The 56,195-nt window shown below is 59.3% G+C and carries 55 protein-coding genes (1 of these 55 cut by a window edge); 25 read left to right on the top strand and 30 right to left on the bottom strand.

The genetic code is table 11. The annotated features are described in order from the left end of the window. Positions 1-109: 109 nt before the first annotated feature. Positions 110-1,036, top strand: coding sequence for a cation diffusion facilitator family transporter (locus ACIQJ2_RS05045; RefSeq protein ID WP_400665172.1), 927 nt, complete (start codon positions 110-112; stop codon positions 1,034-1,036). A 66-nt stretch (positions 1,037-1,102) separates the two neighbouring features. Here the strand turns inward: ACIQJ2_RS05045 and ACIQJ2_RS05040 are convergent, their stop codons facing one another. Continuing rightward, positions 1,103-1,669: a TetR/AcrR family transcriptional regulator gene (locus ACIQJ2_RS05040; RefSeq protein WP_199146800.1), complete on the bottom strand. Its 567-nt coding sequence runs from the start codon at positions 1,667-1,669 to the stop codon at positions 1,103-1,105. A gap of 199 nt (positions 1,670-1,868) precedes the next feature. Between ACIQJ2_RS05040 and ACIQJ2_RS05035 the strand changes: the two genes are divergently transcribed. Continuing rightward, positions 1,869-3,380 (top strand): DHA2 family efflux MFS transporter permease subunit, encoded by a 1,512-nt coding sequence (locus ACIQJ2_RS05035; protein WP_400665175.1) that lies wholly within the window; start codon positions 1,869-1,871, stop codon positions 3,378-3,380. A 20-nt stretch (positions 3,381-3,400) separates the two neighbouring features. Here the strand turns inward: ACIQJ2_RS05035 and ACIQJ2_RS05030 are convergent, their stop codons facing one another. Next, positions 3,401-4,504, bottom strand: a complete 1,104-nt coding sequence (locus ACIQJ2_RS05030; protein ID WP_400665178.1) for an acyltransferase family protein — start codon at positions 4,502-4,504, stop codon at positions 3,401-3,403. Positions 4,505-4,766: 262 nt separating this feature from the next. Then, positions 4,767-5,525, bottom strand: coding sequence for a phosphonate metabolism transcriptional regulator PhnF (phnF, locus tag ACIQJ2_RS05025; RefSeq protein ID WP_400665181.1), 759 nt, complete (start codon positions 5,523-5,525; stop codon positions 4,767-4,769). 223 nt (positions 5,526-5,748) lie between these two features. Here phnF and ACIQJ2_RS05020 point away from each other — a divergent pair, with 223 nt between their 5' ends. The 11 genes from ACIQJ2_RS05020 to ACIQJ2_RS04970 all read left to right on the top strand — a co-directional run bounded on the left by ACIQJ2_RS05020 (position 5,749) and on the right by ACIQJ2_RS04970 (position 15,424). Continuing rightward, positions 5,749-6,996, top strand: coding sequence for an extracellular solute-binding protein (locus ACIQJ2_RS05020; protein ID WP_400665184.1), 1,248 nt, complete (start codon positions 5,749-5,751; stop codon positions 6,994-6,996). A 10-nt stretch (positions 6,997-7,006) separates the two neighbouring features. Continuing rightward, entirely contained in the window at positions 7,007-7,891 is an 885-nt protein-coding gene (locus tag ACIQJ2_RS05015; protein ID WP_400665187.1) for a carbohydrate ABC transporter permease, read from the top strand. Then, positions 7,888-8,727, top strand: a complete 840-nt coding sequence (locus ACIQJ2_RS05010) for a carbohydrate ABC transporter permease (RefSeq protein WP_400665190.1) — start codon at positions 7,888-7,890, stop codon at positions 8,725-8,727. The genes ACIQJ2_RS05015 and ACIQJ2_RS05010 overlap by 4 nt, the downstream gene beginning before the upstream one ends. Positions 8,728-8,815: 88 nt before the next feature. Further along, entirely contained in the window at positions 8,816-9,535 is a 720-nt protein-coding gene (locus ACIQJ2_RS05005; protein WP_400665193.1) for a PfkB family carbohydrate kinase, read from the top strand. Between the two features lie 143 nt (positions 9,536-9,678). Then, entirely contained in the window at positions 9,679-10,137 is a 459-nt protein-coding gene (gene phnG / locus ACIQJ2_RS05000) for a phosphonate C-P lyase system protein PhnG (RefSeq protein WP_400665196.1), read from the top strand. A 2-nt stretch (positions 10,138-10,139) separates the two neighbouring features. After that, positions 10,140-10,685, top strand: a complete 546-nt coding sequence (gene phnH / locus ACIQJ2_RS04995) for a phosphonate C-P lyase system protein PhnH (protein WP_400665199.1) — start codon at positions 10,140-10,142, stop codon at positions 10,683-10,685. After that, entirely contained in the window at positions 10,685-11,779 is a 1,095-nt protein-coding gene (locus ACIQJ2_RS04990; RefSeq protein WP_400665201.1) for a carbon-phosphorus lyase complex subunit PhnI, read from the top strand. Before phnH ends, ACIQJ2_RS04990 begins: the two co-directional genes overlap by 1 nt. Then, positions 11,776-12,687 (top strand): alpha-D-ribose 1-methylphosphonate 5-phosphate C-P-lyase PhnJ, encoded by a 912-nt coding sequence (locus ACIQJ2_RS04985; RefSeq protein ID WP_400665204.1) that lies wholly within the window; start codon positions 11,776-11,778, stop codon positions 12,685-12,687. Before ACIQJ2_RS04990 ends, ACIQJ2_RS04985 begins: the two co-directional genes overlap by 4 nt. Continuing rightward, entirely contained in the window at positions 12,687-13,514 is an 828-nt protein-coding gene (locus ACIQJ2_RS04980) for an ATP-binding cassette domain-containing protein (RefSeq protein ID WP_400665207.1), read from the top strand. Before ACIQJ2_RS04985 ends, ACIQJ2_RS04980 begins: the two co-directional genes overlap by 1 nt. Before the next feature lie 13 nt (positions 13,515-13,527). Then, the gene (locus ACIQJ2_RS04975) at positions 13,528-14,274 is read left to right on the top strand and encodes an ATP-binding cassette domain-containing protein (RefSeq protein WP_199146822.1); all 747 of its coding nucleotides are present in this window, start codon (positions 13,528-13,530) and stop codon (positions 14,272-14,274) included. After that, positions 14,261-15,424 (top strand): alpha-D-ribose 1-methylphosphonate 5-triphosphate diphosphatase, encoded by a 1,164-nt coding sequence (locus tag ACIQJ2_RS04970; protein ID WP_400665210.1) that lies wholly within the window; start codon positions 14,261-14,263, stop codon positions 15,422-15,424. The genes ACIQJ2_RS04975 and ACIQJ2_RS04970 overlap by 14 nt, the downstream gene beginning before the upstream one ends. Before the next feature lie 113 nt (positions 15,425-15,537). Here ACIQJ2_RS04970 and ACIQJ2_RS04965 read toward each other — a convergent pair whose 3' ends face one another. Next, positions 15,538-17,595, bottom strand: a complete 2,058-nt coding sequence (locus tag ACIQJ2_RS04965; protein ID WP_400665213.1) for a bifunctional aldolase/short-chain dehydrogenase — start codon at positions 17,593-17,595, stop codon at positions 15,538-15,540. Between the two features lie 226 nt (positions 17,596-17,821). On the opposite strand from ACIQJ2_RS04965, the gene ACIQJ2_RS04960 reads away from it, so the two are divergent. Beyond that, positions 17,822-18,802 carry a sugar-binding transcriptional regulator gene (locus tag ACIQJ2_RS04960; RefSeq protein ID WP_400665216.1) on the top strand — a complete coding sequence of 327 codons (981 nt, stop codon included), beginning with the start codon at positions 17,822-17,824 and terminating at the stop codon, positions 18,800-18,802. 40 nt (positions 18,803-18,842) lie between these two features. On the opposite strand, the gene ACIQJ2_RS04955 is transcribed toward ACIQJ2_RS04960, so the two are convergent. The 5 genes from ACIQJ2_RS04955 to ACIQJ2_RS04935 all read right to left on the bottom strand — a co-directional run bounded on the left by ACIQJ2_RS04955 (position 18,843) and on the right by ACIQJ2_RS04935 (position 24,627). Beyond that, positions 18,843-19,787 carry a carbohydrate kinase family protein gene (locus ACIQJ2_RS04955; RefSeq protein WP_400665219.1) on the bottom strand — a complete coding sequence of 315 codons (945 nt, stop codon included), beginning with the start codon at positions 19,785-19,787 and terminating at the stop codon, positions 18,843-18,845. A gap of 72 nt (positions 19,788-19,859) precedes the next feature. Beyond that, complete coding sequence (locus ACIQJ2_RS04950; RefSeq protein WP_400665229.1) at positions 19,860-20,891, bottom strand: ABC transporter permease; 1,032 nt, start codon at positions 20,889-20,891, stop codon at positions 19,860-19,862. Beyond that, on the bottom strand, positions 20,888-22,453 hold the full coding sequence (locus ACIQJ2_RS04945) for a sugar ABC transporter ATP-binding protein (protein WP_400665238.1): 1,566 nt from the start codon (positions 22,451-22,453) through the stop codon (positions 20,888-20,890). Before ACIQJ2_RS04945 ends, ACIQJ2_RS04950 begins: the two co-directional genes overlap by 4 nt. A 93-nt stretch (positions 22,454-22,546) precedes the next feature. Continuing rightward, positions 22,547-23,545: an autoinducer 2 ABC transporter substrate-binding protein gene (locus ACIQJ2_RS04940; RefSeq protein ID WP_199146834.1), complete on the bottom strand. Its 999-nt coding sequence runs from the start codon at positions 23,543-23,545 to the stop codon at positions 22,547-22,549. Positions 23,546-23,637: 92 nt separating this feature from the next. Continuing rightward, positions 23,638-24,627, bottom strand: coding sequence for an ABC transporter permease (locus ACIQJ2_RS04935; protein ID WP_199146836.1), 990 nt, complete (start codon positions 24,625-24,627; stop codon positions 23,638-23,640). A gap of 425 nt (positions 24,628-25,052) precedes the next feature. On the opposite strand from ACIQJ2_RS04935, the gene ACIQJ2_RS04930 reads away from it, so the two are divergent. After that, on the top strand, positions 25,053-25,931 hold the full coding sequence (locus ACIQJ2_RS04930; RefSeq protein WP_400665240.1) for a sterol desaturase family protein: 879 nt from the start codon (positions 25,053-25,055) through the stop codon (positions 25,929-25,931). Positions 25,932-25,986: 55 nt separating this feature from the next. Here ACIQJ2_RS04930 and phnX read toward each other — a convergent pair whose 3' ends face one another. From phnX to ACIQJ2_RS04875, 11 genes are all read right to left on the bottom strand, one after another. Further along, positions 25,987-26,790, bottom strand: coding sequence for a phosphonoacetaldehyde hydrolase (phnX, locus tag ACIQJ2_RS04925; protein WP_400665242.1), 804 nt, complete (start codon positions 26,788-26,790; stop codon positions 25,987-25,989). Next, positions 26,787-27,941 carry a TIGR03364 family FAD-dependent oxidoreductase gene (locus ACIQJ2_RS04920; protein WP_400665244.1) on the bottom strand — a complete coding sequence of 385 codons (1,155 nt, stop codon included), beginning with the start codon at positions 27,939-27,941 and terminating at the stop codon, positions 26,787-26,789. The genes phnX and ACIQJ2_RS04920 overlap by 4 nt, the downstream gene beginning before the upstream one ends. 119 nt (positions 27,942-28,060) lie before the next feature. Further along, positions 28,061-28,963 carry a LysR family transcriptional regulator gene (locus ACIQJ2_RS04915; RefSeq protein ID WP_400665246.1) on the bottom strand — a complete coding sequence of 301 codons (903 nt, stop codon included), beginning with the start codon at positions 28,961-28,963 and terminating at the stop codon, positions 28,061-28,063. Between the two features lie 106 nt (positions 28,964-29,069). After that, entirely contained in the window at positions 29,070-29,867 is a 798-nt protein-coding gene (locus ACIQJ2_RS04910; RefSeq protein ID WP_199146842.1) for an ABC transporter permease subunit, read from the bottom strand. Then, positions 29,851-30,726: a 2-aminoethylphosphonate ABC transporter permease subunit gene (locus ACIQJ2_RS04905; protein WP_400665248.1), complete on the bottom strand. Its 876-nt coding sequence runs from the start codon at positions 30,724-30,726 to the stop codon at positions 29,851-29,853. Before ACIQJ2_RS04905 ends, ACIQJ2_RS04910 begins: the two co-directional genes overlap by 17 nt. Continuing rightward, positions 30,719-31,861 (bottom strand): ABC transporter ATP-binding protein, encoded by a 1,143-nt coding sequence (locus tag ACIQJ2_RS04900; RefSeq protein WP_400665250.1) that lies wholly within the window; start codon positions 31,859-31,861, stop codon positions 30,719-30,721. The genes ACIQJ2_RS04905 and ACIQJ2_RS04900 overlap by 8 nt, the downstream gene beginning before the upstream one ends. Beyond that, positions 31,861-32,892, bottom strand: coding sequence for a 2-aminoethylphosphonate ABC transporter substrate-binding protein (locus tag ACIQJ2_RS04895; RefSeq protein ID WP_199146848.1), 1,032 nt, complete (start codon positions 32,890-32,892; stop codon positions 31,861-31,863). The genes ACIQJ2_RS04900 and ACIQJ2_RS04895 overlap by 1 nt, the downstream gene beginning before the upstream one ends. Positions 32,893-33,141: 249 nt before the next feature. Then, on the bottom strand, positions 33,142-33,741 hold the full coding sequence (locus tag ACIQJ2_RS04890) for a TetR/AcrR family transcriptional regulator (protein WP_400665252.1): 600 nt from the start codon (positions 33,739-33,741) through the stop codon (positions 33,142-33,144). A 13-nt stretch (positions 33,742-33,754) separates the two neighbouring features. After that, entirely contained in the window at positions 33,755-34,177 is a 423-nt protein-coding gene (locus ACIQJ2_RS04885) for a hypothetical protein (protein WP_199146851.1), read from the bottom strand. Positions 34,178-34,179: 2 nt separating this feature from the next. Continuing rightward, a complete protein-coding gene (locus ACIQJ2_RS04880) occupies positions 34,180-34,623 on the bottom strand; it encodes a hypothetical protein (protein WP_400665254.1) in 444 nt (147 codons plus the stop codon). Beyond that, entirely contained in the window at positions 34,623-35,069 is a 447-nt protein-coding gene (locus ACIQJ2_RS04875) for a hypothetical protein (RefSeq protein ID WP_199146853.1), read from the bottom strand. The genes ACIQJ2_RS04880 and ACIQJ2_RS04875 overlap by 1 nt, the downstream gene beginning before the upstream one ends. A gap of 303 nt (positions 35,070-35,372) precedes the next feature. On the opposite strand from ACIQJ2_RS04875, the gene ACIQJ2_RS04870 reads away from it, so the two are divergent. The 3 genes from ACIQJ2_RS04870 (at position 35,373) to ACIQJ2_RS04860 (ending at position 38,893) form a co-directional block, all read left to right on the top strand. After that, positions 35,373-36,698, top strand: coding sequence for an MFS transporter (locus ACIQJ2_RS04870; RefSeq protein WP_400665256.1), 1,326 nt, complete (start codon positions 35,373-35,375; stop codon positions 36,696-36,698). A 239-nt stretch (positions 36,699-36,937) separates the two neighbouring features. Continuing rightward, positions 36,938-38,155, top strand: coding sequence for a lipase family protein (locus tag ACIQJ2_RS04865; protein ID WP_400665258.1), 1,218 nt, complete (start codon positions 36,938-36,940; stop codon positions 38,153-38,155). A 111-nt stretch (positions 38,156-38,266) separates the two neighbouring features. Continuing rightward, positions 38,267-38,893, top strand: a complete 627-nt coding sequence (locus ACIQJ2_RS04860) for a LysE family translocator (RefSeq protein WP_400665260.1) — start codon at positions 38,267-38,269, stop codon at positions 38,891-38,893. A 6-nt stretch (positions 38,894-38,899) separates the two neighbouring features. Here ACIQJ2_RS04860 and ACIQJ2_RS04855 read toward each other — a convergent pair whose 3' ends face one another. Next, positions 38,900-39,706: an AraC family transcriptional regulator gene (locus ACIQJ2_RS04855; protein WP_400665262.1), complete on the bottom strand. Its 807-nt coding sequence runs from the start codon at positions 39,704-39,706 to the stop codon at positions 38,900-38,902. A gap of 79 nt (positions 39,707-39,785) precedes the next feature. Here ACIQJ2_RS04855 and ACIQJ2_RS04850 point away from each other — a divergent pair, with 79 nt between their 5' ends. Further along, positions 39,786-40,997 (top strand): MFS transporter, encoded by a 1,212-nt coding sequence (locus ACIQJ2_RS04850; protein ID WP_400665264.1) that lies wholly within the window; start codon positions 39,786-39,788, stop codon positions 40,995-40,997. A gap of 51 nt (positions 40,998-41,048) precedes the next feature. On the opposite strand, the gene ACIQJ2_RS04845 is transcribed toward ACIQJ2_RS04850, so the two are convergent. The 3 genes from ACIQJ2_RS04845 to ACIQJ2_RS04835 all read right to left on the bottom strand — a co-directional run bounded on the left by ACIQJ2_RS04845 (position 41,049) and on the right by ACIQJ2_RS04835 (position 43,603). Further along, positions 41,049-41,729, bottom strand: a complete 681-nt coding sequence (locus ACIQJ2_RS04845; protein WP_400665266.1) for a GNAT family N-acetyltransferase — start codon at positions 41,727-41,729, stop codon at positions 41,049-41,051. Beyond that, positions 41,726-42,220 carry a MarR family winged helix-turn-helix transcriptional regulator gene (locus tag ACIQJ2_RS04840; RefSeq protein WP_400665268.1) on the bottom strand — a complete coding sequence of 165 codons (495 nt, stop codon included), beginning with the start codon at positions 42,218-42,220 and terminating at the stop codon, positions 41,726-41,728. The genes ACIQJ2_RS04845 and ACIQJ2_RS04840 overlap by 4 nt, the downstream gene beginning before the upstream one ends. A gap of 423 nt (positions 42,221-42,643) precedes the next feature. Beyond that, the gene (locus tag ACIQJ2_RS04835) at positions 42,644-43,603 is read right to left on the bottom strand and encodes a LysR family transcriptional regulator (protein ID WP_400665270.1); all 960 of its coding nucleotides are present in this window, start codon (positions 43,601-43,603) and stop codon (positions 42,644-42,646) included. Positions 43,604-43,677: 74 nt separating this feature from the next. Here ACIQJ2_RS04835 and ACIQJ2_RS04830 point away from each other — a divergent pair, with 74 nt between their 5' ends. Together ACIQJ2_RS04830 and ACIQJ2_RS04825 are read left to right on the top strand one after the other, a co-directional pair. Next, positions 43,678-44,388: an SDR family oxidoreductase gene (locus ACIQJ2_RS04830; protein ID WP_400665272.1), complete on the top strand. Its 711-nt coding sequence runs from the start codon at positions 43,678-43,680 to the stop codon at positions 44,386-44,388. Positions 44,389-44,627: 239 nt separating this feature from the next. After that, positions 44,628-45,269, top strand: a complete 642-nt coding sequence (locus tag ACIQJ2_RS04825; RefSeq protein WP_400665274.1) for a transglutaminase-like cysteine peptidase — start codon at positions 44,628-44,630, stop codon at positions 45,267-45,269. 28 nt (positions 45,270-45,297) lie between these two features. Here ACIQJ2_RS04825 and ACIQJ2_RS04820 read toward each other — a convergent pair whose 3' ends face one another. Both ACIQJ2_RS04820 and ACIQJ2_RS04815 read right to left on the bottom strand, forming a co-directional pair. Continuing rightward, on the bottom strand, positions 45,298-45,642 hold the full coding sequence (locus tag ACIQJ2_RS04820; protein WP_199146871.1) for a type II toxin-antitoxin system RelE/ParE family toxin: 345 nt from the start codon (positions 45,640-45,642) through the stop codon (positions 45,298-45,300). After that, positions 45,629-45,904, bottom strand: coding sequence for a type II toxin-antitoxin system ParD family antitoxin (locus tag ACIQJ2_RS04815; protein WP_199146872.1), 276 nt, complete (start codon positions 45,902-45,904; stop codon positions 45,629-45,631). The genes ACIQJ2_RS04820 and ACIQJ2_RS04815 overlap by 14 nt, the downstream gene beginning before the upstream one ends. A gap of 142 nt (positions 45,905-46,046) precedes the next feature. On the opposite strand from ACIQJ2_RS04815, the gene ACIQJ2_RS04810 reads away from it, so the two are divergent. From ACIQJ2_RS04810 to ACIQJ2_RS04795, 4 genes are all read left to right on the top strand, one after another. Continuing rightward, positions 46,047-47,510 carry an amidase gene (locus ACIQJ2_RS04810; protein ID WP_400665277.1) on the top strand — a complete coding sequence of 488 codons (1,464 nt, stop codon included), beginning with the start codon at positions 46,047-46,049 and terminating at the stop codon, positions 47,508-47,510. Beyond that, on the top strand, positions 47,495-48,109 hold the full coding sequence (locus tag ACIQJ2_RS04805; protein ID WP_199146874.1) for a TetR/AcrR family transcriptional regulator: 615 nt from the start codon (positions 47,495-47,497) through the stop codon (positions 48,107-48,109). The genes ACIQJ2_RS04810 and ACIQJ2_RS04805 overlap by 16 nt, the downstream gene beginning before the upstream one ends. Positions 48,110-48,717: 608 nt before the next feature. Continuing rightward, on the top strand, positions 48,718-49,527 hold the full coding sequence (locus ACIQJ2_RS04800) for a WecB/TagA/CpsF family glycosyltransferase (protein ID WP_199146876.1): 810 nt from the start codon (positions 48,718-48,720) through the stop codon (positions 49,525-49,527). Further along, positions 49,524-50,756 (top strand): FAD-dependent oxidoreductase, encoded by a 1,233-nt coding sequence (locus ACIQJ2_RS04795; RefSeq protein ID WP_400665280.1) that lies wholly within the window; start codon positions 49,524-49,526, stop codon positions 50,754-50,756. The genes ACIQJ2_RS04800 and ACIQJ2_RS04795 overlap by 4 nt, the downstream gene beginning before the upstream one ends. 158 nt (positions 50,757-50,914) lie before the next feature. Here ACIQJ2_RS04795 and ACIQJ2_RS04790 read toward each other — a convergent pair whose 3' ends face one another. The 4 genes from ACIQJ2_RS04790 to ACIQJ2_RS04775 form a co-directional block, all read right to left on the bottom strand. Then, entirely contained in the window at positions 50,915-51,799 is an 885-nt protein-coding gene (locus tag ACIQJ2_RS04790; protein ID WP_400665282.1) for a hypothetical protein, read from the bottom strand. Between the two features lie 108 nt (positions 51,800-51,907). Next, entirely contained in the window at positions 51,908-53,449 is a 1,542-nt protein-coding gene (locus ACIQJ2_RS04785) for a hypothetical protein (protein ID WP_400665284.1), read from the bottom strand. Positions 53,450-53,509: 60 nt separating this feature from the next. Continuing rightward, positions 53,510-54,643 carry a glycoside hydrolase family 5 protein gene (locus tag ACIQJ2_RS04780; protein ID WP_400665286.1) on the bottom strand — a complete coding sequence of 378 codons (1,134 nt, stop codon included), beginning with the start codon at positions 54,641-54,643 and terminating at the stop codon, positions 53,510-53,512. A gap of 2 nt (positions 54,644-54,645) precedes the next feature. Next, on the bottom strand, positions 54,646-56,195 hold the 3' portion of the coding sequence (locus tag ACIQJ2_RS04775; RefSeq protein ID WP_400665288.1) for a GumC family protein. The gene runs 616 nt beyond the window's last position; the window shows 1,550 of its 2,166 coding nt (coding positions 617-2,166); its start codon lies off the right edge, out of view — the gene reads right to left on this strand; the stop codon is at positions 54,646-54,648.

Below are 56,195 nucleotides of genomic sequence, written 5' to 3'. Positions count from 1 at the left end.
GATCAGCCGGCTCGCGCCGATCGTCTCAATTGTGTGAGGGCATTAGGCCCACTGTATGTTGTGATCTTGCTCGAAATCCATGCCAGATATCCTTCCGGAGGATTGAAGAATGACCACTGAACAAAGCGTATTGCGCATTTCCATCATCATAACGTTCGTTCTTGCGGCCGCAGGCATCGTCTTTGGGCTTTTGTCCGGTTCCTATGCCATCGTTTTCGACGGCGTCTATGCCCTGACGGATGCGATCATGACGATCGTCGCATTGATCGTCTCCAATCTGATTATTACTGCCGCAAGCAATAGCGCGAACACCGGCAGGTTCATCAAGCATTTCACCATGGGTTTCTGGCATCTGGAGCCCATGGTCCTCGGCCTCAACGGCATCCTGCTGACCGGCGCGGCAATCTATGCGCTGATCAATGCGATCGGCAGTATCATGGCGGGCGGCAGACACCTCTCCTTCGACCACGCCATCATTTATGCGGTGCTGACGATGATCATTGCCTTTCTCATGGCCGCCTACGCCAGACGGGCCAACGTGGCGCTCAAATCCAACTTCATTGCGCTGGATGCGAAAGCCTGGGTCATGACCGGCAGCCTTAGCGCAGCCCTGCTCCTTGCCTTCATATTCGGTTTCGCCATTCAAGGCACGACGCTGGAATGGATGTCGCCTTATGTCGATCCGCTGGCGCTGGCCATCGTGTGCCTCGTCGTCATCCCCATGCCACTCGGAACGATCAAACAGGCCTTTGCCGACATCCTGCTCGTGACGCCGGTCGCGTTGCGAGAGCATGTCGATCGCGTCGCCGCCGACGTTGTGCGCCGCTACAATTTCGAATCCTATCGCTCCTATGTCGCCCGCGTCGGCCGCGGCAAGCAAATCGAGCTTTACTTCATCGTGCCGAAGGATGAACCAGCGAAAAAACTGGAAGAATGGGATCGCATCCGCGACGAGATTGGCGAAGCAATCGGCGACGAAAGCCCGGACCGCTGGCTGACGATCGCGTTCACCACCGATCTCGAATGGGCGGAATGATGCAAGCGATCGCCTCCAGGGCGCATCCTGTCGGGGTACGACCTACACTTTTTGGCGACAGGCAGGTCAGGCAATAAGAATCCGATCGAAGAGCAAGGACAATTTTTCGCAGATTGCTCCGGCATCGCCGTTGCCGGCAACGATGGCATCATCGACGACACCGTGCATGCCGTCATAAATAGCGATGGCTGCCGCACGCACGTCCGGCAATGACCAGGCGCCTGCTTTCGCTCCTTCAGCCAGTAGAGCCGAAAGCTGGGCGATGACGATCTCCTTTTCCTTCGAGTTCCTGCTGCTATGGCGGAACTCGTGGAAGACCACGTCGTGAAGCTCATAATTGGCGATATAGGCTTCGACAGTTCCGCGAAGCCATGTCGCAAAACAAGCCCGATGATCGTCGCCCGGACATTCCGCCAGAGCGGCGGCGACCTTGTTCGTGAAGTCTCGCGAAAAGCGCTCGCGCAGAGCGAGGATGACATCCTCCTTGGTCGCGAAATAATGGTAGAATGTACCTTTGCCGACACCCGCGAGTTCCACGATATCGTTGACCGTCGTTGCCTCGATGCCTTTGGCGATAAAAAGGTCTGCCGCCGCCGTCATCAGATCGTCGATGCGCACTTCCGCCGGAAGCATCAATCGTTTCCGCGGCCGTGGAGTTTGTCCAATTCTCGCGGATCGCGGCCCGATTGCCATTTCTACCGTCCTTCCCTTGTTTCGCTGGTGAGTCGAGTGATGACACATCCATTGCGCCTTTGGAAGACTGACGCCTATTGACCGACGGTCGGTCTGATTGCATTAATGTATTCATATCATCTATGTAGGCTCTTATGAAATGACGTTAAATCGCAGATCCATTGCCGCCGCCGCCGTCTATCTCGGCACATTCATGGCTTCGCTTGCAATCAGCATCGTCAGCGTCGCGCTGCCCGCAATTCAATCCGATCTCGGCACCAGCCTTTCAGGCCTGCAATGGGTCGTAGGCACCTATACGCTGTGCCTCTCGGCCTTCATGCTGTCTGCAGGCCCCTTGGCGGATCGCTATGGCCGCAAGCGGATTTGGCTTGTCGGCGTGGCGCTGTTTACAGTCGGTTCGGCCATCTGCGCATCAGCGCATAGCCTGGAGGTGCTGATTGCAGGATGCGCGCTACAGGGCGTTGCAGGCGCACTGGTGATTCCCGGCGCGCTGTCGATATTGACGCAGGCCTTTCCGGACCCCGCCGAGCGGGCTCATGTTATTGGCGGCTGGTCGTCATTCAGCGCGGTCTCTCTCATCCTCGGGCCGATGCTCGGTGGCCTTCTGGTCGACCACGCAGGCTGGGCCAGCATCTTCCTGGTCAATCTGCCCATCGGCTTGTTAACAATCGTACTCGGCCTCTGGGGCATCGAGGAAAGCGCCAATCCCGACCATGCCGCGCTTGATCCCGCTGGCCAGTTCCTGAGCATCGTCTTTCTTGGGTCCCTGACCTTCTCATTGATCAATGCGGGGCACGCCGGCTGGAATGCGCGTGAAACGATTTTTTCATTCCTTGCTTCGGCGATCGCTCTCGTCCTCTTCATCGTCGTGGAACTGCGTGCGTCGCGTCCGGTTTTTCCGGTCGATCTCTTCCGCCAAGCACCATTCGCATCGGCCAATTTCGCGTCGCTCGTGCTTGGCTTTTCCGGTTACACCAGCCTTTTTCTGTTCTCGCTCTTCCTTCAACAGGGACAGGGCTGGACGGCGACGGACGCTGGCTGGCGCATGGCCCCGGTCTTCGCTGCCATGCTGATTGCCTCGTCCGTCTTCGGTAAGTTGACGCGACGCTTCGGAATGAACCGGCTCATGATCGCCGGCTATATCATCCTCGGCGGATCCATGCTGGCCATGACCTCATTCACGCCAATGACCCCCTACTGGGTTGTCGCGCCGGCATTTGCCTTGCTCGGCATCGCCTTGGGAGTAACCGTCCCGGCGACCGGTGCCGCCGCGATGGGCAGTGCTCCGCGTGAGCGAACCGGCGCCGCTTCGGCAACGATGAACGCCCTGCGCCAGGGAGGCATGACCATTGGCATCGCCCTTCTGGGCACGATCATGAGCGCCCGTGCGTCCGCATCTCTGGAAGGAGCGTTGACGCGCTCCGGTAACGATCGTGCCGCCACGCTCGCCATCGTCGCCGTGCAACGGCACGAGATGCCAGCCGGTCTTTCCATCGCTCCCGAAACCTTCCAGAGCTTGCTGAGAGACGCCTCCACGCACGGCTTTGCTGCAGCAGCCGCGGTCGCGGGCGCGCTTAGCCTCGTCGCAACGCTGGTTCTCGCCGCTTCCGCATATCGCACGACACGCCGACGCGTTGCAGCGTCGCGATGAAAGACATGAGCGCGTCGGCGCTATGCGCTTTCGGTGTCGGCACCTGGCGCGCCCGCAGGTCTCGCCGCCTTCGACCGTCCCAAGCGGCGCGCGAGACCCTGCGCATAGGCCGTGAGCGGTTTTTCGACGAACTTGCAGAGCGCAAGAGCGAATAACGCTGCGGCGATAGTGCCGCAAAGGACGAAGAGGCCGAGCGGAAGCTGATCTCCGACGAGTTTTTCCCAGACCGCGCGCAGCGGCCGCAAGATGAAAGGGTGAGACAGGTAGAGGCTGTAGGAGGCGTCACCGAGCGCGACGCCCCATAGCACGATCTTCCCGGACGGCAGGGCGGGACCGATCGCGGCGGCGAGGACGAACAGTGCCGCCGGCAATCCGCTTCGCAGGAATTGCGGCAAGGTTCCATCGTCCCAGCCGGTGGAAAATCGCACGAAGCCGAGAAGGCCAATCGCCATCAAGCCTAGAGCCGGCCAGATGCCGATCCGCAGGCCGCTACGAAAGATCAACGCAACATAGACGCCGAACAGGAATTCCAGAATGATGGGGTTCGTCCAGAAAGCCAGTTGCACCTGCTGTGCAGAAACCAGATTACCGATGAGTGCCAACCCCGCCATCAGCACCGAGAGCCAGAAGATTCCAAGCCGGATCGGCAACATGAGCGCCAGCCCGAAGAATACGTAGAACAACATCTCGTAGTTCAACGTCCAGCCAAGAGCGAGCACGGGTCTGATCTCATCAATCCCACGGCCGGAAGGAATGAAGAAATAGGATGCCAATATATGCGAGACATTGCCGATCGGCACGTTGAGCAACGACGGCGCAATAGCGGCACCGAGCAACAGCACGCTGGTCAACAACCAGTAAAGCGGAACCACCCGCGCACACCGCCGCAAGAAGAAATTTAGCGGGGCACCGCTTTTGCCGAACTCGGCAGCGGCGGTATGGGTCATGATGAAACCCGATAGCACGAAGAATATGTCCACCCCGAAGCCGAGGTTCCAATTGATGGCGCCGTCAATCGGCAGGCGACCCGCCGTATCGGACAGGCTTGCGGTCTCATGCATAGCATGGGCAACCACGACGGACGAGGCGGCCAGCGCACGCAGGACCTGGAGATTGGAAATCACGCGAGAAGGATTGCCGGATTCGGTGCCGGCGGCGCGACTACCAGGTATTTTTCGAGAAGGCTCCACCAGAAATCCCAGTATTTACTCCCTTGGATCTCTATTCCGTACCTCACACGATATAACAACTGTTCGCCGTGCGTATAAATCGGCGGCTTTGCTTGAAAGTATGGTTACTCTTCCGTTAAGCACAGTCGAATGCTGCGAAAACAAGCTATCGGCGGGAGAATTCCCCGAACCTTTTGGCCAACGGACGGAATGCGATTCAGCTCGCCTCGCCGCGTGCGAGCACATCCAGAAGCTGGCTGGTATTGTCGATGGAAAACTGCACACGTTCCCCCGGCCATATGGATTCGGAATAGGAAATCGGCGTGCCCTTGAGGTCCACGTCCACCTTCCTGAGCGCGACCACCGGCTGCGACGCAGACTGATTTAGTTGCTTTGCTTCCTCACTCGTCGGCAAGCGCACGATGATATCCGTGCGCAGGCGGATATAATCGGGGATGCCGTACTCAGCCAGAATAAGCGTCACGCTTCGCCCGCTGCGCCGCGCCTCATCGAAACCGGGAAAACGGCGTACAGGAAAATAGGCGTGCGAATAGTTTATCGGCTCTTCATCGGCAAAACCGCGTCTGACGATATGATAGACCGGCTCGCCGTGGGGAAGCCGCAAGGCCTCCGCAATTAGTTCCGAGGCGGGAACCACCTCCTCATGGATCGCTTGCCCAAGCGGCTCCCTGCCCTGATCGAGCAGATTCTGGGAAAACCGAGTGCGCTCGGACAGGCGGTAGTCGAGGCGGCTGTCCCTCACGAAAGTTCCACGGCCCTGCTCCACCAACACGAGCCCTCGGCTTTCCAGCCGTGAAATCGCCCGCCGGATCGTGTGGCGACCGACACCGAAGCGTTCCATCAGATCCGCCTCGGTGGGAAGCTGCGCCTTGGGTGACAGGCGGCCGGTCAGAATATCCTCGGCGATATCGCTCTCGACCTGTTGCCATTGCCCATGCAGCAGTTTTTTTTCCATGCGCGCCCATCCGGATTCTATGATGTCATTCGAATGTCATATATCGGCTCCAGCATTGATTTTCAATCACTGTCCGGCGATCGATATCTGGAATAGGATTATCAAAGCCGAATTTCCCTCTCATATTTTATAGTTAGGCCACCAGATCTTCACATGAGTGTCACCCACCGCCACTAGATGAATATTCGGATGTTTTATTAATCATTCGAATATTGAGGATATAATGGTAGCGCTTAATCGTCGGCAATTCATCGCGGGTACGACCGCAGTCATCGGCACATCCATCGCAATGGCCGGCAAGGCGCGGTCAGCCGACGCCGCGATCGAAATATCGAGCACATGGGGCGCCGACAAGCCCTTCCAGAAAGTCGTCGACGCATTCAATGCAAAGAATCTCGGCGTAACCGTCACCAACCGGTTCGACGGCGACTATGAAGCCGTCACCGCCAAGGCGGTCGCCAGCGTCGCGGCCGGTCGCCCGCCAGCCATGATGATCACCGGCTGGAAGTTTGGCTATTTCGCCAAGCGCACGCTCGGCGCACGCGATCTGCGCGAGATCAATGCTGCGAAGGCAGAGGCGATCCTCGCCAATTTTCGTCCGTCCGTGTTGCCGCTGGTCACAATCGACGGCGCAGTTATCGGCCTGCCCTGGGCCATGTCGACGCCGATCACCTATATCAACAGCGAGATGTGGAAGGCAGCTGGCCTCGATCCAAACCTGCCGGAAACGCCGGATACAAAGTGGCTCTACGAGAGCGCACGCAAGCTCGATGCGGCCCTGAAAGGAAAGCATCCGACCTACCGTTCACCGATTTCGCTGTCCAACAACGAATGGACGAGCCAGTCCTTCATCCAGAACGCCGGCGGCTTCATCATCAATCCCGATGGCAAGCTTGCTCTGAACAGCCCGGAAGCAATTGCCGGCATGAGCGAATATTGCGCTCCCGCCCATGAGGGCCTTTGGCTGCCCGTCAGCGACAAGGAGCAGGTCGCTGCCTTCCAGTCGGGCGCGCTGGCCATCTGCACGACGAGCTCGACATCGGCCATCACCTTCCCGTTCGGTGCTGCGAAGGCCATCACGACGAAGTTCCCCGGTCTTTCCGGGCATCCACGCAAGATGAACAGCGGCGGCAATTTTCTCGCCGTCTACACGCGCAACAAGGAGCAGGCGGAAGCTTCGCTCGCCTTCCTCGAATTCTGCGCTTCGAAGGAGGGGCAGGCGCTGTGGTCCCAGACCGGCTATCTCAACACGTCCCAGCACGACATTCCGCTGATCAACGAGTTCATGAAGCCCGCAGCCGCACAGCTGGCGGACGGTTTGACCGCAGAAACGATCTGGCCGGGCAAGCGCGGTCTCGAAGGTCAGGCCGTATGGCGCAAATGGGTTTCGCGCATGCTGCTCAAGGAAACGACGGTTGCCGACGGCATCAAGGGCGCTCATGACGAGCTCGCAGGACTGATTTCGGCATAGGCCTCGCATCATGCCATTTCGTTTCAAATCGCTGGCCCCCTATTTGTTCGTGGGGCCGGCCGTGCTTGCCGTGGCGATATTTCTCTACGGTCCGCTCGTAGCCTCGATGTTGCTATCGGTGGTCGACTGGAATCTGCTGTCGGCAGATATTCGCTTTGTCGGCGCCGATAACTACGCATCGATTTTCGACAATCCCGACTTCCGCATGGCCGCCTGGAACACGCTGCTCTATTGCATCGTTCTCATCCCTGCCGAGATCGTCATCCCGCTGATTTTCGCCGTCATGCTGCATGCGGTGCGCAAGAATCCCTTGCAGGGGCTTTATCGCGGTAGCCTGTTCCTGCCAACGATCGTCGCCTACTCCGTTGCCGGTGTTGCGTGGTCCTGGCTGTTCAACCCGGTCAACGGTCTCTTCAACGAAGTACTCGGATATTTCGGCTTTCCGCCGTCGCGCTGGCACACGGATCCGAACCTTGCGTTGTTTTGCGTCAGCCTCGTGACCTTCTGGAAGACCTTCGGCCTCAACATGCTCCTATGGCTGGCGGCGCTGGCAAATCTGCCGAAACAATTGCGGGAGGCGTCACAGCTCGATGGTGCTGGCTCCACACGACATTTCTTCAACATCAGCCTGCCGCTGATGACACCGACCGCCTTCTTCATCAGCGTCACGACCTTTTTCCATGTCCTCGACGATATCGTCGGCATCATCGATGTCCTGACCCATGGCGGACCGGCGGGCAGAAGTTCGAGCCTCCTTTATTTCCTGTGGCAACAGGGCCTAATGTTCTTCCAGTTCGGACCGGCAAGCGCCGTCGCCGTCATCATCATCGTTCTCGTGCTTGTCATCACGTGGCTGCAGTTCCGCGTCAACGAAAAGCGGGTGCATTACAGATGAGCGATATCGGTCATAAACTTCACAGGTTGCTGCTGCACTCCGCGCTGATGGCAATCTGCATCGTCACCGTGTTCCCGCTTGTCTGGATGGTGTCCGCGGCTTTCACGCCGAACGACCTTATCATGGCAAAGGCCGTGCGGCTCTGGCCCGAAAGCCCGACGCTGGCAAACTTCACCATTGCCGCAAGCCGTCATCCCATCTGGATGTGGCTTTGGAACTCCATCCTCACGGCAACCCTTATCACCGCGGGAAAGCTTGTTCTCGCAGTCCCCGCGGGCTTCGCCTTCGGGCGGCTCGAGTTCAAGGGAAAGCAGACACTGTTCTGGTTCGTCATCGCGACCATGTCCTTTCCGAACGTGCTGGCGATCATCCCGACCTATATTGCGGTGGTCAAGCTCCAGGCGGTCGATACCTATGGGGCGATGATCATCCCGTCGATTCCCTATATCGGTTTCTACGTCTTCTATATGCGCCAGGCCTTCCGTTCGCTGCCGGGCTCGATGTTCGAGGCGGCCCGGATCGATGGGAGCGGCCTGTGGCGGCAATTTTTCGAGATCGGCGTTCCAAACGTCATCCCGGCAATTGCGGCTCTCTCGGTAATTTCCTTCATGGGCGCCTGGAACATTTATCTCTGGGGCCAGCTCGTGCTGGACGACGCCTTCAAGAAGACGCTCACGACAGGCATTGCCGTCTTTGCCGATCTCGAAGGCTCCGAGCGAGCCTGGGGTCCGTTGATGGCGACAAGCCTGTTATCGATCGTTCCCGTTCTCTTGATCTTCCTACTGGCGCAGCGTTTCATTGTGGACGCGTTGGCACCAGGCATTGACGACAGATAGGCAAAGCATGCCCCGAGTAATCGTAATCGGATCGGTAAATCACGACCGCATTTGGCAATTGGATGCCCCGTTGGTCCGGGGTGGCCGGATGCAGTTTTCATCCCGGACAACCCGGCTTGGCGGCGGCGCCTACTATACCGGCCAGCAGCTTCTGGAACTGGGAGCCGACGTCGCACTCGTCTCGCGGTTGATGCAGGACGAGCAAGGGCAAGCCACGCTCACGTCGCTTTCCTCCGCCGGTTTCGACACCGACCATATAATGATGACCTCCGGAGAAACCGCACCGCTGGAAATTTTCCTGGAGCCCAACGGCGAGCGGACGATCATCGCACCGGCAGGCCGGGCGCTTCCCTTAACGGCTGCGGGGAAACTGTCGAGCGCAGGCGTCTATATCAATGCCCTTGCTCTTGATGGCAACCTCGTCGATCAGATCGATGCCCAGCCACTTGTCGTATCACAATTTCCGCTCAAGCCCGCGACGCATCGCCCGGCAGACTATGTCATCTCTTCTCGCGACGATGTTTCCGACGATCTCACCCTCGCTTGGCGGCGCGCTGCCGAGGTCGCCGGCCGACGCCTCAAGATGCTCGTCCTTACCGATGGCCCGCGCCCAATCACGTTGTTCGACGGTTCAGGCGCATTAGAGGTCGAACCGGCCGAGAGGGTCGCTACGGCAAACACGATCGGCGCGGGCGACCGGTTCGCAGGCGCTTTTTTGTTCGCTTTGCTGCAAGGGCAGACGCCGGCGGCCGCCGCGTGGGAAGCAAGCCGCATCACAGCCGAATGGCTGCGCCGGCGTGCCGACTGAGCCGCTTCGAGCGGGTCGAGGAATCTCGTCTCTCAACGCAAAACGAGATGGACAATTCATCCGGATGAATATAGTAATCATTCGAATGTTTCTGGTGGGCTGCCACCATTCCTGAACGATCCCTAAGTGCCAAGGAAAAGATGATGACTGAGGAGAAGACTGGTGATCCGGTCGGCGCATCCTATGCCCATGCGCGGGCCCTGGAAATTCTCGCCGCGAGCCGTCCGACAAACATCAAGGCCTCCGCCGAAGAGCTGCTCGACACGCTTGGCGACGTCGACGTTGTCGTTAATCGTACCGGCCTCGTGATGCTTCCGTTGACGGATACCGTCCAGGGCACCGCCTTTCATCTGGGCGAAGTGCTCGTATCCGAAGCGCATATCCGAGTGCCTGGACGATCCGTCGAAGGCTACGGCGCGATCGTCGGCCGCGATCTCGAGCATGCCATGGCAATGGCGATCATCGATGCAGCCATCGCCAGCAACCATCGTACCGACATCATCCTTGAGCTTTTAAATGCCGAAGGCGACCGCCAGCGGGAAGACGACCGCCAGTTGCTGCGAAAAGTCGAAGCGACCCGCGTGCAGATGGAGACATTCTGACCATGGTACACTCCCTGTTACCAACCGCGGACGATACCCGTACCAATGCCACCTTCGAAGATCTCATGTGGGCTCTGAGCCGACCCGGCCAGCCGCGCGAGATGTCGGGAGAAGGTTTCTGGGGTCTCGCGGAGAGCCTGCTCGATCGTGAATGCAGCTTTCATTGCGAAAACGACGCCTCTTTGAGCTCCATGCTGACCGCAACGGGCGCCCGCTCGACGCCGCTTGCCGAGGCGGATTATGTCTTCGCGGCAATCGACTCCGCCGAGAAAGTCAAAGCCCTATCTTCGTTGCGCATCGGCAACCTCGCCTATCCGGACGATGCAGCAACCCTGTTTGCCCCGGCGCGACTTGGTTCCGGACAGCAGCTGCGTCTTTCCGGCCCGGGTATTAGGGATAGCATCACGATCGATATTGATGGCGTCGATCCCGCCTTCTGGCAGATGCGCGCAAAAGCGATCCGCTATCCCCTCGGCTGGGATCTCTATCTGGTCGATGGCAAGCGTCTGCTCGGCATTCCCCGTTCAACGAAAATCGAGGTGCTGTGATGGCTTATGTAGCAACCCGCGGCGGCGAATATGCCATCGAGCAGGCCGAAAGACTTTTCCGCAGCGATCTCGGTCCGATTACTCGCGAGCGCGTCGAGGCCGTTCGAACAGGCCTTCCCTATCTCATCGATCGCGTCATGGGTGAGGCATCGCTCTATGACCCCGATCTCGCAGCGCTGGCGCTGGCGCAAGCGGGCGGCGACCTCTACGAAGCCATCCTTCTGCTGCGTGCCTATCGCACGACGCAGCCGCGCATTGCCGTCGCCGAGCCGGTTGGCCAGACCGATCTTTTTACCGTGCGCCGCATCTCGGCCGCCTTCAAGGACATCCCAGGCGGCCAGATCCTCGGGCCGACCCTCGACTATTCGCACCGCTTGCTGCAGGTCGACGTGTTGAAGGGCGAAGACTATGTGCCGGAACCGGTTATTCCGGCAGCAAAGCCAGCTCCGGCGACCCAACCGTCTCTGACCAGCTGGCAGAAGGCGCAGGGGCTCATTCCCGAGCACGTAGCCCAAGACGTTGCGCCTGACGACATTCCCGATTTGACACGCGAGCCGCTGCTTTTCCCAGCGCATAGGGCACATAAGCTGCAGAGCCTCGCGCGCTCCGACACCGGGGGAACCCTGGCGCTCGGCTATGCCACGATGCGCGGCTACAGTTCCGTGCATCCAACGGTCAACGAATTGCGTCTGGCCGAAGCACCGGTCCGGATGCGTCACCCCTGCGGCACCATCTTCAGCGCCGGCCGCGTCCGCGTCAGCCAGACCGAGGTCATATCCAAGGCGAGAGAACTGGAGCTGGGCTTCTCCGCCACCTTCGGTTGGAACGAGGTGAAGGTGATTGCGGCTGCGACGCTCGATCTCGCCTCCAGCCAGCCTAATCCGCATCCGGCGGCCAACGAGGAATTCGTCCTATATCACACCGAACCGGTCGAGAGCTCGGGCTTCTGCATCCACTTCAAGCTTCCGCACTACGTCACGTTCCAGTCGAGCCTGGATGCGCTTCGTCGCGTCAAGGCGGACAAGAGCGCTGATGCAGCCAAGACTGCCGTTAACGAGAAACCTGCCGCCCGGCAGGAGGAGGTCGCACTATGAAGCTTCAGGAACTCACGAAGCCTTGGGTGGCTTTCAACTACGGCTTTCTCGATGAATCCGCCAAGCGCGAAATGCGCCGCCGCATTCTGAAAGCGATTGCGGTGCCTGGCTATCAGGTGCCCTATGCCAGCCGCGAGGTGCCGATTGCCCGCGGCTGGGGAACCGGCGGCCTGCAGGTGACGCTGACACTTCTAAAGCCGACCTCGGTGGTCAAGGTCATCGACCAGGGGTCTGACGATTCCGTCAATGCCAGCAGCATCCGCAAATTCGTTGGGCGCGTTGGCGGAGCGGTCGAGACCGAAGACACGATGGCGGCCACCATCATCCAGTCCCGCCACCGCATCCCGGAAGAAAAACTGCGCGAAGACCAGATCCTCGTGTTGCAGGTTCCGGACCCGGAACCGTTGCGCGCCGTCCAGCCGGACCTGTCCGTCGCCCGCGAAATGCATGGCGATGCCGACTACGGGCAACTATGGCTCGTGCTCTACGAACAGCTCGTCAAATCGGGGCGTATCATGCAGGGATCGAGCTATCCAAGCATGGTCAACAGCCGCCACGTCATGACGCCGTCGCCCATTCCGCGCTGGGACGTGCCGAAGCTCAATCAGGCTGATCATCTGACGATCCTGTCGGCCGGGCGCGAAAAGCGCATCTTTGCCGTGCCGCCCTATACAAGCGTCGAACCGCTTGTCTTCGACGATGTGCCCTACCGCGTCGAAGATCACCAGGACAAGACCTGCTACCGCAGCAATGTCACAGGCTTCTTCATGAACGAGCTTCCACAGGACGACGGCTCTTCGCAATACGAGCTGTCCGACAGCCACTTCGGCGTCAAGCACATCCGAAAATCGGAAGCAGAACCGGTCGCGATCGGCGAAACCTGGTACAACAATGGAAAGATGGACTAATGGTCACACTTGATCCCACTCAATCAACAGAGTTGACCCGCCAGCCGCCCCGACTGATGATGGCGCAGCCCATCCTGACCATGCGCGGCATAGCCCGCAACTATGGTGACGTCACCGCACTCGGCGGCGTCGACGTTACGGTCTATCCGGGCGAAGTCCTTGGCATCGTCGGCGAATCCGGCTCCGGCAAGTCGACCCTTCTGAGAATGATGAACCTTGAGGATACGCCGGATACGGGCACCTACAATCTCGCCCTTCCCGGCCATGAGGGCCGCAACCTCTTCACGCTCGATCGCTTCGAGCGGCGAATGCTGCGCGCCCATCATATCGGCATCGTCTATCAGAATCCGCATCTTGGCCTGCTGATGAACCATACCAGCAGCGGCAACGTGGCTGAGCGATTGCTGATCGCCGGCAATCGCAACTTCGCCGAGCTGCGCGAACGAGCGCGCCAGTCGCTCAACGCATCCGAGTTTCCGATCGCGCGTATGGATGCCAGGCCGAACGAGCTGTCCGGCGGCATGCAGCAACGCGTGCAGCTCGCCAAGGCGATTGCGCTCGAACCGGCCGTTCTGCTGCTCGACGAACCGACGACCGGCCTCGATGTCAGCGTTCAGGCGCTGGTTCTCGATACGCTGAAGCGGCTGCAGCGAGAGCGTTCCATCACCATGGTGTTGGTATCGCATGATCTTGGTGTCATCCGTACGATGGCAGACCGGGTTATGGTCATGCGCCGTGGCATGGTCGTGGAACAGGGTCTCGCCGACCAGATCTTCCAGGATCCGCAGCACGCCTACACGCAACAGCTCGTTCACGCCAAGCTTTGACAGGGAGAGAAAGATGAATATCCAGGTTTCCGCCCGTCAGACCAAACCGACGGTGCTGCGCGTCGAAGGCCTTTCGAAGCAGTTCGAGATGCATCACCTCAAACGCACGCTGTTCGCCTTCGAGAATATCGATTTCGAGTTGAATGCGGGTGAGTTCATTCTGCTGAAGGGCGAGAACGGTGCGGGCAAATCGACGCTGCTGCGTACGCTCTATCGCTCCTATCTGCCGCGCGCGGGCCACGTCTATTATCACACGCAGGAAGGCATCATCGATCTTGCGACCGCCGCCGACGTCGATATCGCCGTACTACGACGCCGGGAGATCGGCTTCGTCACGCAGTTCCTCAACGCCCGCCCGCGCGTTGCGGCCGAAGAGATCGTCGCCGAGCCGCTGAGACTTGCCGGCTCGGCGCATGGTGACGCTTTAGCCGAAGCCCGACGTTGGCTCGATGCCTTCGGCGTGAAAAGGCAGCTTTGGTCGGCCTATCCCTCGACCTTCTCCGGTGGCGAGCAGCAGAAAGTCAATCTTGCGCGCGCGCTCATCCTGCCGCAGCGCCTGCTGCTGCTCGACGAACCGACGGCATCGCTCGACCATGCCGCCCGCCGCGCACTGGTCGAAAGATTGGCGCAGCTCAAGGCATCCGGCGTTGCGATGATCGGTGTCTTTCACCACCCGGACGATGTAAGGGCTTTGATCGACCGAGAATTGCATCTGGAAGCCATCAAGATCGAGGACGAGCAAGACGATGTGGCTGAGTAATTTTGAGATTGTATTGCAGGATCGCGTTATCGAGCGTGGCGCCGTCAGGATCGAGGATGGGCTGATCGCTGACATCAGCGAAAGGCCGGTCGAAGAGGCAGAAATAGATGGCCGCGGCCGGCTTCTGCTTCCCGGTTTCGTCGACATGCATGGCGATATGATCGAGAAAGACGTCGAGCCTCGCGTCAATGTCCGCATGCCCATCGAACTCGGCGTGTACGACCTCGACAAGAAGCTCGCCGCCTGCGGCGTCACGACTGCCTATGCGGCGGTCGCCTTCACGCCCGCCACCTACGGCCATGTCCGCTCGGTTGCCAACACCCGCGCGATGATAGAGACACTCGCCGCCATGCGGGACGAGTTGCTGATAGACCATCGGGTCCATGGTCGTTTCGAAGTGACCTTCCTGCCCGCCGTTGAGGAAGCGAGAGCCTTGATCGATGCCGGGGCGCTCCACCTGATTTCACTCATGGACCACACGCCGGGCCAGGGGCAATATCGGGATATCGAGCTGCACATCGCCAACACGGCAAAGGTCAAGAAGATCAGCGAGACCCAAGCGGCGGAACTGGTGAGGCAACGCATGGCCGCCCGCTCCGAGCACGGTGACAGCATGGAGATCATCAACGGGCTGGCGGAGCTGGCGCGAGAGAGTGATGTCGTACTGGCATCCCATGACGACGATACCATCGAGAAGGTAGTGCTTCTGCACGGCCTCGGCGCCGTCATCAGCGAATTCCCGATCAATGTCGCCGCAGCCGCGGAAGCCAAGCGTTTGGGATTGGCGACCGCCATGGGCGCGCCGAACGCGCTACGAGGACTGTCCTATTCCGGCAATCTCTCGGCGCGCGAGGCCTACGAGGCCGGCGTGCTGGACATACTGGCGAGCGACTATCACCCCTCCGCCATTCTGCCCGCAGTCGTGGCTTTGGCAGAAATCGGCGAAGGCGGCCTTGCCGCTTCGGTCGCATTGGCAAGCGCAAATCCGGCAAAGGCACTGGGCCTTCATGATCGCGGCAGCATCGCCAAGGGGATGCGCGCCGATCTCGTGATTGCGGAACGCGGTCGGGTGCCGCGCCTGCGCAGCACGATCCGGGGTGGACGGACGGTTTGGTCCGATGGATCGATAGAGAGCCTTTTGGGCGCCTGAACTCAGGCGCATGATCGGGGCGAGTATTCGCCATCAAATGTCATCATTGTGAGCCGCCGCGCAATCCTGCCCGGCGGCTCACCTGCATCACTTGTACGCGGCCTTCAGCGATATCAGCGCATCATTGCCGCGACATTGCCACCGTCGACGGTGACCACTGCCCCGGTGGACGTCCTTGCCTGCACAAGATGCAGCACGGCCTCGGCGACATCTTCCGATGATACCTCGCGCTTCAAGAGGTTGCCGCGCATATAGACTTCCGGCGTGACACCACGCGCCCGGGCTCGTTCCTCGACCATTTCATCCGTCATCAGCCCGGTCCTTATCCGGTCCGGATTGACCGCATTGACCGTGATGCCATCGCCGGCATGCTCAAGAGCATATTGCCGCATCAGCGCCATCAGCGCCGCTTTCGACGTCCCATATGGGCCAAAGTCCGGCCCCGGGTTTACGGCCTGCTTGCTCACGTTGAAGACGAGCGAACCGCCCGTGCCCTGACGCCGCATCACCTTGATCGCCGCACGGGCGATATAATGGTGGCTCCAGAAGTTCAGGTCGAAAGCTGCTTTGAACAAGGCGTCGTCCACCGCCGTCAACGCGCCCTGGAAAGCGGCGCCGGCATTTGACACCAGGATATCGACGCCGCCGAACTCTGCGGCTATCCGGGCAAGTGCGCTTTCCGCCGCTGAAGGATCCGTCAAATCGCATGCGACAGCGAATGCGCCCAAGCGTTTGGCCTCAGCTGCGACCCGTTCGCCGTCGATATCGATCAAGGCAACTTCAGCACCCTGGCTTTTCAGAAGCGCGGCTATGGCAAGGCCAAGGCCGCCTGCGCCGCCCGTCACTGCCGCCACCTGCCGCGTCAGCGGCTTTTCCGTCTGCTTGGTAAGCTTCACCTGCTCCAGAGACCAATATTCGATATCGAACAGATCTTCTTCCGAAAGCGCCTCGAAACGGTCGATACCCTCGGCGCCGCGAATGACCTCGATGGTCGCCTCTGCGACATCAGCGCATATGCGCGCCGATTTCTGCGTCGCAGCCGCGGCGAACAAACCGATACCATCCACATAGAAGACGCGCGGCATGGGGTCGAGCATCGTCTTACCGGCGCCGACGCGGGCGTTGTTGCGCTCGAAATAGGCTTTGTAATCTGCGGCATACGAGGCCACTGCGGCCTTGACCGTTTCGGCCCAACCTTCGATATCGTCCACCCTTGGTGGCGGGAGGGCAATACCGTAGCGCTTGATGTGAATGACATGCTCCGGCGTCGCATTTCCACGGCGAACGAGATCAGCCACATTGGAGGCCCCGCAGAAATCGAGAATATCGTCGTTCGCGCGATGCTCGATCACAAAGCGGCGCGGACGCCCCTCCCCCTTGCCGGGAAGCGCTATCGCACCGCGCAGGATGGGAGCGATATCGGCAGCGGAGGCAAGTGTCGCGGTAACCGGCTTGGCGCTTGCCGATCCGAAGGGACGAGCCCGCCCTTCTGCGATGCGCTTCTCGGCCCGGTCGATCGCCGCAATCATATTCTCATAGGCTTCGCGCGGATCATCCGACCAAGTGAAGATACCATGCTTCAGCAAGATCATCCCCGGTGCGTCAGGCCGAGCGGAAAATGCCCTTAAGCAGGCCTTCGACAGATCGAAGCCGGGCATGACATAAGGCACGATGATCATTTCCGGGAAAAGCTCTCGAATGATCTCCTCGCCGCGAGGCTGGTTGGTCAGCGCGACGATGGCATTGGCGTGCGTATGGTCGACATGCTTGAAAGGCAGAATGGCGTGAAGAATGGCCTCGACAGACGGGTTGGGTGACGCCGGATCAAGCAAGAGCCTGCGCTGCAGCATCACCATGTCATCGTCCGAGAGGAACTCGTAATTCACCATGGCTTTCAGCGGCTCAAGATGCAGCGCCGGCAGGCCGGCAGGCTCGATCTTGCCCATATCCCAGCCGCTACCCTTTACACAAAGCACCTCTACGGCGCTGCCGTCATGGTCGATCAACGTCGTCTTGACCGAGGTGTTGCCGCCGCCATGAAGGACCAGCTTCGGCTCGGAGCCAAGCAGGCGCGTTGTGTAGGTGCGGATTGCGACATCGCGACTAACCCCGGCTTTCTCATAGGCGCCGACAACCGTGGCGAAGTCCGCTTCTGACCATTTAGATTTCATCTGCCATTTCCTTAGCTGACAAGCTGCGGCCGCCGCACGCAGACATGAGGATACATTCACAGAAAATTCTACTTTCCTGTGGTATAACAAAGACTTCCAGAGGTTCCCCCTCGCGCCTAAAACAATTGACACCATTGATTGACATTCGTCAACATCAATGAGCGACTTGTTGATTAAAAGCTTTTTCTGTGCAACTCAGGCACATCGCAGACATCAGGAATCGAGTATGACCTCGGACGATTTGACGCCGTCTACGCATGCCATCCCAGCAGAGTTCGACGACGCCATCGTCTGGGCGGCCTGGCTCTATTACGAGAACCAGCTCACGCAGAATGAGATCGCGGCGATGATCGGCGTTTCGCGCGCCACCATCGTCAATTATCTGCAGGAGGCACGGCAGAAGGGCGTCGTCCGGATCCTGATGAACCCCGAAATCGTCACCCGCACCAATATAGCCCGCAAACTGGCGGCCAAGTTCGGCCTGGCGGAAGCGCTTGTCATTCCGACGGAAATATCCGCCACGCCGGATGCGCGCCTGAAAGCTCTGGGAGCGGGCGGAGCGCGGCTGATAGAACGCATGGTTTCACCTGGGGATACGATCTGCGTTTCGTGGGGACGCACCGTTCTGGCGATTGCCGACGCCATTGCCTTGCCCCGGCCGCTGGAGGGGCTTTCCGTGGTTCAGGTGACGGGCTCGTCAAGCGGGACTCGCGAATTTTCAGCGGAGCTTTGTGCGTCGATCATGGCCCGCAACATGGGAGCCGCCAGCATCAACATGATGGCACCCACAGTGCTCAGCACGCCTGGACTTCGCGACGCTCTGATGGGCGAGCCGGTGCTCCAACGGCAATTCGAGCGGATCGGCAAGGCCGACATGATCGTCTTCGGCGTCGGCGGCCTTGCTGCCGAAAGCACGATGCGCCTTGCCGATGTGACCAGCGACGAGGAGATCGACGCCTATGCACAGGAAGGCGCGGTTGCGGTGCTGATCTGCCGCTTCCTCGATCAGCATGGCAAGCAAATCGTTCGCGATTTCGACAAGCGCGTCATCGGCATAGAGCTGAATGGGCTGCGCAGCCTACCGCGCAGGCTCTGCGTCGCGGGTGGCACACAGAAGGTCGACGCGATCCGCGCCGTTCTCGCGGGTGGATATGCGACGCATCTCGTGACCGACATAGAGGTCGCAGAGCAGCTGCTGGCCGAATGAAAAGGCCGGGCCGGACGACCCCGGCCCGCACCGCCTTCGATCAGCGCTTGATGGGCGCCGTATTCATGAACGCCAGCGTATCTTCGAACGAGCGGATGCCTGCATCCGAGCCGAGACCCGTCGCAACAAGCGCGGCCGATGCCTGTGCGAAGTTCAAAGCGGTTTTCAGGTCCATCTTGCGATGCAGTGCCGTGATGAAACCAGCGTCGAATGCGTCGCCGCACCCCGTCGTGTCCACCACCTCGATCTGGAACGCCGGCTGCCGCACGATCTCGCCGGAAGCATCGGCAAAGCATACGCCATCACCGCCAAGCGTGAAGACGCAATGCTTGACCCCACGATCCAGGAAGAAGCGGCTGGCGCCTTCCACGTCAGCGGCGCCGGAAATCTGGCGTGCCTCCTCGATCGACGGCATGAAATAGTCGATGTGCGGAAACAGAGGCGCAATGAGATCAAGGGTGCCATCATTTGCGCCGAGTAGGTCGAAGGTGGTCGTGCGCCCTCGCGCCTTGGCCTCGGCAAGCAATTTACGGCTTGGCTCGCCATCGAGCTTGGCCAGCAATCCAGTGCCGCCCAGGTGAACGATCGGCGGCGCAAGAACGGCATCGAGGGCGCTATCGGCAATCTCGAAATGATCGGATGCGCCACGGGCATGAAGTGCGGGGCGATCGCCGTTGCGGCGGATATTGAGAATGGTTGACGAAGTTGGCACGCCCTTCAACCGCTGCATCTGCGCGGTATCGACGCCGAAGCGCTGCAGCGTCGCGAGCACGAAATCCGCCTTCTCATCATCGCCGACGGCGCCAACCGCCAGGCAGTTCAAACCGAGCTTGGCAAGATCCACCACGGTTCCGCCCGCCGTGCCGGCAACCGTCAACCTGATTTCGTCGATGAACTCGACATTGCCGCCAGGTGGGATGGCATCCACCGGCCGACCAAGCACATCGAGAATATAGAGCCCCACCACCGAGACATCATGAGACATAGAGACCTCCCAAAAGACTGCACGTGATCATGCTGCCGTCATCTTTTACGGCGTAGCAGGACCGATATTTGACTAGCTGCGCTCGCGCAGGGCGAATGTCGCCCCGGCCAGAAGAATGAAGATACCGATGATGGCAAGCTGCAACGTGCTCGGAATGCCCACGAAGATCAACACGTTGCTGACCAGCGTTATGAGGAGCACTCCCAGCAGCGTTCCGATCACCGACCCGGAGCCACCGGTGATGCGCGCGCCGCCCAACACGACGGCGGCTATGATCTCGAGCTCCATGCCGGCAAGATCGAATGGGTTGGCGAGGCGATTGCTCGATACGTGAACCACTCCGGCAATGCCGGCGAGCAAGCCCGCATAAGCGAAGACGAAGATCCGCACTCGAAAAAGGTTGATGCCGAGGCGCTCGGCGATAGATGGGTTGCCACCGACCGCGAAGATGGCGCGCCCCATGAGCGTGCGCTCGAGAATGAACCATGTCACGAGAGCGGCAGCAGCCAACACAAGCACGGAGGCAGGCAGGACAGATACAACACCGTTCGACGCATGATGTGTGAAGAGTGAGGCCTTGCCGAAAGCATCCATCGCCGATGGGATATTCATGAACAGCGCAGTGCCGACGAAGGTCAGCAGAAAGCTGCGGATGACATATTGCGTGCCGATGGTGACGATCAGCGACGGCGCCTGCAACTTCTGCACCAGAAGACCGTTGAGCGCGCCGAAGGCAGCGCCACCGAGAGCCGCGAGGATCAGAACGATCGTCATCGGCGTGGCCGGGAACCAGTTCGTGACGAGCATGGTCAATACATACATCACGAAGGCCGCAATTGCCGTAAACGAAACATCGATCCCGCCGGACGCCAAGACCACGAGCACACCCATGGCAAACAGCCCGCGCACCACGGAAGCGCGCAGAATGTCGACGACATTGCTCATCTGTAGAAAATCGGGATTGGCGGCGATGACGACAAGGCAAGTCAAGACCGTCAGAAACAGCGTGAAGAACTCCGGCCGGCGTCCCATCAGGTCCCACAGGCGCGGACCAAATCCTTTGCGCTGTGTGCTGAAAGTGGTCGCGGATGCGATCTCGCTCATTGCGCGATCTCCTTCGATGTGCTGGCCATGGATTGATAGATTGCGTCTTCGGTCAGGCCGTCCGCCTTGTGCGCTGCCACGATGCGGCCCTGACGCATGACGAGAACCCGGTCACAATTCTGAAGCAACTCCGGAAGGTCGTCGCTAATGATGACAACACCCATGCCGTCATCGGCCAGACGCTGGATGATGCGGAAGATCGTGTCCTTTGATCCGACATCGACGCCCACGGTCGGCCCATGCAGGATGAGCAGCTTGGGATTGATCGTCAGCCAGCGACCGATCAAGACGCGCTGCTGATTGCCGCCGGAAAGCGACTGGACAGGGATCGTCACGTCAGGCGCGACGATCTGCAGATCAGCGACGCTTTTCTCGGCGCGCTGGCGTGCTTTCCGAGAACTGATCATGCCGAATGCATTGCGTAGGCGGCCGAGGATCGGCAGCGTTATGTTGTCCTGTATCGGCTTTTCCAGAAACAGCCCTTCGGTAAGCCTGTCTTCGGGGACATAACCGATGCCATGTTGAATCGCCTCAGCAGCCGATCGCGGCGAAATTTCCTCGCCATTCAGGCGTATCACGCCGCTCATCGCTGGCCTGACCCCGGCAAGCGCGAGTGCAAGTTCGTTGCGGCCGGAATCGAGCAGCCCGGTGATACCGAGTATCTCGCCTTTTCTCAAACTGAGCGAAATGTCGTGAAAGGCATGGCCGCCATCGAGCTTCTCGACTTCGAGCATAACCTCCCCGAGCTTCGGATCGGTACGATATCTCGTCTCGCTAATCTCCCGGCCCGTCATCCAGCGACTGAATTCCGCCTTGCTGTGATTGGCGACATCGAGTTCGGTCACCTTCAAGCCGTCGCGCATGATGATTGCCCGGCCGCCCAGCGATTTGCACTCGTCAAGCTTGTGTGTGACGAACAACACGGCCACACCTTTGCTGCGCAGCCGCGCAACGACTGCAAGCAGGTTCTCGACCTCCTGGCGTGTAAGCGACGTCGTCGGCTCGTCCATGATGACCAGCCGCGCCTCCGAGGCAACGGTGCGGGCAATTGCGATCAACTGCCGCGTCGCAAGCGGCAAAGTGTCGGTTCGTCGGGTCAGAAAGGCGCGGTCGGTCGGCAGATGCACCTCGGCAAGAGCACGGCGTGCCGTCGCATGGAGCGCGGCGACATCCAACCTGCGAGCCAGACGGCCTGACGCTTCGACGAGTTGCTCGGTAAACGCAACATTCTCGGCAACCGAGAGATTGGGAAGAAGCGACAGATCCTGGTAAACCGTCTCGATGCCGGCGCGCAACGCGCCGATCGCCCCCAAATCGCCGGCTCGTTCGCCGGCCGGTTTGCCGTCGATGAGAATTTGGCCTTCGTCAGCAAGCTGCGCACCCGAAAGAATTTTGATGAGCGTGCTTTTGCCACAGCCATTTTCACCCATCAGGTGATAGATCTGTCCAGCCTCGATGACGAGGCTAACCTCTTTCAGCGCCTTGACGCCTCCGAAGGATTTCTTGACGTTTCGAACCTCGAGAAACGGCGGGGCGTTAGGCAGGGCATCGGTCGTGCTCATGGTGAATTCCTGACGCTCTCAGGCCTTCTCTTCCGGAGGCGGTGGTGGTGCACACGCCCCCGGAAGACGGCCTGACGAGTTATGCTCTCTCTATCAGAACGGGAACTTCTTGTAGTTGGACTTGTCGGCGTCTACCCAGGCCTGACCCTGAATGACGATCCCCTTGCCCGGTCCCTTGATGACCGTCATCTTCTCATAGCCCGGTACGCCGAGGTTCGCGCCGTCCTTGATCTCCTCGCCCTTCAGGACCATGTCCGCGACCTTGTTCATGACGTAGCCGGCGTCCTTCGGATCCCAGAAGAAGATCTGGTTGACGGCACCGCTTTCCAGATAAGGTCCGGTATCTTTCGGCAGGCCGAGACCGTAGACGCAGGTCTTGCCCTGCAGGCCGGCTTCCTCGACGGCGCGGCCGATGCCGATGACGTCGATGGCGGACGATCCCTGAAAGCCCTTGATGTCAGGGTACTTACGCAGGATTTCCTTGGCCTTTTCATAGGCGCGGTTGGCATCGTTGAAGGACTCGTTCTTCGCTGAGACGAGCTCCATGCCCGGATATTTCTTGGCATTCTCGGCCGCCGCATCGACCCACTGATTGTGGGTCAGGCTGCCAAGCGAACCGACAAACGTCGTCCACTTGCCCGATTTGCCCATGCATTCCGAGAGCTTCTCATTGATGCGGGCACCGAAAGCCTTGTTGTCGAAGGCTTCGATATCGACATCGGTGTTCACCAGGCTGTCACCCTCATGAGTGATGACCTTGATACCGCGCTGCGAGGCGCGCCGCAGAACGCCTTCCAATGCAGAGGGATCCATCGGGACGACTGCAATCGCGGAGACATTCTTTGCAACAAGGTCTTCGACGAGACGCGTCTGCTGGGCTGCATCAGCCTTGCCGGGGCCAATCTGGCTGGTGCTGACGCTGGCGTTGTCCTTGCCGTAATTATCGACACCTTCATTCATGCGAATGAACCAGTTTTCGCCGGTGACCTTGACCACCGTCACGATGGACGGTTTGTCCTTGGCAATTGCCACACCTGCGACAACTGCGACGGCCAGCATCGTGCCGGCTGCGAGTTTGGAAATTCTGCTCATATTTTTCCTCCTTTGATATAAGCAAATTGGTCTTTGGTGATTGCTCGGACCGAGCCGCTAAATCATCGGCTCTAGGTCGATATCGTGTGCCGCTATCGCCGTTTCGGCTGCAGCCAGTAGCCTAGATGGACCCGAGCCGACGCCAGCAAGGCCAACAGCAGGACACCCCAGGCAAGATCCCGAAAGAAATTCGAAATATTCATGAAATTGAAGAGGCTCGAGAGGATCTGAAGCGCGGTTGCAGCAAAGAGCACACAGATCACCTTTCCGTATCCGCCTTCCGGCTTCACTCCGCCAAGCACCGCAATCAGAATGGCAATCAGAACGTATGAACCACCGTAATCCCACTTCACAGACGAATTACGTGCGGCAATGATGATGCCTGCGACGGAGGCGAGCACGCCGCACAGCGTATAGGTGACAAGCAGCATGCGCTTTTCATTGATGCCCCCGTAACGCGCAGCCTTTGCATTGCTGCCGAGCAGCATCAGCTTCACGCCGAATGGCGTATACTTCAGAAGGAATGCCAGCACCGCCGCAATTGCAAGAAACAAGGCAAAGCACATCGGTATTCCAAGAATGGGCATATTGCCGAAGTCATCGAGCGGCTCGATATAGCCCATGCTGACAGCCGAGCCATTTGTCAAGAAAACTGCAATACCGGTGAACAGAAGCTGCGTACCTAATGTTGCAATCAGAGGAGTCAGCCGCGCATAAGCAATAACGATGCCATTCACCAAGCCGCCTATCAAACCGACCGCAAGAGCGAGACCGGCGAAAACCCAAGCAAACAGAAGCGGGCTATCGGCAACAGGAATGATTTGGCGCGTTATCAGAAAGGCAATGATGCCTGCGAGATTCGCCAGAGCAATACCGGACAGATCGATGCCGCCGTTGCCGGAAATCATGGCCAGCATGACACCCAAGGCCAGCAGGCCCAACTCAGGCACCTGCGATGCCATGGACTGCAGGTTATAGCTATCCAAGAAAGTCGCACCGGCCAGCAGACCACCGGCAACCAGAACAACACAGTTTATCAACGCCAAAAAGAGCGTCTGTCGATCCAGCCTAAATGGCGACACGTCTTTCCCTCCCACTTATGAGATGCTTCAGCGCCTCAGACAGGTCAGCCGCCCCCGCGGCAGGCCGGCAATTTGATTATTGCCAGCCATGATTGACATTTGTCAGAATGAATTGTCGCTTGTCAATATGTTTCACACAACGGTCATGAAAACTTTGCGGGTCGCCGTTGATCGGCACCCTCTGCAACGCGCTACGGCATGGGCAAAAATACCGGGAACCCTGCCACGAAAGCGGGCTCGATCGGCATCTGCACCGACATTGCCGCGCACAGGTTGCGACAGATCACCCACTAAATCCGGCACAGCGCGCTGGCGAAGCGGCCCGGCAAGCCTCGGCCTTAACCAATTTTTAACGTTTAAATTGAAGCGCGACCGGTCCCAATGTAGGTAGAACTTGATAAATCGTATTTCTGCCGGATAGCCAATTGAATACTGAAACAATAACTCACATTCTGGCTTTTACCGAAGAATACGCGGGGAAAATTCTTCCTGTCGCGCTGACATTGCTTGCCGCGGAATTTATTTTCCCAAAATCCAAATATACAGTCATGTCCCATATCCGCGGCGCCGTTTTCTGCGCCACCAACATCGTCATAACGAAGGTCAGCCTGACGCTTTTCTACAGGCTGTGGGAAGAAATCGGGGTTAGCCCGCTGTTGCGCATCGACCTCAGATTTCTATCGGAGTTTTCCAATTTCTGGATGCTGCAGGCCCTCGGCGGGGTCGTTGCGTCCTTGATCGTGCTGCAGGCCAGCGAGTTCTTCTATTACTGGTTTCATCGGCTTCAACACAGCAACAGGTTCTTCTGGCGTTTTCACGCCGAGCACCATTCGCTGGAAGAGATGAGCGCCTTCAATAGCAATCATCACTTCAGCGAGGAGATATTCCGGATTCCCTTCCTGATCGTCCCTGTCTCATTGCTGTTCAGCTTCGAACAGGGATATGTCCCGTGGATCTGGGTTTTCCTCGTTCGCTGGCAGGGCTATTTCGAGCACAGTTCAACCCGCCTGCACCTTGGCTGGATGCGTTATCTGTTTCCCGACAACCGCTTTCACCGCATCCATCATTCGGTGGAGCGGCAGCACTTCAACAGGAATTTCGGCAGCGGGTCTGCGATCTGGGACATATTGTTCGGCACGGCGTATTACCCCAAGCCAGACGAGTGGCCTGATGTCGGCCTGCCAAACATCCGCGAGCCGCAGAATTTCAGGGAATTTCTGCTCCGGCCGTTCCGGAGCAGAAAGATACAGCTCCATCCGACGCCGACAGCAGAAGACGTGAGCTTCAATCCTGCCGGCGAATAATCACCATCCAACGTCGTTCGAAAGCATCGCAGCCGGAAAGCGGATGCGAATACGATCAGGGACGTTCCCCAGCGGCCATCCGGCGCTCGATATCATCGATCACAGGCAACAGGTCGGCGACCGTATCGATGATGTAGTGAGCGCCGTGCTTCCTGAGTTCGCCGGATGCCCGCTCGCGAACCGCGGCAAGCGCCTCTGGCGCCATGGCGGAGACCTCGTCCGGCGTCAGGCCCGCTTCGTTGCCGCTCACGGCAACGCCGACCGTCCAGCAGCCAGCCGCAACGCCTTCGTCGATGCCGACGCCGGTGTCATCGACCTTGACCACGGCGCTTGCAGGCCAGACATCGAGATCCAGAAAGCACTTATACATATTCATCGGCGTCGGCCGGCCGTGGGGCAGATCACCGGCGCAGACGAGATTGTCAACCTCATAGCCCTGCTTCTTGGCAAGCGGCAGGACGCGCGCCATGATCGAGCGGGTATAACCTGTCGTCGAACCGATCTTCATTCCGCGCTGGCGCAATGTGCCGACGATTTCGGTGGTGCCGGGCACCAGATCGGCGAATTTGTGCACAACCTCCTCGTTCATCGGAACGAAGACTTCGTAGACGGCGTCAACATCTGCGGCCGCCGGCGCCTTGCCGTGACGTTCGGCCCATAGCTCGCGAATGCGCGGCTGCTTCAGCATCGCGTCGATATGGTCCCATTTCGGGCGGCCCATCGGTTCTCGCGCTTCCGCGATGGTGACCTCGATGCCAAGGCGGCTGAACGCCTCGACGAACACGCCCATCGGAGCAAAGGAGCCGAAATCGATGACGGTTCCCGCCCAGTCGAATACCACGGCTTTGAGTTGGCTCATTGGTCTGTCTCCCATGAACGCGATGTTGAACTGTAGAGATCGTCGATGACCTGTTCGCCGAGCGCGAAACCGGTCGAAGCGCCGGTTCCGCCCGTCACCATGACCAGGCGGATATGATCGGCCGGGCGCTCCACGAGCACCGTCCGCTCCCTGGAAGAGGCATAGGTGCCGATCCAGCGATTGACGACGTGACGCTCCGGAAGGTCGAACACGCGGTCGAATTCATCGAGAATGAGTTGATCGAACCGGTCGCTGGCAAACGGTTGCTGCGCGTTGCCATAGACGTGACTGTCGCCGACAACGAGTGAACCATCGGCCGATTGAACAGCAATCAGGTGGATACCGGCGGCGCGGCTCTCTGCCTCTTCGATCTCAAGCCGCCTTCCAAGCGCTTCCGCTTCCGGCAGGGCCGCAAAGCCTTCATAGCGCGCAAGGCTCATGTCCGACATGACGGCGGCGCCGAACCGGCTCGGCCGGCCGGGCGAAACGCGCAGCATCTGCAGCGTGCAGATCGTCAGCTCATGTTTGCCGATGACATCCGGGAAGAGCGTGGAAAAATCATCGCCGGGGCACACGACAACCGCATCCGCCTCGATTGGCCCGTGGCTTGTCTCGATCCGCGTTCCGTCGATTGAGCGAACGGCGGTATTCCAACGGAAGTCCACCTTGTGCCTGGCTTCGAGCCATGCGGCCAGTTTTGGCAGCGCTTGGGAAGATTCGACGCGCAGTTCATGTGGGCTGTAAAGGGTCGACTGGACGTCCTCAAGGCGCAGGCTCGGCACGATCTCGCCTGCCTCAGCTTTCGTTACGAGGCGGCACCTCTCTCCCATCGGGGTTTCGAGAAAGGCTTCAACCACGGCGGCGGCTTCCGGGCGACGTGCCGGCATGACCAGACCACGATGCACGACGGCGATGCCGGCCTCATCAACGATTTCAGCCCAAATGTCGCGAGCACGCATGGCGCGCTCCCAATGGGCGCCTGCTTTCTGTCCGGAAACGGTCACAAAGCCGAAATTGCGGATGGAGGCGCCCACGGCCCTCGCATTGCGCTCGATGACGACGACCTTCTTGCCCTGCCGCACCGCAGCCAGCGCGGCGCCAAGGCCCACGATGCCGGCGCCGACCACCGCGAGATCATATCCAACCGCCATTATTCTGCCCTTTCTCAGCCAGCCTCAGTTCCGGCTGCAGCTTATGGGGTGAATGATAGCGAAACCATATGACAGAATTATAAATTCTTCAAAACTATATTCATAGCCTATAGTTTGCATCAATTGAACGGCAGGCCGCCGTCCATTTCGAGTGCATGGTCCTTCGCAACCTCGAAGAATGCCTGGATCGCCGCATGGTCACGGCATTCCGGCAGGGTGACGAGATAGTGGCCGATCGCCAGTTCGGGCTCGACGAGCGGAACGACGTCGATATGATCGTCGGGGCGGACTTCGCCTTCGATGGAGATTGCCAAACCGATACCGGCGGCAGCGGCGGCATAGGCAACATCGAGCGTCGCCACCTCGAGAACAGGCTTCAGCCTGACGCCCTCCTTGCTGGCGGCCTCTTCCAGCAACGTGCGCGTGCCGGAGGATTTGTTCCAGAGCACCATATCGCGGCCGTCGAGATCGGCGAGGGTCAATCGGCCCTTCTCCAGCATCGGATCTCCCCTGCGGCCGTAGATCGCGACGCGAGATTCGTGCAGCAGCAGCGACGCGAAGCGGCTGTCCGGCGCCACCTGGGAGATCGTGGCGACATCAAGCTCGCCGCGCAGCACCGCGTCCGCAAGCTCCAACGAGGGTCCGCCGCGTGTCGTCAGGCGCAGAGCCGGATATTGCCGCACGAACGCAGTCAACACAGGCATTACGAGCCGGTGTGCGCTGAAACCGATCGAGATCGTGCCGGTATTCAGCGATGTCGTATCGGCAATGACGCGATCGACCTCCCCGAGGCACTTCAGCGTCACCCTGATCTTCGCGATCAGATCCAACGCCGACGGCGCGACGCTGACGTTGTGACCATCACGGATAAAGACGCGCGTGCGGCACAATTCCTCGAAGGATTGAATCTGCGTGGAGACCGAAGGCTGGCTGATCCCCAGATCCTCGGCCGCGCGCGAAAACTTTCCCGTGCGCGCCAGCGCCTCGACGGCCCTCATCTGCGCAAGCGTAACAGACGGCATTTGCGACGATCCTACCCTGAAATTGCAGCGTTACTCTTCAATAGGTCGCCGACCCCACCGTGGCAACTCGCTTCCATTGAACGTAAAACATGTCAGCGACGCGACATCAGCGCAGCACAGACCTATTCGAGAGACGCGACAATCCCCAAAGCACGATCAGCGTCGCCGCGCCGAGGATCATCGTCAGCGTTGCCGCATCGAAGATGGCACCGCGATCCGAAAGCGCGAAGATATTGACCGGCAGGGTGACCCAACCCGGAGGATAAATCATGACCGTTGCGCCCAGTTCGCCCATCGACAGCGCAAAACTGAGGCTGAAAGCAGCGACCAGATAGGGCATCAACAATGGCAGCGTGATCCGCCGCAATCGATAGAATGGGCGCGCGCCCAGGCTCTCGGCGATCTGCTCGCATTCGACAGGCAGGCGCGCAAGGCCGGCAGAGACATTGCCGTAAGTGAATGCAGAGATGAGCACGAAATGCGCAATCAAGACGATCAACCGCGTTCCGTTCAACAATAGCGGCGGCTGGCTGAAGGCAACCAGCAGGCCAAGGCCGATAGAGACCGATGGAACGGCGCTTGGCACAAAGAAGACGAGATCGAGGACGCGTTTGCGCAAAGGCTTCAATTTGCGCAAGGCCAACGCTGCCCAGGTGCCGCTGACAAGTGCGGCGACGCTGGCTATTGCGCCGGTGAGAATACTCGCCGTCAGACTATCAAAAGACTCGCTGCGAAAGGCATTGGCATAATGAACCAGCGTTAGATTGCGCGGAAGAATGTCGTTCCATTGGCCACTGACGCTCGCCAGCGCGATCACCGCGATCGGCAGGCCGTAAATGATGACGAACAATGGAATGGCGACTGCCCAGACCAGCAGCCGACCGGATTTAGACCAGACCAGCACGTTTGCTCCCGAAATGGGCGATGACAGCCCGATAGAGACTATAAAGACCGAGCGACAGTGCGACATTGACCACGGCGATGACACAGGCCGTCGTATAGTCGAACTCCTGGATCGCCTTGGCGTAGATGAGCACCGGCAGCGTAATGACCCCCTTTGCGCCGATGAACAGGACAATGCCGAACTCATTGACCGTCAGCAGCAGGCAGAGGCTGCCGCCGGCAATGAGAGCGGGCATCGCGGCCGGCAGGATGATCTGCCGCACGATGCGCCACGGCTTTGCGCCAAGGCTGCTGGCAACCTCGATCTGGGCCTGGTCGATTTGTGAAAAGGTAGCAAGGAGTGGCCGCATGACGAACGGCGTATAAACAGTTGTTTCCGCCAGGATCACGCCCCACTGCGAATAAAGGAAATCGATCGGCGGCAAGTCGATGTGCATCAGCCGCATCAGGCTTTCGTTCAAAAGACCGGCCGAGCCGTAGATGAAGGTGAAGGCAAGCGTCACCAGAAAAGTCGGCAGAGCGATAAAGGTATCGATCAATCGCCCGCAGAACTTTGCGCCCGGAAAGGGAACGAAGGCGATGACAAGCGAAAACACGAAGCCGAAGACAAGGCATCCGGCTGTCGAGCCCAGTGCGATGACGACCGTATGCTGAAGCCCTTCATGGAACTCGCGGGAGGACAGCACCTCGGCAAAGGCCGCAAGCGACACGGTGCCGGGGTCGCCAAGCGATTGCCGGATAATGAGACCCAAAGGATAGAAGAACAATACCGCAAGGATGAGAAGCGGCGGAGCTGTCCAGAAGCGGTCCCAGCGGGGCTCGTAGCCGGATGTTGTCGTTGCTGCCACGGCGTCAGCCATTGCGCGCATCCTCCGGCACAAGCGTGACATCACCAGGGTTGAGATGGAGCGTCAGCATGGCGCCAAGGGCCGGGGGTGCGCTCATCGGCGCAGAAGACATTCTAACCTCCTGACCGGCAACCTCCAGCGTGACGTTATGGGTATCGCCCTGCCATTGAACGCTGCGGACGACGCCGGTCAGCCGATTGCTCTCGCCCTGCTGCGCGTCGAGGCGAAAATCATGTGGCCTGGCACACAAAAGGCAATCGCTGCCCGTCGGAAGACGATAATGATTGCGCGCGATCAGAACCTGATCTCCGAATCGGACCTGGGCGTGGCCGTTCTCCAATGGCTGAAGGCTCTTGACCTCGAGAAGGTTGGCGCGACCGAGGAACTCGGCTGCGAAACGGTTCGGTGGATAGCGGAACAAGGATTGGGCATCACCGAAGGCTCTGAGCTTTCCGTCACGCATGATGCCGATGTGATTGGCAAGCGTCAGCGCTTCCGATTGATCGTGAGTGACATACAGCACAGTCAGTGATGGCAATTCGCGATGCAACCTTGCGAGTTCATCGACCATCGACCGACGGATCTGCGCGTCGAGAGCCGAAAGTGGCTCGTCGAGCAGCAGCACCTGCGGACGAATGGCAATGGCGCGGGCAATCGCGACACGCTGCTGCTGGCCACCGGAAAGTTCGCGAGGATAACGCTTCGCATAGGCGGCCATGCCGACCATCGTCAGCGCTTCCGGGACACGGGCGCGTATGATCTCTTCCGGTGTGTGGCGCGCGCGAAGCCCGAAGGCAACATTCTCCTCAACGCGCATATGCGGAAAGAGCGCATAGTTCTGTACGACCATGCCGATATCGCGATCATAGGGCGCGAGATTGGTGACATCGCGGTCGCCGATCATGATGCGGCCGGCCGACGGGCGCACGAATCCTGCCACTGCGCGCAGCGCGGTCGTCTTTCCAGATCCGGACGGACCGATCAGGGCGACGATTTCGCCCGGATTGACCGTCAGGTTCAACGAGTCGAGAACCGTCAGGCCATTATAGGCGACCGAGACATTCTCGAAGGCGATCCGTTTGGCTGATGCGGCCGACGTTTTCGTCGGCCGCCCGCTTTCGGATGGCTTTGTGTTCGCCACCGCCATCAGTTGCTCGCGATCGCCTTGCCGTAGGCATCGACGTCCTGCTTCAGGTCAGCAAGCACCTTGTTCCAGTCCGGCGTCCAGATCTCGATGCCCTCCATGATGGCATGCAGCTTTGCAAAATTTTCGTCCGTCGGATGGACGTCGGTGCGAACCGGAAGACCTTGAGCGACGGCGCTGACATCCTTCTGGGCTGCTTCGCTGAGCAGGAAGTCGATGAGCTTCTTGCCGTTTTCCGAATGCGGAGCACTGGAAACGAGAGCGATATAGTAAGGCAGCGAGAAGGCGGTCTTTTTGCCGTCCGGGCCGGCCGGAAAGAAAATCTTGATGTTCGGATTGTCAGTCTGCTGCGCCAGGTTCATCTGCAGGTCGCCGTTGGCGACATAAAGCTCACCCTTGTTGACGAGCGCGGTGAGCTTGCCCGTCGAGGCGGATGGGCCGAGATTGTTGACCTGCAACTGCTTGAGATAATCAAGACCGGCATCCTTGCCGCCGAAAGCGTGGAATGCCTGCAGCATCAGGGCAGTGCCGTCACCTGCCTGACCGGGCGTGGAATACTGGATCTTCTGCTTGAATTTGGGGTCGAGCAGGTCCTTGTAGGTGGCCGGCGGCGTCTTGAGGACCGAACTGTTGTAGATGAAATTCGGATAGTTGTTGATCATCGCAACGTAGAAACCCTTCGGATCCTTGTCGCGCGCCTCGATCTTGTCTGCAGCTGCGGACTTGTAGGCTTCGAGCAGGCCTTCGCTTGCCGCCTTCTGCACGAAAGGCGGTAGCGTTACGAGAACGTCGGCTTGGGTATTGGACTTTTCCTTCGAGAGCCTGTCGACCACACCGCTCGAACCTGCTTCGACATATTGGACCTTGATGCCGGTTGCCTTGGTGAAGGCATCGAACTCATTGCCGTACCAGCTCGGCGTGCCGTCATGAAGGCCGTCGGCGCTATAGATGGTTACGACATTGTCTGCCGCCATGGCCGGTAGCGCGACCGAGGCCAGAAGGCCGGCAAGCGCAAAAATGGATTTCGTTCTCATGATATTTCCTTTGCTCAATGACTTGACCCCAGCCGGCACGGAGGCGGGCTAACGCAAACGGCGCGAGCAAATTTATAATAAATGACTATTTCAGTTACATTACGATAGTTATTGCCTATAATTTTAATAAGGAAATCTTACTGTTATGGCGGCCTGGAACCACACTTCGAAAAGGACGCGAAGCTCCCAACAAGACATGTTCCGTGGTTCGAATGAGGCGCATTTCGCGCGCCCGGCGCTCACGCCGGTCTACGAGCCGACGGCGCGTCGACAAAAGTCGGCGACGACGCCGACCAATTTTTGCCGGTCGATCGGCGCACCTTCAGCGAGACAGTCGTCCACAGCGCCGTGCATGGCATTGAACAGCATGACAGCGGTAAGCCGGACATCGCTAAAGACAAACGCGCCCTCGGAGCAGCCTTCAGCGAGGAAGGAAGACAGCTGGTCGACAACCGGATTGGCGCGTTTCATGCCCCGCGTTGCCGGCTGAAACTGGTGAAAAACAAGGTCATGCAGCGCGACATCATCCAGATAGGCTTCGACGCAAGCCTGCATCCACACATCCAGGCGCCGTACCCAGCTACCGGACGAGGCAGCGGCAACCGCCGCATCGGTTTTCTGGCAAAAACGCTCGACGAAACGAGCCTGCAGAGCACCGAGCACGTCGTCCTTCGTCTGAAAGTAGAGATAGAACGTGCCTTTTGCCACGTCAGCGGCATTCACGATTTCCGCCACGCTGGTCGCAAAAAAGCCTTTCTCCAGAAACAGTCGCTGCGCGGCATCCATCAATTCTTCGCGGCGGACTTCCGGCGGTTTGGTGCGTGGGCGCTGGCGTTCTGAGACGGTCACGAGCTCTCCTTGTTCACAGGCTGTCGACGGCAAGGCCGGCTGGCGCGAGAATGGTTTGGCGCAACCACTCCACCGCGCGAGGGCTCCTCTCGAAGATTTCTAGCGGCATATCAAGCGGAAGACGAGCAAGACTTTGCCGAGCCGCATCGGTTATCTTGGTAGGAGCGACGATCGCGATCCCGAGAAGCGACTGATGAAGTGCCTCGCGGACAGCCACAATCCGTTGGGCCGCCATCTGAAGCATCGTTGCCTCCCATAGAAACACGGGATTGCAGGCGACGATGAGGAGTAGCGCAAAAGGCTCGCCGTGCGACAGCCAGTTTTCCAGCCGATCGAAGCCTGATCGGATATCCTCGACATTCATCGCCGCTTCCGCGACCAGAATGGCGAGCGGCCAATGCGTTTCATCGCAATCCAGTGGGATCGCAGCGTCCATTCTCATCGCGATTTGCATATTGTGCCCAAGCTCCGCAGCACATGCCCCACGGTCAGCGGCCTCCCTCGCGATGCCGACAGAGACGCAAGCCACAGGGTTGCCTCGTTGACATCGTCGAATGTCCGGGCGGGAACGCCAAACAGCTTTTCCGCATTCATCCGGCTCGTCTCCTCCAACGCAGCCGTCGGGACGACGGTCGCCATGCCGATGACGAGCTGCCTGATCCGTTCGCCGTTGAACTGAAGCCAAGCCTTCGCCTCCCTTGCGCCGCCTTCCGGACGCCTGAGAGCGTCCATATCGGTGAAAACGCGCAGGGTTGCGAAGGCCTCGCCGCGATCCAGCCACGCCGTCCAGTCGGAAAAGAAACCAAGCTGCTCTTCTGGCGACATCGAGCCGTGCATAGCGGAAAGCACAAGCGGCCAATGAGTGAGATCGTGGCGGATCATCAGAAGGTTTCCTCCGATGTGATGAGACGGGAACATGGGGTGCGCGGCGCGATGAGCCTATGGTGCGCCCCCCGCTCGACGATGCGACCATTCCCCGGAATCAGAATGCGGCCTGCGCTACGGATCGTCGATGGTCGATGGCCAACGAGGATGGGCGCGCCGGTCGAAGGTGCACGAGCAGGGTTTCTCTCTATCGCCTGTGCACTGGATTGCGCCAGGAGCGCCGATGCCCATAGCGAGGCGCCGCGCAGAATGACGTCTGCGGTCGGCAAAAAGACAAGGAAGAATGGCCGCGCAGTCCGCTCGGCGGACAGAACGCCCGCCAGGAGCCACATAAGCTGAACGCCCTGAGCGACATGGCTGTCCGTAGTCAACATGGCGACGAAAGCACTTGCCGTCGCAGGTACGCGCGCAGCAGCCTCCACGCCATGAACACGAGCAACCATTTGCTATCTCCAAACCGGATCCCGGCAACCATTTTATGACTGACCGTCGGTCATTTGTAAAGATGCTTACGCACTCTGAGAAAGTCTTCGCTGAAGTCGCCACCTCCAGCGGGCAGGTCTCGGCCTGTGAAGGCTATCGCCGCCGCTATTGACACCTTCATAAATAAATACAATATTCTTATATGCAGAGATGATCAGCCCCGATCATCTGCGAATGAGCCGGAGAGAGAGCCGGCAAGGACGGAGGCGAACTCAAGCGGAGTATCTGCCGCCTCGAGAAATCCATCGTTCGGGAGGAGTGAAATGACTGACGATAATCCGGCGGTGCAAAGCGCCGTGCGCAAGGCGACTATTCGCCTTTTGCCCTTTCTGGGCTTGATGCTGATCCTGAATTTTCTAGATCGCTCCAATGTTGGCTTCGCCAAGACGGCCTATCAGGCTGATACCGGCATTTCGGACGCGGCATATGCCTTCGGCGCCGGCATTCTCTATCTGGGCTATGCGACATTCGAAGTGCCGAGCAACCTCATCATGCAGCGCGTCGGCGCCCGCCTTTGGCTCAGCCGCATCATGATCACCTGGGGGATCGTCTCGGCCTGCATGGTCTTTGCCCATACGGCAACGAGCTACTATATCGTCCGCTTCCTGCTCGGCGTCTGCGAAGCAGGATTCTATCCGGGCGTCCTGCTCTACCTCACCTATTGGTTTCCCGCCAAGCAGCGTGCGCGCGCTACAGGCCTATTCTATCTGGGCGTGCCTCTGTCGCTGGTGATCGGCGCACCGCTCTCCGGCTGGCTGCTCACCCATCATGACGTCCTCGGCCTCACCAACTGGCAATGGATGTTTGCCGTCGAAGGCCTGTCGGCCACGGTTGTCGGCATTTTTGCGCTTTTCTTCCTGACGAGCCGCCCTGGCGAGGCAAAATGGCTGACGAAAGAGGAGAAGAATGCATTGACCGCGGTCATCGAAGCAGAAGAGCGCAGCAAACTCTCCGAGGTGAAGCACTCTGTCTTCAGCGTTCTGAAGGATTGGCGCGTTCTGGCTTTCATCGGCATTTATCTGTTCATCCAGATCGGTGTCGGCCCGATCACCTTCTATCTTCCGGCACGACTGGCGCAGGCCATGGGCGGCGGCATCAATACTTGGGTCGGTGTATTGCTCGGTCTACCCTGGTTCTGCGCTCTGATCGCAACGCGTGTCTTCACCGTCTATGCCGACAAGCACGACAATCATCGTATCGTCTGCATTTCCATGCTGACCATCGGCACCATCGCACTCGCGACTATCGGACTGACCATGAACCCTTGGGTGATGGTCATTGCCGCCTGTATCGCTGTCCCGGGGCTTGCATCCTCGCAACCGGTGTTCTGGAGCCTGCCGACGCGTTATCTGGGCGGCGTCGGTGCCGCAAGCGGCATTGCCTTCATCGTCTCGCTCGGCAATCTCGGCAGCTTCGCCTCGCCGCAGATCAAGGCCTATGTCGATGCCACCACCGGCAATGGCGATGTCGGATTCTACATCCTCGCCGGCTGCTGCTTCCTGTCGGTCGTGCTCCTCATGGCTCTTGGGTCACACCGTAAATGGATCGCCGACGCCGAGCCGACGGTTGGCAGCAGCCGCTCGCACTGAACGGCGACACTCCAAGACAGACGGTTCCCGCCTTGCGTTTATCCTGATGAGAGACGCAAGCGGGGACCACGAACCTCCGGGCGCCCTAAAACCAGTTATATGATGCGGCGCAATAGCCTCATTTCATAACCATTTGTTTATATCCAACACAAAACATATCATTTGTCGCACTTCCCGCCGGCCTCTTAGGTTGCTGCACGCGATGACTCGATCGTCGCCAAATGCCTTGGGAGGAAGGAATGAAGCTTTCATCGAGACAAGTGCTGGCAACAGCGCTGCTCTTGCTGTCCGTCGACCTGACGGCGCCACATGCATCCGCGCAGAGTTTTTCGCCCACCAACAAGGACGTGCCGCAGGGATCGGCATTCTGGGACGACATACCCACGCAGGTTCCCGACGGCGCCAAGCCCGGCGAGATCTATTGGGCCAAGCAGCGCTCCGATGCTCCGAAGGGCTCGAAAGGCTGGGACGTCATCTACGTGACCGCCGGCGTCGGCGAGAAACTGACCTATGTTTCCGGCGAGATCTACCTGCCGGATCAGGCTCCGTCCGGTCAACGCCCGCTCGTCCTCTGGAACCACGAAACCGCCGGCATGGAGGATAGCTGCGCGCCGTCGCGCCGGAGCCTGGTCGACAAGTGGGGCGTTCGCGTTCCAGCCATAGAAGATCTGCTGAAAAATGGCTTCGCGGTCGTAACGAGCGACTATCAGGGACTCGGCACCCCTGGCGCGACATCCTATCTGAACGGTGCGGCCCAGGCACAGGCATCGCTGGACGCGGTCAGGTTCGCTCAGACCTTTCCCGGTGCAAATGTCGGACAGAAGTTCACCGCCTATGGCTGGTCGCAAGGGGGACAGACCTCCCTGTGGCTTGCCCATCTGCAGGAAAGCTATGCGCCCGAACTTCAGCTTCTCGGCGTAGGCGAAATTGCTCCCGCATCCCGACACTGGGATCTTACCGAGTACGACCTCACGACAACCATTACCGGCGGCTATTACATCTCGCGCATGGTTGGGCTGCATGTTGGCCATCCCGAATTGAAGCTGCGGGACGTGCTCTCCGTCGACGGCCTCGAGGCCCTGGAAAACCTCAGCGCCGGCTGCTGGGCGATTGCCGACAAGACCCAGGGCAAGCCGACCACGCTATTCGCAAATCAGGAAGGGCTGAAACCGGGCAAGCCGTGGCGCGAATTGCTCGAAAAGAACGACGCCTTCCTGCCCGTCAAGAATGTGCCTTTTGTCTTTTTCCAGGGCGATAAGGACGACGCGGTCCCGGTGCAGTTGACCCGCAAGGTCGCAGCCGACCTGTGCGAGCAGGGAGTTGCGGTCGATTACCGGGAAAGCGAAGGATTGGACCACGAGACCATCGTACCTGTCGCCGCCGCGGCCTTACCGGCGTGGTTCGAGGATCGGTTCAAGGGCACACCGGCACAAAAAGCCTGCCCCAAGTCAAACTGACGGGGCGAACGCCTGCCCTCAGCCGCCTATCGCTTCTTGCGAGCTCCTGCATTCGCCACTAATCTGTGCAGGAGCGCCGCCGTTTGCGCGATGCCGGATTGAGGGAAAACGATGATCAGCCTCGGTGTTTTGACAACCTATGTCGTCGTTGTACTGGGGCTGATGGTCATCCCGGGACCAGCCACTCTTCTGACCTTGGCGCGAGCCGTCAGTGGTGGCAAGCGCACCGGGCTCGCGACGGGTCTGGGCATTGCTTTCGGTGATCTCTTCCACACGATGATGGCGACGTTCGGATTGTCCGCGCTGCTGGCCACATCGGCGTTGGCGTTCGAGATCGTCAAGTATGCCGGCGTCGCCTATCTGATCTATCTCGGATTCAAGGCCTTCCGCGAGAAGGCCCAAAGTCTGGACATGCCAGTAACACAGGCAATCACGCCCATGCGCGCATTTCGACAGGGCTTTTTTACTGAGATACTCAACCCCAAGACGGCGTTGTTTTTCCTGGCGTTCCTGCCGCAGTTCATTCACCCCGAAAGCGGCCCGGTCGTCGTGCAACTTGCCTTGCTCGGCGCCATCTTCGTCGGGCTCAGCATATGCGTGACATCGCTTTTGGCTGTGGGAGCCGGCACGATCGGCTGCTGGCTACGCCAAAACCGCAGCATTGGCCGCTGGCAGGGAAAGGTCATCGGTACGATCTATGTGGCCCTCGGTCTGCGGCTTGCACTCCAGCAGCAATAACGCCGCTCAGCGACGGCCATCTCGCAAGCTATCAATGGGAAGCTGCTGGCGGGCGATCTCACGCGGGGCGTAACCGAAGGCACGCTTGAACATGGATGTGAAGGCGGCAGGGTTCTTGTAGCCGAGATCCAGCGCGATCGTGGTGACGGGAGTGCCGGCAACCAATCTCGGAAGAGCCGCATGTAGACAGGCTTGCTGGCGCCATTCGACGAAGCTCAATCCCGTTTCCAGGCGAAACATCCGCGTGAAGGCACGGCGGCTCATGCTCAGCCGGCTCGCCCACGAGTCGATCGTATCGTGGGCGGTCGGATGAAGGAGGAAATCCTGGCACTTCTGGGCAAGCACCGGATTGCGCGGTAAGGGCAACGAAAGCGGCAATGGCTTCAATCGTGCCAACTCGTGCAGAAGCAGGGTCATCAGCGCGCCGGACCGATCATTCCTATCGTACTCGACCGGAATATCGACGGCCTCGGCGATCAAGGCCCGAAGCAGCGGCGATATCTCCACGACCTGGCAATGATCCGGCATCGTCTCGATGGCGTGCGGCTCGATGTAGACGCTCCGCATGCTGACACTGCCGAGCATGCGGACGCTATGGACAACGCCCGGAGGAATCCACATTCCTCGTTCCGGCGGCATGACGAGTGTGCCGTCCGGCGTGGTCGCCAATACTACGCCGGAAAAGCCGTAGAGCAGCTGGGCACGACGATGCTGATGCGGCTCGACGCGATGTCCATCTTCATACTCATTGCCGAGCGCGACGAGCGGTCGCTCGACGTCGATGAAAGCATCAATCCGGCTGTTCCTGACCATCTTGGCCCAGTCTCGTAACAATTTCGCCTAATCGCGGTGGCGGGCGATCTGTTCTTTCAGTATCAGCGCGGAAGACGAATTGAAAGCGAGTGCCATGAGCCAGGTCATCAACGCGCCCCGCGCGGCTACCACCATATACCCGATCCTGCTGGTCGCCAGTCTCGGCCATTTTATCAATGACGTGACGCAATCATTGCTGCCTGCAAGCTATCCAGTACTGAAGGCCGGTTTCGGCCTGAGCTTCGCTCAACTCGGCGTGCTGACATTCGTTTATCAGGTGACCGCCTCGATCCTGCAACCGTTCGTCGGATGGTACACCGACGGCAAGCCGCAGCCCTATTCTCTTCCCTTCGGCATGGCCTGCAGTTGCGCAGGCATGGTGACGCTGGGGCTGGCGCCGAACTATTGGGTTCTGGTCATGGGCGCCGTTCTCCTCGGATTTGGCTCGTCGATCTTCCACCCGGAAGCATCGCGCATTGCCCGCCTCGCATCCGGCGGCAAACATGGTTTCGCGCAATCCGTGTTTCAGGTTGGCGGCAATTTCGGTACATCGCTCGGCCCACTGCTGGCTGCCTTCTTCATCCTGCCGCATGGACAGCGCGGCATGGCCTTCCTTGCCATCCTCGCCTTCTTCGGCATTCTCATTCTGAGCGGCCTTGGACGTTGGTATCAGACGAATGGGCAAAACCTTCGCGCACCGGCCAAATCCGGCAGGAAGCACAAGGCCCTGACCCTGTCGCGTACCCGTGTCGGCGTCGCCATTGCCGTGTTGATCGCATTGATCTTCTCGAAGTACTTCTACCTCGCAAGCTTCACCAGCTATTACAATTTTTACCTGATGGACCGGTTCGGCCTTTCCGAGCGCTCGGCGCAGCTCTGCCAATTCGTGTTTTTCGCAGCAGTCGCTTTCGGCACGATGATCGGCGGCCCGGTGGGCGATCGCATCGGACGCAAGAAGGTCATCTGGGGTTCGATCCTCGGCATCTTGCCGTTCACGATCGTCCTGCCGCATGCGAGCCTGGAGGTCACCATCGTCCTCAGCGCCATCATCGGCACGGTCATTGCATCGGCATTCTCGGCAATCGTCGTCTATGCGCAGGAACTGATGCCCGGCCGCGTCGGCATGGTCTCGGGCCTGTTCTTCGGCTTCGCCTTCGGCATGGGCGGCATTGGTGCCGCAGCCCTTGGAGCTCTGGCCGACAGGACAAGCATCGAATTTGTGTTCGAACTCTGCGCGTTCCTGCCACTGATCGGTCTCTTGACCATCCTGCTGCCGAACGTCGAAGATTGAATACTTCAAGGGCCTTGAAAAAGGCCCTTGCCGATGGCGCGAGGATCTCGTTCAGCCATCGCGTTTGACGATACGGAAGTTCATCTCGGCGCGCAGGCGGAAACCGAGAGCGGTGTAGAGCGAGATGGCGGAACTGTTCGCAGCATAGGCGTGCAGATAAGCCGTCTCATCTCTTGCCGAAATCTCGCCCGCGACAAATCGGAACAACAGCTTGCCGAAGCCACGCCCCTGAAAATCCGGATGGGTGCAAAGGCCACTGAGTTCGGCAAAACCAGTCTGGCGCATGCGCTGGCCGGCCATGGCGACCAACCGACCATCGATCTTCATGCCCCAGAAGGCGCCCAGGCTCTGGGCGCGTAACGTAAATGGCCCCGGCTTGGTCAATGTGGCAAGCGCAAGCATGTCCTCCGCGTCGGTCTCCGTCAGTGGCATGATGCCGCTGTCGACAATCCGAGGATAGGGCCGTTCAGCAATCATCTGCACGAGCTTGGCGTCGGAAACGGTCGTCAATTCCGGCAAGGCTGCAATCGGTTCGGCCTCGACAAGTGCCATGACCTCACCCGAGGCAGGCAGGTCTTCAAGCGCTTTGAGACTTCCGGCAGAATTATCGGCAGAAGCGGCAAAAGGCACGATCGAAGGCGGATAGCGTCGCGCATCTTCACCGCCTTCGGCCAGTGCTGCATGGGCGGTTCGAAGAGCGCTCCAGACTGGACGATCGAGAATGTGGCTCATGATTTCCGCTCCTTGTTTGGATTGACCCGCCTGGCAAGCGGAACAGCGGCAAGTCCGTCTTCGATGTTGGCAAGGTGTTGCAGGATCGGCCCCGAGAAATCGCCGCAAAGCTCGGCGACAGCCTGCTCGACGAGCGGCCACACCGACTGCCTGGAATAGTCCACCAAGTCCTGCCCCTTAGATGTCAATGAAACCAGCCTCCGCCGCTGGTCTTCCGGCGAGGTTTGCATGTCGACATGGCCCGTCTCCAACAGTTGGGAGACAGTGCGCGTCGCGCCCGGCTGCGTGATACCGACCGCCTGCGCGAGTTCGCCGATCGTCAATGGACCTGCACGGTCAAGCGCTGCGAGAAACGGATATTGTGCAGCCTGAAGGGAGACGCCACACTCCTCCATGATCTGCTGGGTATCGGCTTGCAATCGCTCTCCAATGCGACGCAGGCGGCTGCCCAGGCAAAGGAAGCCGAGTGATCTGACGACATCTTCTACCAATGTGGCTCTCCAATTATATACATAACTAGTTATATATCCAGTTATATAAGCGCTTATTGGATCTCCGTCAACGGCGGCTTTGAGATTGATGACGTCTTTGCGATCTTATCGGGTGGCTTTGCGGCTTCGCCGCAAGATGGCCGGTATCGCCGGCCCGCTTTCTTACCGCAAAGAACGCCGTCTGAGGCAATTCGAGGAGAGGTCGAAGCTCTCCATTTTGCCGTCCGACGTTACTTACTGGAAAAACAGGACCGGCCCGCGAAAGGGGGTTCGCTCCTCGTATTGGAACGCTTCCGCGCCCGGTCCTGCATTCCACGCAGGCCGCACCTGCAGGAAGCGACGCTTTTGCTTGCCGATTGCGGCGAGAGATTGGCTGCGGGCGAGGAAATTCCAAGCGCCCAGCGGAAAGACCGTAGCCAGTCTCTAACGCCGAAGGGCAGTGAGGTGCTGGCTCATCTCTTCCGCACCGTTGTTCAATGCGGGCACAACAGCTTCGACGATCGCATCGATCGCCGCCCGAAGGCGAGGCAGGAGGAAGGGCGCTGCCGGCCAGACGACATGCACAGGCAAATGGCCGGCGACGCGCTCCTGCAGAACCGATATGAGGCGGCCATCCGCAATCTCGTCTCGCACCAGCCAATAGGGCACCAGGCCAATTCCCTCTCCGGATCTGATTGCCGAAAGTGTCAGGAGGCTGCCTTCGAGCAGGAGGCGCGCCTTCGGATGCCATGTCGACAATCCCCCGTCCGGCTGCAGGAACTGCCACGGCGCCGGCCGCCCTCTTGTCGATCCGGCGATCAGATCGTGCGTGATGAGATCGTCGACAGTCTCCGGCCGTTTGCGGCCAGTGAAATAGTCGCAGGAGCCGCAAAGGACCAGATGTTGCAATCCCAGACGGCGGGCAACCAGACCGCCGGTGTTCGGCAGTTCACCAATGCGAACAGCGAGATCGACTTCGCCATTGGAAAGATCAAGCTGCTCGATGGAACTGTCGATGTTGAGTGTCAGCCGTGGCCATTTGCGTGAGAGCGGATAGAGGGCGGGGGTCACGATTTGAGCGCCGAAAAGCGGCGGCAGGCTGATATTGAGGATGCCAGCGGGCTCGTCGGAAAGACCTGTGAGCATCGTTTCGACCCGATGAACATCGCGCCAGGCGGCCCCACAGACATCGCGATAGGCGGCGCCCTCTGCCGTCAGCTGCAGGCTGCGTGTCGTCCGTTTGAAAAGCCTGACATTCAGCCGTTGTTCGATGCGCCCGATCGCCTTGGCGACCGCGGAAGCGGAAAGTCGCAGCCGCGCCGAGGCAGCAACGAAGCTCCCCGCCTCGCAGACGGCCAGAAAAACCCCGATATCATCGCCCGATTGATGTCGCATGATTGCCATTCACGAATTCTGTTCGGCAATATAAGGATTATTTGTCGCTTTAACAGCGAAACAAGCGTGAATACTGTCGCCTCATGAGCAATATTCGCATCTACGCCATCATCGGGGGAACGTCAGGCATTGGACTGGCGCTTGCCCATGCACTCGCAAAACGGGGAGACCGCCTGCTCATCGGTGGCCGCTCTCCCGAAAACCTCGCCAAAGCCTTGTCCGCCCTGGGTCCAGCCGCATCGGGACGCACCGTCGAAATCACCGACCGTAGCTCGCTCGATCACTTCTTTGCCGAGGCATCGGAATTGTCCGGCCTGTTTACCCCTGCCGCTTCCTATAAGACCGGCACCTTTCGAGACGGCAACCTGGAAACCAACGAAGGCTTGTTCGAAGCCAAGTTCTGGGGGCAGTTTCGCGCCGTTCATGCGGCTCTGCCGCGTCTGCGCGCCGATGCGTCTGTGGTGCTGATGTCGGGCGCCGCTTCGGCAAGGCCGGTCGGCGCGCCGGCCTATGCGGCCTGCAATGCGGCGCTTGAGGGGCTCGCGCGAGGTCTCGCGCTCGAACTCAATCCGATCCGGGTGAATTGCCTCTCCCCCGGGACGACGGATAGCGAATTGTGGCGCAATCGCCCCGATGATGTCAGGGGACCGGCTTACGACTACTGGAGCAAGATCTCCCTAACGCAACGACCGGCCACGGTCGAAGAGCAGGCCCATGCAGCCCTCTTCCTTCTCGACAACACCAACATGACCGGCAGCACGCTCTTCTGCGACGGCGGCTACACCATGCGCTGAGTGAAACCCCGACCTTTCATCTAGGAGACTACCCCAGCACAGCCCGGGTGTGCTGGGCTTCGGGTCGTGAGACAAGCCCCTTCCCCCTGCAAACCGGATTGACCATGCCTTTCTAGCCACGCCCACGGCGTTAACCATCTGTTAAGATTTGCGGCCGTTCCGCGACGAGTCAAATTGACTCAGGAAAGCTAAAAATTTAACGATTCGTTAACACAGTTCCTTTGGGCAAAGGCGTTTGTATGTTTTGCGTCGTCCGGCCAACCAGCCTGCTTTCCGCAGGAAAGAGCATTCTTTCCGCCTTGATTTTTGCAACAACGATCCTGGCCTGGGAAATGGGCGCCTCGGCGGCTCCAAGTCCGGTCATGTCGACGGGGTCGATCACGTCTCAGCCGATCGGGCACTATGATTTCTGCCAGCGGCGTCCCGACGAATGCTCGATCCACCCGAGCGATCTGCGCCCCATCAAGATCACGCAGAAGACCTGGGACGAAATCGTCGAGGTCAACACCTCAGTTAACAAGTGGGTCAAGCCCGTCAGCGATCTCGATCACTACGGCGTGGTGCAATATTGGAACTACCCTGACGACGGCATGGGCAATTGCGAACACTATGCTCTGGAAAAGCGCCGCGAATTGATGAACAAGGGCATATCGCTTGCCAACCTGCTGATCACGGTGGTGCGTCTTCCTGATGGAGAGGGACACGCCATCGTCACAGTGCGCACCGATCGCGGCGACTTCATCCTCGACAACCTGACCGATCAGGTGAAAAACTGGACGCAGACGCCCTATCATTACCTGAAGCGGCAGGCGATCAACGATACCGGCCGTTGGGTCGACATCATCCAGAAGCCGACTGTCGTGGCGAGCATGACGAATTAGGCTGCCGCAACGAGGCTGCCATTGCAGCCTATTCTTCCAGCATCCGCGCCAGCATGTGCCTGATATGATCCTGGCCACCGAAGAAAACGGCAGCAACGACAATCACTTGCCGCGCCTCGTCGGGTAAAAACCAAATAGCGGCCCTGTCGCGCCGCAGGAAGCGGATGCCGGGATGAATGTCCGGCCGCAGTGTGCCGATGTGGGGCGTATCGACCAATCGGTCGATATCAGAGCGAAGCCGGCGCAATCGGTCGGCCGCACGCGCCCAGGCCTCTTCCGAGGCGTCGCCGAGGCCGCCATAGGCAGCCAGCAGATGATCGAAGATCAAGTCGAAATCGCGGATGGCAGCGCGGGAATACTCAACTGCCCACACGCAAGGCTCGCTGCTTTCGCTCTATCATATCCTCGATACGCCCTTCCATGTCGGCAGCAGAAATCTTCGGCCCCTCCAATCGGCGTTGGATCAAGGCGCGAAGGGCTTCCGTCTCGGCCGCCTCCGCCTCGGTCTTCTGGCGCAGGAGCTCCAGGCCCTGTTGCAGAACCGAACTCAAGCTCGAATAACGCCCTGTCTCCACCAACGAACGGGCGAAAGCATCCTGCTGTTCGGTCAGCGAGATCGATGATTTGACACTCATTCGGCGTGCTCCTTTGCCCCACAAGATGCTACTCAGTCGCATACGAGTCAAGCTCACCGATTTTCCAAAGCTCAATCTCTCAGACGACCTTGACTCCAAATAATGAATAGTAAATTCTCTATTTGTTTTTAGGAGCGAAATCATGAACCATGCTGACGCCGCAACCCCAATCCATATGCCCGACGAATTTACATTGCTCGATGCCACCGCCCAGGCGGAACTCGTTCGGCGCGGTGAGATCACGCCTCTTGAACTCGTCGAAGCGGCAATTGCGCGGCTCGAGCGGGTCAATCCGCAGCTGAACGCGCTGGCATCCGTGGATTTCGATCTTGCTCGCAAGCGCGCAGCCGAATGCGCAACAACTGGCCCATTTGCCGGCGTTCCCACGGTGATCAAGGACTTGATGCCCTATCCTGGCCACGCGACCGCATTCGGGACGCGCATGTTCGCAGGCCAGAAATCTCCGGCGGGTTCACCTTATACGGAGGCACTCGACGCTGCCGGTCTTATTGTTCTCGGCAAGAGCGCGACCTCCGAGTTCGGCCTGCTCGGCACGACCGAAACCCTCAGCAATGGGGCAACGCGTAACCCTTGGGATGTCTCACGATCGCCAGGCGGATCTTCGGGCGGGGCAGTCGCCGCCGTTGCCGCCGGTATGGTGCCAGTCGCGCATGCGTCTGATGGCGGCGGTTCAATTCGAGGGCCATCCTCCTTCACCGGGCTTTTCGGCTTCAAGCCCAGCCGTGGACGCACGGTATCGAACGGCATGCCGACCGACATGCCAACGACACGCTTGATCGCCGAACACTGCGTCAGCCGCTCTGTTCGCGACAGCTATCACTGGTTGGTTGCCACCGAGCGAAAAGATCGAAAAGACACCCTGCCATCGCTATCCGACTTGAAGGCGTCACAACGGAAGCGATTGCGGATTGGCGCCTATCGGCCAGATTGCTTCGGCGTGGCACCGTCCGCGGATGCCGAGGCCGCGCTTGAAAAGGCGATCTCACTCTGCCAGCTCCTGGGCCACGATGTGATCGAGGTCAAGGGGCCGGCGATTGATACGCGGTCAACCGGCGAGGCTTTTTTCACCCTTACCGGTTATGGCATCGGCCAGTTGCTGAACCAACTGCGACACATGCTGGGCGGCAATTTCAATCCGGATTTGTTCGAGCCATATACGCTTGAGTTGGCCCGCCGGGCCGAGAGCGTCTCGCCTCAATCCCTTACGCGGTTGGTCGAGGCGCTTCATCTAGCCGAGCGCGATGCCGATGCCTCACTCACGCATATCGACGTTTTGCTGTCCCCGACTGTCGCGATGCCGGCCTTTCCGCTCGGCTTGCATGGTCCCAACCAGGCATCGGCGGAAGCGGATGCATTCATCTCCAAGCTTGCGGGGTATACGGTTGTTGCATCGCTGGCGGGATGGCCGGCAATGTCGGTTCCTCTTTATCGCGCGCCAAACGGCCTGCCGATCGGGTGCCATTTCGCCGCGGCCAAAGATCGGGACGACCTCCTCTTTTCGTTAGCGCTCCAGCTCGAAGAGGCCGCTCCCTGGTTCGCCGATCTCATCGCTCTGCCAGAGGTGACGGCATGCCGCAGAAGCTGAAGGACGACGTGCGCGATCGCATCATCGAAGCCGCGGGCGCCATTTTTGCCGAAAGGGGTTTCACGGCCGCAAGACTCGCCGACGTGGCGGTGAGAGCCGGGATCAGCACCGGCAACATCTACAAATACTTCGACGACAAGGAGAGCCTGTTCAACGCCATCGTCACTGCGCCCATCGCCGCGCAACTGCTGCGGCTCTTGCGGATTCGCCTGAGAGAATTCGAAAGGCTGGATGATTGGGAGCGTGCGACGGCAAGCGGCTCCGACGCTGCGCGCGCGCTGCTCGCATTCTGGATAGAACACCGCCCGGCCGTCCTCATCCTTCTGCGCGGCTCTCACGGAACCCGCTACGAACGCGTGAGGACTATGATGATCCATGAAATGGAACGGCTGGCCTCCGCCTATGCACAGAAACGAGGAGGAAGCGGCGCCCTTCCCTCTCCCGCAAGATTTGTTTTGCACAGGGTTTTTGCCCGCACGGTCGACATGATCGCCGATATTCTTGAGGCGCATCGAGAGCCGATAGCCATCCAGCAAGCGGTTGCTGTGTTCTGGCGTTATCAGCTTGCCGGATTGCAGGCTTTGCTAAATCCTTCCTGAAACAGGAGCCTCGGCCCCCCGAATTCTACAGGCTAGGATCTTCCGTGATCAGGCGCGGCAAAATTGCCAAGCTGGTTGTATCGATCGCCCGACCATCGACTTGGCGAGGGGCGACCTCACGCGATTGATCCCGTTTATGCCAATACTGGACCTTGTGCTGTCTGAATCCGGCACGCAGCACCTTCAGCGCGAAAGCAATGGCACCGTTACCTGATTCTGTTCGGCCAGCGCGGGCAATCCCAGCAACAGACGAACATCGATTTTGAACGGCGTCGGTTCAAAATCTAACTACATGTATTCATTCTGTAATTTTCTCACCCACCTACAGGCATCGTCGCATACAATATCATTATATACGCATGTTATTTTGTTAGAACTTTAGACATTAACTAAATACTAATAAACAACTTAACTCGCGGCCGAATATTAGCTACCCATTACTCAAGCAAGGGGTAATGATCGTGGGCAATATTGATACAAGCATCCCAAAACAGCCAGACACCGTCTCTGCAACCTTTGATGGCGACGACATGTCGTATCTCGGTGGCGAACAAGCGTCCGTCAGAAGCCCTGCCTCCTCAGAAGCCATTTTCGATAAGGAAGGCAAGATGCAAATTATAGACGCAAATCAATATGGATCGGCCTATCCGTTGCGACAGCAGGCCCTCGCCTTCCCAAGCGTCCAGATAGGGGGGTTGCCCATCACCGTCGTCGATCGACGCAGTGCCGCTTCATTTATGATCGAAGTCGCGCGGAATCGCCGTAGCGATAATCGACCACACTATTTCACCTCCGCCAATGGCGAGGTCGTCGCCCGTGTTCATGCGGACGAAAACATTGCCAGGCTCTTCCGCGAGGCCGATCAGATTCTTGCCGACGGCCAACCGCTTGTCATGGCTTCGCGATGGCTCTGCAGTCGGAGGCTACCCGAGCGCGTGGCGACGACGGACCTGTTCCACGACGTCGCCGAGCTCGCGCAGAAGGAAGGCGTCAGCTTCTATCTGCTGGGGGCCTCGGAAACGGAGAACCAGAAAGCTGTGACCGCCACGCGCGAGAGCTATCCGAACCTGCGCATCGCCGGCCATTGCCACGGCTATCTTTCCGGGGAGGACCTGGAGCGGAAGCTCGACGAAATCAATGCGCTCGCTCCCGATATATTGTGGCTCGGCCTTGGCGTTCCGCGAGAGCAGATCTTCGTACACGACTTTGCCGCCCGGCTTGCAAATGTCGGGGTCATCAAGACATCAGGCGGCCTTTTCGATCATCTCGCGCAGAAAACCAGGCGAGCGCCGCTCTGGGTGCAAAAAGCCGGCTTCGAGTGGTGCTGGCGCGTGCTGATGGAGCCGCGCAGGCTTTTCTGGCGGTACTTCACGACCAATCCCTATGCCATTTACGCGATCCTGAGGTTCTCGAAATGACCATCAAGCAATCCTTTGGGCGACCTGCCACTGAAACCGATACGGACATAGCCATCGTCGGTGGAGGGCTCTCCGGTACTCTCGCTGCCTGCATACTCGGCCGGGCAGGCTATCGCGTGACACTCATCGACCGCCACCGCATCATCCCCGAGGAATTTCGCGTCGAGAAGATAAGCGGCGACCAGGTCGAGACGCTGCAACGGCTTCGACTTCTCGGACCGGTGTCCGCCGCAGCTGTTGCGTTTGACGACGTGGTCCACATGCATAAGGGACGCGTGTTGGATCGGACGAACGGTCGCCACTTTGGATTCCTTTACAACAAGCTTGTCTCCGCGCTCCGAACTGCATTGCCTGCAAATGTGAGCTTGATCTTCGGTCAGGTGCATGGGGTGCAGACAGGTGCCGCGCGCCAGCGCATTGCAATCCTTGGACACGATGAGATTACGGCGCGGCTTCTCGTACTCGCCACGGGCATGGGTGACCTATTGCACCGGGATCTCGGAATTTCGCGCAGATCCGTTGCCGAAAAGCGCTCGCTCGCTTTCGGCTTCAATCTTCGTCCGGTTGGAGCAAAGAGTTTCCGTCATGCCGCCCTTACCTATCACGGGGTCGCGGACGGCATCGATCATATGAACCTGTTTCCCGTCCCCGGCGGGACACGCGCCAATCTCTTCGTTTTCCGCGATCCGTGTGACCCGTGGATCAAATCGCTTCACGAGAGCCCGAAGGACACGCTCGTGACAGCCTTCCCATTCCTCAGCGAGACCATCGGTGATTTCGAGATCGTCGGTACGGTCGACAGCTGGCTTACAGACGTCACCATTGCCGACAACTGCCAGCAGGATGGCGTCGTCCTGATCGGGGATGCCTTTCAGTCCTCCTGTCCGGCAACCGAGATTGGGGTCAGTCGCTTGCTGACGGATGTGGAGCGGCTATGCACGGTCCATATACCGCAATGGATGGCCGCATCCGCCTTCGATCGCGCTAAGATCGCGGCCTATTACGGCGATCCTTACAAGCAGGAAAGCGACGCCCTCGCGCTGCAATTGGCCGCGCTCCGCCGCGATCTCGCAACCAATACGGATTTGCGCTGGCGCACGCGCCGCCAGATCCATTTTCTGCGGCGGCGCGCAGTGCATGCGGTCGCGAACCTGAGCCCTGCACTTGCGACGAAATTGCATCGTCTTGCGGCAAGATATGTCAAATCTCCAGCCCGCTCACCTGCCTAGAGCATGTCGCACAAAAGTGTGCAGCGGTTTTGCGGCTACGACATGCGTGAAATCAAAGAGCTAAAGCGCGTAAAGCGAATCTTAGAGATCGCGACGCGCTTTAGTAAAGATGACGGCAATTTCTGCGGGGCGCAAGCTCGCAACTGCAAGCACCGCGTTCAGAATCCGAATATGACGACTTCGGTGAATGTCAGATCGCCAAGCGGCGGAGGCTTCGGCCCCCTGAAGTATTTCGCGCCGCTTCCGGCAAAATACCGGCCCGTCAGCCCACGCACCGGCCCGTTGGCGTCGACAACGCAGAGCAAGGCGCCCTTGCGCAGCAGGTAGCGGCCGAGCACACCGGCGCACTGGCTTAGCTCCTCCTGCGATCGGCAATAGATAACCTGGGCACAGGGAACCATCCCGTGGAACACGCGGCGCGTCTTGAACACGAAAGGGAATGCTTTCCCCTCACCCACACAGATCAGCGACAGGCAATCAAGTGAGGCGTGCTGGAGCAGGATATCCCTATCTCCCTGCGAGAGCATCGACATCTCGGGCAGGTCGGAGCGGGCCTCGAGCACACGGTAGCCGCGTCGCGCCGAACTGAGCAGCGGGAAAAAGCCAAGCTGCCCCTCCGAATAGCGGCGGAAGCCAAGCGCCTCGTTAACCTTTTCCGTTCCCGGCGCCGGCGATACATTGATGTATGTGACGTTCTTCTTTCTCAGGACCGCGATCACCATCTTCCCGGCGAAGGCGCGGTATTCCGGATCGACCGACCAGCTGGAGAGATTGCAACGGATCTCATCACCTTCCTGTCCCTGATGCAGAAAATAGAGCGCCAGCAGAACGCCGACGATACGCCCTGACATATCCAGAACAAAACCATATTTCGGCAGGTCTGGAACGACGGGCCTCTTCTCCATGCGGGCGACGGCCCGCTCCCAGTAGCTGCGCGGGCGCGTCGGGAAATTCCTGCCGAGGCATTCGATGATGCCTTCCCAATCGCTGTCCTCAATCGGCCTGCAAGCAAGTCCAGGGGGATAAGCACCTAAAACAGCCACGATAAACTCCGGAATATTGCCGATACTGTGGTCTATAACCCAAGTTATAGGAGATATTACTACATCATCATTAACAAATATTTGTTGTGCCGCAGTTCAAAGCAGTGACTACTGCGTCGTGGCGCCGTGTCCGCCATGCATGTCCCGCGCCAGCGCAAGTGCGCGCCATCGCGTGCCGAACGAAACGCCAACGAGAAGAAGGCAGAAACCGAGGGCGAGAGGCGAAAAGAACGCCTCCTCCTGCAATACGGCATTGGATGTGATCGTGACGATGGCTACGAAGGCGAAGAGAAAATCCGGGTCGCCGGTCGCGATCAGCTGGCGACGCGCCGATATCGCGAGTGCCACCAGAAAGCCGAAGAAGACGATACTGCCTAATCCCATCTGATAGAGCATCACGCCAACGGCACTCTCCACCGGGATCGAAGCGACACCCTCGCCTTGAGCCCTATCCCAATCCAGATTGAGGCTGGTGCTCGATAGATTGCCGCCGATCCCCAACCCCTGTCCGAACGGGTTGTGCAGGAATTCACGAACGCCGGCGATCAAGCCCAGGACGTGATAGTCGCCATGCGTCGCACCAAAAACGATAGCGGCGACGGTCCACACCACAGCCAGTGCGACCACGGTCGTGAGTGTGAGTTCCGCCCGCGACGGGCGAAACATCAGCTGCGCGCCGAGTGCGACAATCAGCATGAATGTTGCCCCCTTCGAGCCGATGACCAGCAGCAGCGGAAGCGCGACAATGGGTACGACCCAACGTCCCCTGAACAGAAGCCAGGCGGACATGATGCTGAGGCCATAGGCATAGCTGATCGGATGGAAATTCGGGCCGCCGTTGCGGAAGATCGGCGGAAGCAGGTCGCTCAACAGCTTGATGTTGAAGAATGTCGTCATCATCGTATCTTCGAGGCCGCGGAGCACGAAGCCGGTTTCCCTGAGCCTCTTTTCCCAGATCCCGGACTCGATCTGCGCCTTGAGGCCACGCTGGACATAGAGATCGCCATGGAACAAGCTCAGGAAATCCATACGGAAGATCTGCTCCAGATAGCCATAGGCAATCGCGCCGACACAGAGCCAGAAGATGGCCTTGCGCAAATCGATCGGATAGAGAGCCGCGGCCAGAATTGCGATGTGGAAGCAGGCAAGCGGCGTGAGCGTATTGCGGAAGTAGATGACGGCGTCCTTCGGGCCTCCATGAACGGCACCGAGCACAAAGTAGAAAGAAACGGTCGCGCATAAGGCGAAGCTGAACAGCAGCCACGGACGCAACTCCGTCAACGCGCGCACGCGATACTGGAACGAAGCAGCCAGGAAAATGCCGAAGGCAGTCATGAGAATGACGAAGTTGGCACCGCGCAACGCATCGAACGTGTTGTGATCGGGCACGAAAGGCGTGAACCACGCGACCACGAGATTTTGGTAGAGAAAGGAGCAGGCGATCACGACCGGTATGCAGCCGGGCAATGCGACCGATAGCACCAATGTCAGAAGAAAGGTGGCCGCAACACCGAACGGCGTCCACACCGCAAAGGCGGATACCGACGCGACGACAGCAAGCAACGCGACGAGCAGATGAAACATGGCATCCGAGCGCAGCGCCCTCACCGCACCTGTTTCAACGCCGGCATGGCCACCTGCAATGCTCATTGCCAGCTCCCATCCATCAGCGCTCGTTGACGCTTTGCGATACGACACCCCGCCCACATCTCACCCACCACCATCGCTGCCGAGCAATGCCGCCGTCATCATGGGGTCAAAACCATCGGTACTGCGCCTGTTTTTGATGAAGCCGAAGCCTTGATCGAGCTCCCAATAGACCCAGCCAACCTGGTGCGCTTCCGCGGCGCGGCGCACGGCGCTAGTCCACGCCGCGCGACTTTCGGCATCGACGCAGAAATTCAGCACACCAAACTCGTTCATGAGGACCGGACACTCATGCGTCTCGGACCAATGTTTTAGCCTCGTAAACTCTGAAGCGACCGCCGCTTCGCTCCACGGCGTCGACAACTGTTCCTCGATCAGCGCCGAGGCCTGCTTGTCGCCTGACGCTCGAAGCGCCCTGATGCGCTCCTGGACTGCTGGGGTTTCCTTCGTTGCCGGGAAGGGCAGGTTCGAAATTCGCGCGAGAGGGGACGCATCCCATGTTTCGCATTGATGGGTGAAGGCTGTCGGCGCATAGAAGTGAATGGCGGCAATCTGGTTATCGTCGGCAAGCGGAGGCGTCTGACCTATCTCCCATATGCCCTGCGAGGGAGACGGCCCCCAAACGAGAGTATGCTGCGGGCACCCGGATCGGACAATCTCCGCAAGGCGATCGCGCAATCCGAGCCAGGCCTCGCTCTCCATCGGCGGTTCGTTCAGAAGTTCCGGATAAACCGAAGCTGCAGGCAGGTCGGCAACGACGGTGCGAAGGGCCGTCCATGCCTGCGAGGCGCGTTCAGCTCCGGCATCGAAATCAAGGCGCAAGGCGGCGTGAAGATTTTCCGAAGGATGCATGTCGACAATGACGGCGAAGCCGTGCTGCACGAGCTCCGTCACTCCGTCTCGAATACGGCGGAGCGCCGGTGCATCTCCGCCTGCGATGAGATCGCCATTGACGGGCAGCCGGACGGTCTCGAAACCCAAATGACGAAGTTTTTCGAGTACTGCCTCGCTCGGCTCGCTGCCGTCGCTTCTATCCAGCCAGCCGGGCAGATTGAACCCGCGCGATGGAACGGCACGTTTACCCGCCGTCTGCGCTACTGCCGATGAGGGAATGGAAAGAGCCGCAATTACCGAGCTGCCCGCCAATGCAAGGGCACGCCTGCGTGACATCATCGCCGATCCTGGACCGATTGCCATGCCTACCGCCTCGCAACGATCCTGCCGCCCTGCTTCCCATCGCCTTCAGGCCGAATGGCTTGCACCACCTGGCTTTCCGCGACGCCAACCGGATCCCGTGCGATCACAAGCGTCGCGCTGCGTTCGATCTGATCGACGTCAAGGCGTTGCCGAAGCATGTTTCCGACTTCCGACGTGTCTTCGCTGGGGCTGAGCGCGAAAAGCATAAGATCCGCCTCGGCAAACAGAGCTGGTTCCCAACCCTCGCCGACTAATGAAGGGGCCATCAGAAGGACGAAGTCGTAAGCTCCCGCCTCAGCCAATATGTCATCGATCGTAAGACGCGGTGGCGATACCGCGCTCTTCTCGGCGGCAATGTTGTAGACGACGGTGCGAAGGCCGCTTGCGCCGCTGACAAAGACCCCATTGCCGTTTCGCGTCGGCGTTTCCAGACCCGGCTGGCTGCCAAATTCCACCACAAGCACCTTCTGTTCAGCCTGCTGAAGACCAATACCCACCATGGCGCCGGCAAGCCGTGCCGTGAGCGGGGTATGAAGCGAGGATATCAGCAGAATATAAGGCTTCGGGTGCTCCTCGAGGTGACCAATGATGCGTCGCATCAGCTGCAGCACATCACGCGAGAAGGCTTCATTTCCGGCCTGGAAAAACCGTCGTCGCATCGCGCGAATGCTGGAGTAAGCCCCAACTCCGGTCACGCTCGGCAAATGGTACTCCCCAAAACTGATTGGGACGGGCTCGGAGCGCCCTTTCTCCAGCATACCCTCCTTCTCAGATCCAACCTCCAGCAGGCTGCTGCGTATGGGTGTCGTCGGATCGCTCTCCTTTTGGCTTTTCGGCCCGCGCAACAGGGCAACGCCGCATCCGACGATGAGGCCGAGCAGAGCGCTGACCGGTAACAGCAGCAAAGGCTTCGGCCAGGTCGGCTGCACCGGCGGCGCTGCGGAGCTTATCACCCGGGCCTCCTGCAATTGGAGACCCTGCATCTGAGAGGTCTCCTCGGCGCGCTTCAGGAAATCGTCAAGTACGGTTCGAGCCGCCTGCGCCCTCGCCTCCAATCGCCGCAACTGCACCTGCGCGACGTCGGATCCTTCCAGCTGCTGACGCAGCGCATCAAGCTTCGCCTGAAGCGTCCGGACGTTTTGGGCAGCCAGATCGGATTTCGCCTTCAGCTCCTGCGTGATCCGCTGCGCCTCCACAGCCATCAGCCCCTGCATCCTGTCCAGCTCGGACCGAAGCCTTTTGATCAGCGGATGGCGCGGCTGGTACATGGCTTCATAATTGGCAAGATCCGAGGCGCGTTGGTTGTAATTTTCGCGCAGCTTCACGGTTGCTTCGGAGGAAAGGATCTCGGATAGCTTGGCAAGGCCCGCGGGCGACGTGCCGGCGGCAACCGCCTGATTGTATTTATCCTTGGCCTGATCGGCGTCGCTGCGCGCAGCGATCAATTGGTCGGTGAGTTTATCGATCTGCGACTGCAGCGTGCCCCCGGCGGAAGCATCGAGGATCTTGTGCGTGATCTTGAACTCGGCAACTTCGTGCTCGGAATCGCTGA

The organism is Rhizobium sp. NPDC092011, from assembly GCF_044756305.1.
In the GTDB taxonomy this organism is placed as follows: Bacteria; Pseudomonadota; Alphaproteobacteria; order Rhizobiales; family Rhizobiaceae; genus Rhizobium.
Note: the sequence above shows the minus strand (reverse complement) of the source record. Positions and strands in the feature narration are given on the sequence as shown.

Excerpts from the sequence above, each read along its gene's own strand:
- ACIQJ2_RS05045 (WP_400665172.1), top strand. The coding sequence starts at position 110 with ATGACCACTGAACAAAGCGTATTGCGCATTTCCATCATCATAACGTTC.
- ACIQJ2_RS05040 (WP_199146800.1), bottom strand. The coding sequence starts at position 1,669 with ATGCTTCCGGCGGAAGTGCGCATCGACGATCTGATGACGGCGGCGGCA.
- ACIQJ2_RS05035 (WP_400665175.1), top strand. The coding sequence starts at position 1,869 with ATGACGTTAAATCGCAGATCCATTGCCGCCGCCGCCGTCTATCTCGGC.
- phnF (WP_400665181.1), bottom strand. The coding sequence starts at position 5,525 with ATGGAAAAAAAACTGCTGCATGGGCAATGGCAACAGGTCGAGAGCGAT.
- ACIQJ2_RS05020 (WP_400665184.1), top strand. The coding sequence starts at position 5,749 with ATGGTAGCGCTTAATCGTCGGCAATTCATCGCGGGTACGACCGCAGTC.
- ACIQJ2_RS05015 (WP_400665187.1), top strand. The coding sequence starts at position 7,007 with ATGCCATTTCGTTTCAAATCGCTGGCCCCCTATTTGTTCGTGGGGCCG.
- ACIQJ2_RS05010 (WP_400665190.1), top strand. The coding sequence starts at position 7,888 with ATGAGCGATATCGGTCATAAACTTCACAGGTTGCTGCTGCACTCCGCG.
- ACIQJ2_RS05005 (WP_400665193.1), top strand. The coding sequence starts at position 8,816 with ATGCAGTTTTCATCCCGGACAACCCGGCTTGGCGGCGGCGCCTACTAT.
- phnG (WP_400665196.1), top strand. The coding sequence starts at position 9,679 with ATGACTGAGGAGAAGACTGGTGATCCGGTCGGCGCATCCTATGCCCAT.
- phnH (WP_400665199.1), top strand. The coding sequence starts at position 10,140 with ATGGTACACTCCCTGTTACCAACCGCGGACGATACCCGTACCAATGCC.
- ACIQJ2_RS04990 (WP_400665201.1), top strand. The coding sequence starts at position 10,685 with ATGGCTTATGTAGCAACCCGCGGCGGCGAATATGCCATCGAGCAGGCC.
- ACIQJ2_RS04985 (WP_400665204.1), top strand. The coding sequence starts at position 11,776 with ATGAAGCTTCAGGAACTCACGAAGCCTTGGGTGGCTTTCAACTACGGC.
- ACIQJ2_RS04980 (WP_400665207.1), top strand. The coding sequence starts at position 12,687 with ATGGTCACACTTGATCCCACTCAATCAACAGAGTTGACCCGCCAGCCG.
- ACIQJ2_RS04975 (WP_199146822.1), top strand. The coding sequence starts at position 13,528 with ATGAATATCCAGGTTTCCGCCCGTCAGACCAAACCGACGGTGCTGCGC.
- ACIQJ2_RS04970 (WP_400665210.1), top strand. The coding sequence starts at position 14,261 with ATGTGGCTGAGTAATTTTGAGATTGTATTGCAGGATCGCGTTATCGAG.
- ACIQJ2_RS04965 (WP_400665213.1), bottom strand. The coding sequence starts at position 17,595 with ATGAAATCTAAATGGTCAGAAGCGGACTTCGCCACGGTTGTCGGCGCC.
- ACIQJ2_RS04960 (WP_400665216.1), top strand. The coding sequence starts at position 17,822 with ATGACCTCGGACGATTTGACGCCGTCTACGCATGCCATCCCAGCAGAG.
- ACIQJ2_RS04955 (WP_400665219.1), bottom strand. The coding sequence starts at position 19,787 with ATGTCTCATGATGTCTCGGTGGTGGGGCTCTATATTCTCGATGTGCTT.
- ACIQJ2_RS04950 (WP_400665229.1), bottom strand. The coding sequence starts at position 20,891 with ATGAGCGAGATCGCATCCGCGACCACTTTCAGCACACAGCGCAAAGGA.
- ACIQJ2_RS04945 (WP_400665238.1), bottom strand. The coding sequence starts at position 22,453 with ATGAGCACGACCGATGCCCTGCCTAACGCCCCGCCGTTTCTCGAGGTT.
- ACIQJ2_RS04940 (WP_199146834.1), bottom strand. The coding sequence starts at position 23,545 with ATGAGCAGAATTTCCAAACTCGCAGCCGGCACGATGCTGGCCGTCGCA.
- phnX (WP_400665242.1), bottom strand. The coding sequence starts at position 26,790 with ATGAGCCAACTCAAAGCCGTGGTATTCGACTGGGCGGGAACCGTCATC.
- ACIQJ2_RS04920 (WP_400665244.1), bottom strand. The coding sequence starts at position 27,941 with ATGGCGGTTGGATATGATCTCGCGGTGGTCGGCGCCGGCATCGTGGGC.
- ACIQJ2_RS04915 (WP_400665246.1), bottom strand. The coding sequence starts at position 28,963 with ATGCCGTCTGTTACGCTTGCGCAGATGAGGGCCGTCGAGGCGCTGGCG.
- ACIQJ2_RS04905 (WP_400665248.1), bottom strand. The coding sequence starts at position 30,726 with ATGGCTGACGCCGTGGCAGCAACGACAACATCCGGCTACGAGCCCCGC.
- ACIQJ2_RS04900 (WP_400665250.1), bottom strand. The coding sequence starts at position 31,861 with ATGGCGGTGGCGAACACAAAGCCATCCGAAAGCGGGCGGCCGACGAAA.
- ACIQJ2_RS04895 (WP_199146848.1), bottom strand. The coding sequence starts at position 32,892 with ATGAGAACGAAATCCATTTTTGCGCTTGCCGGCCTTCTGGCCTCGGTC.
- ACIQJ2_RS04885 (WP_199146851.1), bottom strand. The coding sequence starts at position 34,177 with ATGGACGCTGCGATCCCACTGGATTGCGATGAAACGCATTGGCCGCTC.
- ACIQJ2_RS04880 (WP_400665254.1), bottom strand. The coding sequence starts at position 34,623 with ATGATCCGCCACGATCTCACTCATTGGCCGCTTGTGCTTTCCGCTATG.
- ACIQJ2_RS04875 (WP_199146853.1), bottom strand. The coding sequence starts at position 35,069 with ATGGTTGCTCGTGTTCATGGCGTGGAGGCTGCTGCGCGCGTACCTGCG.
- ACIQJ2_RS04870 (WP_400665256.1), top strand. The coding sequence starts at position 35,373 with ATGACTGACGATAATCCGGCGGTGCAAAGCGCCGTGCGCAAGGCGACT.
- ACIQJ2_RS04865 (WP_400665258.1), top strand. The coding sequence starts at position 36,938 with ATGAAGCTTTCATCGAGACAAGTGCTGGCAACAGCGCTGCTCTTGCTG.
- ACIQJ2_RS04860 (WP_400665260.1), top strand. The coding sequence starts at position 38,267 with ATGATCAGCCTCGGTGTTTTGACAACCTATGTCGTCGTTGTACTGGGG.
- ACIQJ2_RS04855 (WP_400665262.1), bottom strand. The coding sequence starts at position 39,706 with ATGGTCAGGAACAGCCGGATTGATGCTTTCATCGACGTCGAGCGACCG.
- ACIQJ2_RS04845 (WP_400665266.1), bottom strand. The coding sequence starts at position 41,729 with ATGAGCCACATTCTCGATCGTCCAGTCTGGAGCGCTCTTCGAACCGCC.
- ACIQJ2_RS04835 (WP_400665270.1), bottom strand. The coding sequence starts at position 43,603 with ATGGCAATCATGCGACATCAATCGGGCGATGATATCGGGGTTTTTCTG.
- ACIQJ2_RS04830 (WP_400665272.1), top strand. The coding sequence starts at position 43,678 with ATGAGCAATATTCGCATCTACGCCATCATCGGGGGAACGTCAGGCATT.
- ACIQJ2_RS04825 (WP_400665274.1), top strand. The coding sequence starts at position 44,628 with ATGTTTTGCGTCGTCCGGCCAACCAGCCTGCTTTCCGCAGGAAAGAGC.
- ACIQJ2_RS04815 (WP_199146872.1), bottom strand. The coding sequence starts at position 45,904 with ATGAGTGTCAAATCATCGATCTCGCTGACCGAACAGCAGGATGCTTTC.
- ACIQJ2_RS04810 (WP_400665277.1), top strand. The coding sequence starts at position 46,047 with ATGAACCATGCTGACGCCGCAACCCCAATCCATATGCCCGACGAATTT.
- ACIQJ2_RS04805 (WP_199146874.1), top strand. The coding sequence starts at position 47,495 with ATGCCGCAGAAGCTGAAGGACGACGTGCGCGATCGCATCATCGAAGCC.
- ACIQJ2_RS04800 (WP_199146876.1), top strand. The coding sequence starts at position 48,718 with ATGCAAATTATAGACGCAAATCAATATGGATCGGCCTATCCGTTGCGA.
- ACIQJ2_RS04795 (WP_400665280.1), top strand. The coding sequence starts at position 49,524 with ATGACCATCAAGCAATCCTTTGGGCGACCTGCCACTGAAACCGATACG.
- ACIQJ2_RS04785 (WP_400665284.1), bottom strand. The coding sequence starts at position 53,449 with ATGAGCATTGCAGGTGGCCATGCCGGCGTTGAAACAGGTGCGGTGAGG.
- ACIQJ2_RS04780 (WP_400665286.1), bottom strand. The coding sequence starts at position 54,643 with ATGGCAATCGGTCCAGGATCGGCGATGATGTCACGCAGGCGTGCCCTT.